Annotated in this window: 72 protein-coding genes and 2 rRNA genes (2 of these 74 only partly in view); 37 read left to right on the top strand and 37 right to left on the bottom strand. The window is 35.3% G+C overall.

What is annotated here, in order from left to right; all coding sequences use genetic code 11:
* The 3 genes from BD31_RS05065 to BD31_RS05055 form a co-directional block, all read left to right on the top strand.
* A protein-coding gene (locus BD31_RS05065; RefSeq protein ID WP_238536075.1) for a M57 family metalloprotease crosses the window boundary here: on the top strand, positions 1-192 show its 3' portion. Its footprint begins 1,194 nt before the window's first position; 192 of the gene's 1,386 nt are visible here — the last part of the coding sequence; the start codon falls outside the window, past its left edge; it ends in the stop codon at positions 190-192.
* Positions 193-311: 119 nt separating this feature from the next.
* Complete coding sequence (locus BD31_RS05060; RefSeq protein ID WP_008299148.1) at positions 312-1,223, top strand: transcription initiation factor IIB; 912 nt, start codon at positions 312-314, stop codon at positions 1,221-1,223.
* Complete coding sequence (locus BD31_RS05055) at positions 1,216-1,509, top strand: hypothetical protein (RefSeq protein WP_008299312.1); 294 nt, start codon at positions 1,216-1,218, stop codon at positions 1,507-1,509. The genes BD31_RS05060 and BD31_RS05055 overlap by 8 nt, the downstream gene beginning before the upstream one ends.
* A gap of 4 nt (positions 1,510-1,513) precedes the next feature.
* Here BD31_RS05055 and BD31_RS05050 read toward each other — a convergent pair whose 3' ends face one another.
* Entirely contained in the window at positions 1,514-1,927 is a 414-nt protein-coding gene (locus BD31_RS05050) for a phosphoribosyltransferase (protein WP_008299155.1), read from the bottom strand.
* A 39-nt stretch (positions 1,928-1,966) separates the two neighbouring features.
* Positions 1,967-2,359, bottom strand: a complete 393-nt coding sequence (locus BD31_RS05045) for a DUF6659 family protein (protein ID WP_008299390.1) — start codon at positions 2,357-2,359, stop codon at positions 1,967-1,969.
* Positions 2,360-2,412: 53 nt separating this feature from the next.
* Here BD31_RS05045 and BD31_RS05040 point away from each other — a divergent pair, with 53 nt between their 5' ends.
* The gene (locus BD31_RS05040; RefSeq protein WP_008299363.1) at positions 2,413-2,991 is read left to right on the top strand and encodes a poly(R)-hydroxyalkanoic acid synthase subunit PhaE; all 579 of its coding nucleotides are present in this window, start codon (positions 2,413-2,415) and stop codon (positions 2,989-2,991) included.
* The gene (gene phaC / locus BD31_RS05035; RefSeq protein WP_008299204.1) at positions 2,981-4,045 is read left to right on the top strand and encodes a class III poly(R)-hydroxyalkanoic acid synthase subunit PhaC; all 1,065 of its coding nucleotides are present in this window, start codon (positions 2,981-2,983) and stop codon (positions 4,043-4,045) included. The genes BD31_RS05040 and phaC overlap by 11 nt, the downstream gene beginning before the upstream one ends.
* Before the next feature lie 26 nt (positions 4,046-4,071).
* Here phaC and BD31_RS05030 read toward each other — a convergent pair whose 3' ends face one another.
* Genes BD31_RS05030 through BD31_RS05020 form a run of 3 tightly spaced genes read right to left on the bottom strand, consistent with a single transcriptional unit; the run spans position 4,072 to position 5,750 of the window.
* A complete protein-coding gene (locus BD31_RS05030) occupies positions 4,072-4,500 on the bottom strand; it encodes a hypothetical protein (protein ID WP_008299358.1) in 429 nt (142 codons plus the stop codon).
* On the bottom strand, positions 4,497-4,922 hold the full coding sequence (locus BD31_RS05025) for an AbrB/MazE/SpoVT family DNA-binding domain-containing protein (RefSeq protein ID WP_008299329.1): 426 nt from the start codon (positions 4,920-4,922) through the stop codon (positions 4,497-4,499). The genes BD31_RS05030 and BD31_RS05025 overlap by 4 nt, the downstream gene beginning before the upstream one ends.
* A gap of 36 nt (positions 4,923-4,958) precedes the next feature.
* Positions 4,959-5,750: an alpha/beta fold hydrolase gene (locus tag BD31_RS05020; protein ID WP_008299261.1), complete on the bottom strand. Its 792-nt coding sequence runs from the start codon at positions 5,748-5,750 to the stop codon at positions 4,959-4,961.
* A gap of 127 nt (positions 5,751-5,877) precedes the next feature.
* Between BD31_RS05020 and BD31_RS05015 the strand changes: the two genes are divergently transcribed.
* Positions 5,878-6,309, top strand: a complete 432-nt coding sequence (locus BD31_RS05015) for a universal stress protein (protein ID WP_008299464.1) — start codon at positions 5,878-5,880, stop codon at positions 6,307-6,309.
* 2 nt (positions 6,310-6,311) lie between these two features.
* Here BD31_RS05015 and msrA read toward each other — a convergent pair whose 3' ends face one another.
* From msrA to BD31_RS05000, 3 genes are read right to left on the bottom strand one after another with little or no spacing between them, the layout of a single operon-like run.
* Entirely contained in the window at positions 6,312-6,767 is a 456-nt protein-coding gene (msrA, locus tag BD31_RS05010) for a peptide-methionine (S)-S-oxide reductase MsrA (RefSeq protein WP_008299145.1), read from the bottom strand.
* Positions 6,768-6,806: 39 nt separating this feature from the next.
* Entirely contained in the window at positions 6,807-7,832 is a 1,026-nt protein-coding gene (locus BD31_RS05005; protein ID WP_008299375.1) for a hypothetical protein, read from the bottom strand.
* A 60-nt stretch (positions 7,833-7,892) separates the two neighbouring features.
* Complete coding sequence (locus BD31_RS05000; RefSeq protein WP_008299310.1) at positions 7,893-8,267, bottom strand: DUF6659 family protein; 375 nt, start codon at positions 8,265-8,267, stop codon at positions 7,893-7,895.
* 172 nt (positions 8,268-8,439) lie between these two features.
* Between BD31_RS05000 and BD31_RS04995 the strand changes: the two genes are divergently transcribed.
* Positions 8,440-9,501 carry a hypothetical protein gene (locus tag BD31_RS04995; RefSeq protein ID WP_238536073.1) on the top strand — a complete coding sequence of 354 codons (1,062 nt, stop codon included), beginning with the start codon at positions 8,440-8,442 and terminating at the stop codon, positions 9,499-9,501.
* A 73-nt stretch (positions 9,502-9,574) separates the two neighbouring features.
* Here the strand turns inward: BD31_RS04995 and BD31_RS04990 are convergent, their stop codons facing one another.
* Both BD31_RS04990 and BD31_RS11025 read right to left on the bottom strand, forming a co-directional pair.
* A complete protein-coding gene (locus BD31_RS04990) occupies positions 9,575-10,243 on the bottom strand; it encodes a class I SAM-dependent methyltransferase (protein ID WP_306459943.1) in 669 nt (222 codons plus the stop codon).
* 134 nt (positions 10,244-10,377) lie between these two features.
* Positions 10,378-10,509 carry a hypothetical protein gene (locus BD31_RS11025; protein WP_008299397.1) on the bottom strand — a complete coding sequence of 44 codons (132 nt, stop codon included), beginning with the start codon at positions 10,507-10,509 and terminating at the stop codon, positions 10,378-10,380.
* Positions 10,510-10,606: 97 nt separating this feature from the next.
* Here BD31_RS11025 and BD31_RS04985 point away from each other — a divergent pair, with 97 nt between their 5' ends.
* Positions 10,607-11,092, top strand: coding sequence for an RDD family protein (locus tag BD31_RS04985; RefSeq protein ID WP_008299207.1), 486 nt, complete (start codon positions 10,607-10,609; stop codon positions 11,090-11,092).
* A 175-nt stretch (positions 11,093-11,267) separates the two neighbouring features.
* Here BD31_RS04985 and BD31_RS10725 read toward each other — a convergent pair whose 3' ends face one another.
* Complete coding sequence (locus tag BD31_RS10725) at positions 11,268-12,389, bottom strand: two-component system sensor histidine kinase NtrB (RefSeq protein WP_158641228.1); 1,122 nt, start codon at positions 12,387-12,389, stop codon at positions 11,268-11,270.
* Between the two features lie 217 nt (positions 12,390-12,606).
* Here BD31_RS10725 and BD31_RS11235 point away from each other — a divergent pair, with 217 nt between their 5' ends.
* Positions 12,607-12,720, top strand: coding sequence for an Sjogren's syndrome/scleroderma autoantigen 1 family protein (locus BD31_RS11235; RefSeq protein ID WP_008299367.1), 114 nt, complete (start codon positions 12,607-12,609; stop codon positions 12,718-12,720).
* A gap of 130 nt (positions 12,721-12,850) precedes the next feature.
* On the opposite strand, the gene BD31_RS04975 is transcribed toward BD31_RS11235, so the two are convergent.
* Together BD31_RS04975 and BD31_RS04970 are read right to left on the bottom strand one after the other, a co-directional pair.
* Positions 12,851-15,847 (bottom strand): 23S ribosomal RNA (locus BD31_RS04975).
* A gap of 149 nt (positions 15,848-15,996) precedes the next feature.
* Positions 15,997-17,467: ribosomal RNA gene (locus tag BD31_RS04970) — 16S ribosomal RNA — on the bottom strand.
* Together the 16S and 23S rRNA genes form the textbook arrangement of a ribosomal RNA operon.
* Positions 17,468-17,842: 375 nt before the next feature.
* Here BD31_RS04970 and BD31_RS04965 point away from each other — a divergent pair.
* Positions 17,843-19,144 (top strand): aspartate aminotransferase family protein, encoded by a 1,302-nt coding sequence (locus BD31_RS04965; RefSeq protein WP_008299333.1) that lies wholly within the window; start codon positions 17,843-17,845, stop codon positions 19,142-19,144.
* A 66-nt stretch (positions 19,145-19,210) separates the two neighbouring features.
* Complete coding sequence (locus tag BD31_RS04960) at positions 19,211-19,936, top strand: hypothetical protein (RefSeq protein ID WP_008299506.1); 726 nt, start codon at positions 19,211-19,213, stop codon at positions 19,934-19,936.
* Positions 19,937-19,939: 3 nt separating this feature from the next.
* Here BD31_RS04960 and BD31_RS04955 read toward each other — a convergent pair whose 3' ends face one another.
* Positions 19,940-20,293, bottom strand: a complete 354-nt coding sequence (locus tag BD31_RS04955) for a hypothetical protein (RefSeq protein ID WP_008299374.1) — start codon at positions 20,291-20,293, stop codon at positions 19,940-19,942.
* Between the two features lie 71 nt (positions 20,294-20,364).
* Positions 20,365-20,580 (bottom strand): hypothetical protein, encoded by a 216-nt coding sequence (locus BD31_RS04950; RefSeq protein WP_008299518.1) that lies wholly within the window; start codon positions 20,578-20,580, stop codon positions 20,365-20,367.
* Between the two features lie 270 nt (positions 20,581-20,850).
* Here BD31_RS04950 and BD31_RS04945 point away from each other — a divergent pair, with 270 nt between their 5' ends.
* Positions 20,851-21,672: a tetratricopeptide repeat protein gene (locus BD31_RS04945; protein WP_008299290.1), complete on the top strand. Its 822-nt coding sequence runs from the start codon at positions 20,851-20,853 to the stop codon at positions 21,670-21,672.
* A gap of 4 nt (positions 21,673-21,676) precedes the next feature.
* Here BD31_RS04945 and BD31_RS04940 read toward each other — a convergent pair whose 3' ends face one another.
* Entirely contained in the window at positions 21,677-22,390 is a 714-nt protein-coding gene (locus BD31_RS04940; RefSeq protein WP_008299245.1) for a hypothetical protein, read from the bottom strand.
* Positions 22,391-22,465: 75 nt separating this feature from the next.
* Between BD31_RS04940 and BD31_RS04935 the strand changes: the two genes are divergently transcribed.
* From BD31_RS04935 to BD31_RS04920, 4 genes are read left to right on the top strand one after another with little or no spacing between them, the layout of a single operon-like run.
* Complete coding sequence (locus BD31_RS04935) at positions 22,466-22,831, top strand: SHOCT domain-containing protein (protein WP_008299445.1); 366 nt, start codon at positions 22,466-22,468, stop codon at positions 22,829-22,831.
* A gap of 1 nt (position 22,832) precedes the next feature.
* Complete coding sequence (locus tag BD31_RS04930; protein ID WP_008299331.1) at positions 22,833-23,288, top strand: cupin domain-containing protein; 456 nt, start codon at positions 22,833-22,835, stop codon at positions 23,286-23,288.
* 5 nt (positions 23,289-23,293) lie between these two features.
* Positions 23,294-23,656 (top strand): cupin domain-containing protein, encoded by a 363-nt coding sequence (locus BD31_RS04925; protein ID WP_008299443.1) that lies wholly within the window; start codon positions 23,294-23,296, stop codon positions 23,654-23,656.
* Between the two features lie 60 nt (positions 23,657-23,716).
* Positions 23,717-24,394: a DnaJ domain-containing protein gene (locus BD31_RS04920; RefSeq protein WP_193353382.1), complete on the top strand. Its 678-nt coding sequence runs from the start codon at positions 23,717-23,719 to the stop codon at positions 24,392-24,394.
* On the opposite strand, the gene BD31_RS04915 is transcribed toward BD31_RS04920, so the two are convergent.
* The 4 genes from BD31_RS04915 to BD31_RS04905 all read right to left on the bottom strand — a co-directional run bounded on the left by BD31_RS04915 (position 24,391) and on the right by BD31_RS04905 (position 25,825).
* Positions 24,391-24,798, bottom strand: coding sequence for an HIT family protein (locus tag BD31_RS04915; RefSeq protein WP_048097456.1), 408 nt, complete (start codon positions 24,796-24,798; stop codon positions 24,391-24,393). The genes BD31_RS04920 and BD31_RS04915 overlap by 4 nt on opposite strands.
* Before the next feature lie 37 nt (positions 24,799-24,835).
* Positions 24,836-25,114, bottom strand: coding sequence for a hypothetical protein (locus BD31_RS04910; protein ID WP_048097455.1), 279 nt, complete (start codon positions 25,112-25,114; stop codon positions 24,836-24,838).
* Between the two features lies 1 nt (position 25,115).
* Positions 25,116-25,283 carry a hypothetical protein gene (locus BD31_RS10305; protein ID WP_008299222.1) on the bottom strand — a complete coding sequence of 56 codons (168 nt, stop codon included), beginning with the start codon at positions 25,281-25,283 and terminating at the stop codon, positions 25,116-25,118.
* A gap of 71 nt (positions 25,284-25,354) precedes the next feature.
* Positions 25,355-25,825, bottom strand: a complete 471-nt coding sequence (locus tag BD31_RS04905; RefSeq protein WP_008299516.1) for a Dps family protein — start codon at positions 25,823-25,825, stop codon at positions 25,355-25,357.
* Between the two features lie 99 nt (positions 25,826-25,924).
* Between BD31_RS04905 and BD31_RS04900 the strand changes: the two genes are divergently transcribed.
* A complete protein-coding gene (locus BD31_RS04900; protein WP_048097474.1) occupies positions 25,925-27,064 on the top strand; it encodes a 3-hydroxyacyl-CoA dehydrogenase in 1,140 nt (379 codons plus the stop codon).
* Here the strand turns inward: BD31_RS04900 and BD31_RS04895 are convergent.
* Entirely contained in the window at positions 27,054-27,563 is a 510-nt protein-coding gene (locus tag BD31_RS04895) for a TIGR00725 family protein (RefSeq protein WP_008299225.1), read from the bottom strand. The two genes, BD31_RS04900 and BD31_RS04895, sit on opposite strands and share 11 nt — an antisense overlap.
* A 259-nt stretch (positions 27,564-27,822) precedes the next feature.
* On the opposite strand from BD31_RS04895, the gene BD31_RS04890 reads away from it, so the two are divergent.
* Complete coding sequence (locus BD31_RS04890) at positions 27,823-28,233, top strand: hypothetical protein (protein WP_008299470.1); 411 nt, start codon at positions 27,823-27,825, stop codon at positions 28,231-28,233.
* Entirely contained in the window at positions 28,208-28,432 is a 225-nt protein-coding gene (locus tag BD31_RS04885; RefSeq protein WP_238536071.1) for a C2H2-type zinc finger protein, read from the top strand. The genes BD31_RS04890 and BD31_RS04885 overlap by 26 nt, the downstream gene beginning before the upstream one ends.
* A gap of 1 nt (position 28,433) precedes the next feature.
* Here BD31_RS04885 and BD31_RS04880 read toward each other — a convergent pair whose 3' ends face one another.
* Genes BD31_RS04880 through tuf form a run of 3 tightly spaced genes read right to left on the bottom strand, consistent with a single transcriptional unit; the run spans position 28,434 to position 30,283 of the window.
* On the bottom strand, positions 28,434-28,637 hold the full coding sequence (locus tag BD31_RS04880) for a TFIIB-type zinc ribbon-containing protein (RefSeq protein ID WP_008299413.1): 204 nt from the start codon (positions 28,635-28,637) through the stop codon (positions 28,434-28,436).
* Positions 28,638-28,666: 29 nt separating this feature from the next.
* On the bottom strand, positions 28,667-28,975 hold the full coding sequence (rpsJ, locus tag BD31_RS04875) for a 30S ribosomal protein S10 (RefSeq protein ID WP_008299200.1): 309 nt from the start codon (positions 28,973-28,975) through the stop codon (positions 28,667-28,669).
* A 9-nt stretch (positions 28,976-28,984) separates the two neighbouring features.
* On the bottom strand, positions 28,985-30,283 hold the full coding sequence (gene tuf / locus BD31_RS04870) for a translation elongation factor EF-1 subunit alpha (RefSeq protein ID WP_008299513.1): 1,299 nt from the start codon (positions 30,281-30,283) through the stop codon (positions 28,985-28,987).
* Between the two features lie 130 nt (positions 30,284-30,413).
* Here tuf and fbp point away from each other — a divergent pair, with 130 nt between their 5' ends.
* From fbp to endA, 5 genes are all read left to right on the top strand, one after another.
* Positions 30,414-31,547 carry a fructose-1,6-bisphosphate aldolase/phosphatase gene (gene fbp / locus BD31_RS04865; protein WP_048097472.1) on the top strand — a complete coding sequence of 378 codons (1,134 nt, stop codon included), beginning with the start codon at positions 30,414-30,416 and terminating at the stop codon, positions 31,545-31,547.
* 63 nt (positions 31,548-31,610) lie between these two features.
* Entirely contained in the window at positions 31,611-32,021 is a 411-nt protein-coding gene (locus BD31_RS04860) for a hypothetical protein (RefSeq protein ID WP_008299519.1), read from the top strand.
* Between the two features lie 37 nt (positions 32,022-32,058).
* Complete coding sequence (locus BD31_RS04855; protein WP_008299283.1) at positions 32,059-33,825, top strand: ATP-dependent DNA ligase; 1,767 nt, start codon at positions 32,059-32,061, stop codon at positions 33,823-33,825.
* 67 nt (positions 33,826-33,892) lie between these two features.
* Positions 33,893-34,546, top strand: coding sequence for a DUF47 domain-containing protein (locus tag BD31_RS04850; protein WP_008299300.1), 654 nt, complete (start codon positions 33,893-33,895; stop codon positions 34,544-34,546).
* Between the two features lie 96 nt (positions 34,547-34,642).
* Complete coding sequence (gene endA / locus BD31_RS04845) at positions 34,643-35,179, top strand: tRNA-intron lyase (protein WP_008299511.1); 537 nt, start codon at positions 34,643-34,645, stop codon at positions 35,177-35,179.
* On the opposite strand, the gene BD31_RS04840 is transcribed toward endA, so the two are convergent.
* Both BD31_RS04840 and BD31_RS04835 read right to left on the bottom strand, forming a co-directional pair.
* A complete protein-coding gene (locus tag BD31_RS04840; RefSeq protein ID WP_008299484.1) occupies positions 35,176-35,553 on the bottom strand; it encodes a hypothetical protein in 378 nt (125 codons plus the stop codon). The genes endA and BD31_RS04840 overlap by 4 nt on opposite strands.
* Positions 35,554-35,555: 2 nt before the next feature.
* Positions 35,556-35,792: a hypothetical protein gene (locus tag BD31_RS04835; RefSeq protein ID WP_008299169.1), complete on the bottom strand. Its 237-nt coding sequence runs from the start codon at positions 35,790-35,792 to the stop codon at positions 35,556-35,558.
* A gap of 96 nt (positions 35,793-35,888) precedes the next feature.
* On the opposite strand from BD31_RS04835, the gene BD31_RS04830 reads away from it, so the two are divergent.
* Both BD31_RS04830 and BD31_RS04825 read left to right on the top strand, forming a co-directional pair.
* Positions 35,889-37,658: an SDR family NAD(P)-dependent oxidoreductase gene (locus BD31_RS04830; protein WP_008299407.1), complete on the top strand. Its 1,770-nt coding sequence runs from the start codon at positions 35,889-35,891 to the stop codon at positions 37,656-37,658.
* Positions 37,659-37,660: 2 nt separating this feature from the next.
* The gene (locus tag BD31_RS04825; RefSeq protein ID WP_008299141.1) at positions 37,661-38,113 is read left to right on the top strand and encodes a hotdog family protein; all 453 of its coding nucleotides are present in this window, start codon (positions 37,661-37,663) and stop codon (positions 38,111-38,113) included.
* A gap of 16 nt (positions 38,114-38,129) precedes the next feature.
* On the opposite strand, the gene BD31_RS04820 is transcribed toward BD31_RS04825, so the two are convergent.
* The 5 genes from BD31_RS04820 to BD31_RS04800 all read right to left on the bottom strand — a co-directional run bounded on the left by BD31_RS04820 (position 38,130) and on the right by BD31_RS04800 (position 40,897).
* Positions 38,130-38,336: a hypothetical protein gene (locus tag BD31_RS04820; protein ID WP_008299337.1), complete on the bottom strand. Its 207-nt coding sequence runs from the start codon at positions 38,334-38,336 to the stop codon at positions 38,130-38,132.
* 188 nt (positions 38,337-38,524) lie between these two features.
* Positions 38,525-39,298 carry a sulfite exporter TauE/SafE family protein gene (locus tag BD31_RS04815; RefSeq protein WP_008299173.1) on the bottom strand — a complete coding sequence of 258 codons (774 nt, stop codon included), beginning with the start codon at positions 39,296-39,298 and terminating at the stop codon, positions 38,525-38,527.
* Positions 39,299-39,338: 40 nt separating this feature from the next.
* On the bottom strand, positions 39,339-39,974 hold the full coding sequence (locus tag BD31_RS04810) for a hypothetical protein (RefSeq protein WP_048097471.1): 636 nt from the start codon (positions 39,972-39,974) through the stop codon (positions 39,339-39,341).
* Between the two features lie 41 nt (positions 39,975-40,015).
* Positions 40,016-40,507, bottom strand: coding sequence for a DUF192 domain-containing protein (locus tag BD31_RS04805; RefSeq protein ID WP_008299314.1), 492 nt, complete (start codon positions 40,505-40,507; stop codon positions 40,016-40,018).
* Between the two features lie 39 nt (positions 40,508-40,546).
* Positions 40,547-40,897: a hypothetical protein gene (locus BD31_RS04800; protein ID WP_008299468.1), complete on the bottom strand. Its 351-nt coding sequence runs from the start codon at positions 40,895-40,897 to the stop codon at positions 40,547-40,549.
* Between the two features lie 131 nt (positions 40,898-41,028).
* On the opposite strand from BD31_RS04800, the gene BD31_RS04795 reads away from it, so the two are divergent.
* Positions 41,029-41,493 (top strand): metal-dependent transcriptional regulator, encoded by a 465-nt coding sequence (locus tag BD31_RS04795; RefSeq protein WP_008299297.1) that lies wholly within the window; start codon positions 41,029-41,031, stop codon positions 41,491-41,493.
* On the opposite strand, the gene BD31_RS04790 is transcribed toward BD31_RS04795, so the two are convergent.
* From BD31_RS04790 to BD31_RS04780, 3 genes are all read right to left on the bottom strand, one after another.
* Entirely contained in the window at positions 41,480-43,300 is a 1,821-nt protein-coding gene (locus tag BD31_RS04790) for a PINc/VapC family ATPase (protein ID WP_008299500.1), read from the bottom strand. The genes BD31_RS04795 and BD31_RS04790 overlap by 14 nt on opposite strands.
* Before the next feature lie 75 nt (positions 43,301-43,375).
* Positions 43,376-43,744, bottom strand: a complete 369-nt coding sequence (locus BD31_RS04785) for a response regulator (RefSeq protein ID WP_008299384.1) — start codon at positions 43,742-43,744, stop codon at positions 43,376-43,378.
* Between the two features lie 39 nt (positions 43,745-43,783).
* Entirely contained in the window at positions 43,784-44,140 is a 357-nt protein-coding gene (locus BD31_RS04780; protein ID WP_008299451.1) for a hypothetical protein, read from the bottom strand.
* A 61-nt stretch (positions 44,141-44,201) separates the two neighbouring features.
* Between BD31_RS04780 and BD31_RS04775 the strand changes: the two genes are divergently transcribed.
* The 4 genes from BD31_RS04775 to BD31_RS04760 all read left to right on the top strand — a co-directional run bounded on the left by BD31_RS04775 (position 44,202) and on the right by BD31_RS04760 (position 48,866).
* The gene (locus BD31_RS04775; RefSeq protein WP_193353381.1) at positions 44,202-46,085 is read left to right on the top strand and encodes a sensor histidine kinase; all 1,884 of its coding nucleotides are present in this window, start codon (positions 44,202-44,204) and stop codon (positions 46,083-46,085) included.
* Positions 46,086-46,333: 248 nt separating this feature from the next.
* Positions 46,334-47,737: a TldD/PmbA family protein gene (locus BD31_RS04770; RefSeq protein ID WP_008299471.1), complete on the top strand. Its 1,404-nt coding sequence runs from the start codon at positions 46,334-46,336 to the stop codon at positions 47,735-47,737.
* Positions 47,738-48,325, top strand: coding sequence for a uracil-DNA glycosylase (locus BD31_RS04765; RefSeq protein WP_008299323.1), 588 nt, complete (start codon positions 47,738-47,740; stop codon positions 48,323-48,325).
* A complete protein-coding gene (locus BD31_RS04760) occupies positions 48,309-48,866 on the top strand; it encodes a DNA-3-methyladenine glycosylase (protein ID WP_008299217.1) in 558 nt (185 codons plus the stop codon). Before BD31_RS04765 ends, BD31_RS04760 begins: the two co-directional genes overlap by 17 nt.
* Here the strand turns inward: BD31_RS04760 and BD31_RS04755 are convergent.
* Positions 48,863-49,495, bottom strand: a complete 633-nt coding sequence (locus tag BD31_RS04755) for a VTT domain-containing protein (RefSeq protein ID WP_008299427.1) — start codon at positions 49,493-49,495, stop codon at positions 48,863-48,865. The two genes, BD31_RS04760 and BD31_RS04755, sit on opposite strands and share 4 nt — an antisense overlap.
* A gap of 84 nt (positions 49,496-49,579) precedes the next feature.
* Here BD31_RS04755 and BD31_RS04750 point away from each other — a divergent pair, with 84 nt between their 5' ends.
* Positions 49,580-49,954 carry a hypothetical protein gene (locus tag BD31_RS04750; protein ID WP_008299365.1) on the top strand — a complete coding sequence of 125 codons (375 nt, stop codon included), beginning with the start codon at positions 49,580-49,582 and terminating at the stop codon, positions 49,952-49,954.
* A gap of 125 nt (positions 49,955-50,079) precedes the next feature.
* Complete coding sequence (locus tag BD31_RS04745; protein WP_008299214.1) at positions 50,080-50,373, top strand: hypothetical protein; 294 nt, start codon at positions 50,080-50,082, stop codon at positions 50,371-50,373.
* Here BD31_RS04745 and BD31_RS04740 read toward each other — a convergent pair whose 3' ends face one another.
* The gene (locus tag BD31_RS04740; RefSeq protein ID WP_008299371.1) at positions 50,374-51,303 is read right to left on the bottom strand and encodes an ABC transporter ATP-binding protein; all 930 of its coding nucleotides are present in this window, start codon (positions 51,301-51,303) and stop codon (positions 50,374-50,376) included. It abuts the gene before it with no gap.
* Positions 51,304-51,385: 82 nt separating this feature from the next.
* On the opposite strand from BD31_RS04740, the gene BD31_RS04735 reads away from it, so the two are divergent.
* The 3 genes from BD31_RS04735 to BD31_RS04725 all read left to right on the top strand — a co-directional run bounded on the left by BD31_RS04735 (position 51,386) and on the right by BD31_RS04725 (position 53,597).
* Positions 51,386-51,898 carry a transcription elongation factor NusA gene (locus BD31_RS04735; protein ID WP_008299325.1) on the top strand — a complete coding sequence of 171 codons (513 nt, stop codon included), beginning with the start codon at positions 51,386-51,388 and terminating at the stop codon, positions 51,896-51,898.
* The gene (aspS, locus tag BD31_RS04730; RefSeq protein WP_008299431.1) at positions 51,898-53,184 is read left to right on the top strand and encodes an aspartate--tRNA(Asn) ligase; all 1,287 of its coding nucleotides are present in this window, start codon (positions 51,898-51,900) and stop codon (positions 53,182-53,184) included. Before BD31_RS04735 ends, aspS begins: the two co-directional genes overlap by 1 nt.
* Before the next feature lie 170 nt (positions 53,185-53,354).
* Positions 53,355-53,597, top strand: coding sequence for a hypothetical protein (locus BD31_RS04725; protein ID WP_008299327.1), 243 nt, complete (start codon positions 53,355-53,357; stop codon positions 53,595-53,597).
* Here the strand turns inward: BD31_RS04725 and BD31_RS11020 are convergent, their stop codons facing one another.
* Positions 53,598-53,729 carry a hypothetical protein gene (locus BD31_RS11020; protein ID WP_008299504.1) on the bottom strand — a complete coding sequence of 44 codons (132 nt, stop codon included), beginning with the start codon at positions 53,727-53,729 and terminating at the stop codon, positions 53,598-53,600.
* Positions 53,730-53,890: 161 nt separating this feature from the next.
* Between BD31_RS11020 and BD31_RS04720 the strand changes: the two genes are divergently transcribed.
* On the top strand, positions 53,891-54,145 hold the 5' portion of the coding sequence (locus BD31_RS04720) for a hypothetical protein (protein ID WP_008299419.1). It continues 21 nt past the right edge of the window; 255 of the gene's 276 nt are visible here — the first part of the coding sequence; its start codon is at positions 53,891-53,893; its stop codon lies off the right edge, out of view.

The following is a 54,145-nucleotide window of genomic DNA, read 5'->3' as shown; positions in this document are numbered from 1 at the left end:
AAAGGAGTAGTAGAAGTAACATTGGGAGATTATAATTGCGATGGGAGTTTTCAACTGTATGATGTGCAAAGTGTTGAAACTATCATGACTCATGAGTTAGGTCATTCGATCGGTTTGAAGCATGTAGATGAACAAAATAATATTATGTATCCAGCATTCACTCCGTCGTATGCTTACTGTTTACTTAGCTAAATTCAAAATTGGAATCTCATTCTAAAAATTTAGAATAAGAGTTAGCTGAACCTACACACAATTAACCTGTTGAAATTAGGTAAAATGGTAATAAGGTAATTGTACGAATTTACTGCATTATGCTTAAAAATACAATGATTTCAGGTCCTAAATGTCCATCATGTGGAGACAAAAAAATGGTCACAGACCAAACTACAGGAGAGTTATTCTGTGGTAAATGCGGACTAGTAGTTACAGATAAAATTGCAGAAACAGGTGCAGAATGGCGTTCTTTTTCAAATGATGAAAGTAATAGAACTAGAGTAGGAGCAGGAACGTCACTAACAATGCACGACATGGGTTTATCAACCATAATTGGTGCAGCAAACAAAGATTCAACAGGTAAGCCACTGTCTGCAAGCGTGAGAAGCTCTATCGAAAGATTGAGAACTTGGGACAGCAGGACACAAGCACATTCTTCTGCGGATAGGAATCTAAGACAAGCATTAAATGAAATGGATAAATTAAAAGACAAACTTGCATTGACAGATTCAGTAGTTGAGAAAGCAGCTTACATTTACAGAAAAGCAATGGAGAAAAAATTGGTCAGAGGTAGATCAATTCAAGGATTAGTTGCTGCATGTCTTTACGCATCATGTAGAAACACGGAAACGCCTAGAACGTTAGATGATATTGCAAAGGGAATCAACATTAGAAGAAAGGATGTTGCAAGATGTTACAGATTAATCTTCAGAGAATTGGAGTTAAAAATGCCAGTAGTAGATCCGGTAAAAGGTGTGTCAAGAATAGCAAGTATTGCAGAGTTGAGTGAAAAAAGTAAGCGGAAGGCAATTGTAATCTTAAATCAAGCAAAAGAAATTGGGATGGTTGCAGGAAAAGATCCTATGGGCATAGCAGCTGCAGCACTATATCTTGCATGTATTAGTACGGGAGAAACAAAATCACAAAAAGACATCTCAATAGCATCAGGGGTTACAGAAGTAACCATTAGAAACAGATGTGCAGGATTAAGAAAGATGTTAAATGAATAAAATACAGCAGATAGAATGGTCTGACTGGTTAGACTTTAACCAAGATATGGTTTCAAAAGTTCCTGAAGCATCAGGAGTATTCATGATGCATGCAGCCATGAAAATATTGTATATCGGAGGGTCAGAAAATATGAAAAAAACAATTGAGGACATTTCTGAAAAATGTGTTTCTAATGCTACAAGATTCAGATACAGAAAGGAAAAAGATTTTGGAAGGATAAAAAACGAATTAATCGCAGAGTATAAGAAACGTCACGAGGGTAAAGCCCCAGAGTGTATGAATTAAAAGATTATTTTTTAGATCTTTGAAATTCAAATCTATCCCAAGGAAAAACAACATAACCTTGTTTGCTAGCAGTTTTTTTTGCGTAGATTAGTTGTTTTGGATATTTTTTTTCACGACGTACAAATAGCGTAACAAAAGTTAATTTTGAAGGATTGTCTACTTTAGGCAGAATTTTAGCAAAGGTGTCACCAGTATCAAAAATATCATCTACAAACAATGAATTTGATGAGATGGATTTTTTATCAACAAGGATTTTTTTAATCCCTAAATGATCTGCTAATAAACGTGAGGGAACCAAACCGCCTCTACTCAGAGTAGTAATACTAGAATAGGTTCGTGAAGAATTGGAGATTTTTTTGGCAAGTGCTTTTATCATTGATTCTATTTCAGACCAACTCACATTTTGTTCCAAAGCCATATAGTCACAACCAATAGTAGTAAGATTAAGTTGTTATGATTAGAAGGTCTTCATTGGAGATTTTTTTAGAGGGTCTATAATTTTAAGAACTTTAAAGGGTAATTTACCAAAGTTAATGTCTTTTTCACAAGAAAGTAGCAAGACATCATCATTTGTCAGAGGGAAACTCATTACAATTACCTTGTCTCTATAAGACATTGAAAAATGAACCTCACCGAATTCTTTATCAAATTCATGTCTCATCCTAACACGTAATGCAAGTTCCATGAACATCATTTCATCTTGTTTTTGATTTTCAAGTGAGAGTAACCCTTCCTTCATCCCCCCAGCTATTAAATGACCTCTGTTATTGATGAATCTAGCAGAGCGCATTTTTAGATCTAATTTCAAGAGTTTTTTACAGATTTTTTCGAGTGTTTCGGTATCATCCATGGGTCTAGTTTTACAAGCGAACTATTTATTGAGATCTCTGTTTATAGATAGCTGTGCAATCAGAACCATCAAAAAATACTACCGATTATTACAAGCATTTATCGCTTTTCTGGACAGATATCATTCATTTGATGTCAAGCAAGCCTCAAGCTCTCAGTTCAATTGGACCAATGCGAGCATTTGCATCTAATTCAAAGAAAATATCAACAGAATTAATTGAAATAAATGATGACCTCATGGAATTTAATCAGTATCTTACTGAATATTACAAACAACTTGCAGACACATGGGGCATTGCACAAAAGAAAACAAATCTAAAAGTTCCAGACATACCTCAAGATGTTGAGCAAATTGAGGCGTTCAAAAGAATATGGATAGATATTTTTGATAATGATTTTACAGAATTATTTGATTCGGAAAAATTTGGAGAAAATTATGGAAAATTAGTATCCAAGGAACTTGAATTAACTAAACATTGGAATAACATCACAAATGTAATTTTGCAATCAGTTAATCTTCCCAGTAAGGAAGAAATTGACGAAGTGTATAAAGAAATGCATTCTCTTAAAAAAAGAGTGTCAAAATTAGAATTAGAATTGAAAAAACAAGAGATGAAGAAAAATGCAAAGTGAATCACATATAGACCCAAAAATTGTAGAAGAGATTTTAAAATTCAGCAAAAATGTTATTAATGCACCAAAATTAGTTTCAGCTCCGGATGAAATTAGTTTAGAGGTCACACCACATGATATTGTACAACAGATAGATAAAACAAGATTATTGCACTACAGACCACTTACTGAGAAACAGCATAAGACACCATTGTTAATTTCATATGCACTGATTAACAGATATCACATACTAGACATTCAACCAGAAAAAAGTTGGGTGAGGAATTTGCTTTTACAAGGATTTGATGTGTATATGTTAGATTGGGGTACGCCCACCAGCATGGACAAATATCTTGATTTTGATGATTATGTTAATGGTTATTTGGATTCATCTGTAGAACATATCAAAAACGAGTCATCTTCTGAAAAAATTTCATTGCAAGGATATTGTACTGGAGGGACAATTGCTACTACTTATGCATCATTGCATCCAGAAAGTGTGAAAAACTACATAGCAACAGCACCAGTTATTGACGGATGGCGCGATACTACAGTGATAAGCAATCTTGCAAAGCATATGGATGTAGATAAAATGGTAGATACGATAGGAAACATGCCTCCAGAATTTATGTATTATTGCTTTTCAGTACTCAAACCATTTGAGCAAGGAATTGAAAAATATGTCAAATTTTTTAAAAATATAGACAATAAACAGTTCGTGGATAATTTTCTCAGAGTAGAAAAATGGCTAGGTGACACACCACCAATACCAGGAGAATTATTCAAACAGTGGATTAAAGATATCTATCAAGAAAATCTTCTTATTCAAAATAAAATGTATGTTGGAGGCGAACACATAGATTTGAAGAAAATCGATATGCCCATTTTCACACAGATTGCCGTGGGAGATCATTTAGTTTCACCAGAGTGCAGCATGCCATTACATTATGCAGTAGGAAGTGAAGATAAAACATTGAGGATGTATCCAACAGGCCATGTAGGAATGATTGCTAGTTCATTATCACAAAAGAAGGTTTTACCGGAGCTAGGACAATGGTTGGCTGAAAGGTCATAAAAAAATAAAAAAATAAAAAAATACCACTAGTTGTTCTTTGTGGTGAATGCTGAAATCCAAGATTGTAGAATGTTCTTATTTAGGTCAGCAAATGACTTTGCATTATCGTTGAATGTTTTAATGTTTTGTTGTGTTGCATCGATAGTTGCAAGTGCCACTTGATTTTGTATAGAAGCTGCCTTCATAAATTCTTCAGTTGTATCATGTATTACTTTTAGTGTTGCTTCAGGAATGTTTGATGCAATACCTGCTTTCTTTACATATTCTTTTTGTAGTGAGATACTTGAATCTACTACATTTTCATATGCTTGTAGGTATTCTTGTTGTACGTTAGTAATTGATTGATGATACTGTGGTACTGATTGTTTAATACCATTGAAGAGTTTGTCTACACTTTCTTGATATGCAGAAAATATATCTTTGGAATTTGTTTGTGTTGTTTCGTTTTTACTCATTGTTTCACCTCCTTATTTTTTGATTTTTTTGCTATTGGCAAAATAATGACTTGAACCAAATCACCGTCACCTAAACCAAGTGCATTACGTTCAGCTTCAGGAATAGAGATTCTTCCATTACTACTAATGGTAGTTTTGTAAGCACCCCAATTCATAAAGGAAGGAAGCATTTGGCCGATGTTGAACATGGTATCCATACTTTTGCTTTGAATTGAAGACATGTTTTCCATCATGTTGGATTGAGTTTGTCTAGCACTGTCAGAAACTCCTTTTAGGGTCTCTAAAGGATTGAAAGTTTGACCAGGTTGATTTGTCATCAACGCACCAAAATTTTTCATAAATTCTGCTTGAGCACGTCCACTTTTTTGGATCCAAGACTTGAACATCTCAGAAGGATCATAGAGGTTTTGATTACCATTCATTGGTAATGGTAGGAAACAACTGTTATTTAAGTAGATCTAAATCCCATTTAGAAACTCCAAAACCTTGGATGCAAAAACATTTGGATCCTGAACATATGGAGTATGTCCACATCCATCCATTCTAAAAAACCTGCAATCCTGAATTGAAGAAACAAAGTCATCGGCATAGTTTATTGGGATTACTGGATCATTTGCGCCCCAAATAATTAGAGTTGGGACAGATATTGAAGGAAGTTTGGATGTAATCAATTCAGAATTTTTTAGACCTAATACAGTGGACATGAATGCAAGCTTTGCATTAGGCAATCGCATACGTTCTACAAAACCACTAACAATTTCATCTTCTATATCTTCCCCAGATGCTTCCATCATTTCAAAGGCGTTTTTTGCACTTTGATCATTTGGATATAATGCAGCCATGATATACGCATCAAGTGCAGGGGTAGATTGTTTCATTGCTCCAGCAGGAGACACTAGGACAAGTTTTTCAATATTTTGAGAATGGGACGATGCATACTCTGCAGATAATTGACCACCTAATGAAGAACCAATAATATTAGGACAATCAATTTTAGATTCAACAAAAAACTTTTCCAGAAAATCTAAAAAGAATTCAGGAGTGTAATCAACAAGAGGTTTATCACTATATCCAAATCCTATCAGATCTGGAACTACAACACGAAATTGTTCTGCAAATATAGGAATAACTTGACTCCATCTTTCAGCTGAAGCACCTAGCCCATGAATTAGTACCAATGTTTTTTTAGAATTTCCGGACTCAAGATAGCGGATTTTATTGCCATCGATTTGAATAAATTTTTCTTCCACTATTTTAGCTTCAATTAGCTGACTAGATAAGTTTTAGTCAATTTGGCGATCAGTTCATTAGTTATATCTTACTTTTTAAACCAGTGATATGAAGTATGTTTTTTAATATGAGAAATATTCGAATAATGTGTTAAAAAAGAAAATTTCAAAAATTTTAGTTCCTTTAGACGGCTCAAAAAACTCATTTCGAGGTCTCGAGACAGCCATAATATTGGCAAGACATTGTGGTGCCATCATTACGGGAGTTTATGCAATTTACGCACCCCCACATTCAGAATTCAGAGGTGTGGGTTCGGTGGAAAAATCACTAAGTAAAGAAGTAAAAAAATTCATGGAACAGGCCAAGATACTAGCAGCTCAGAATGGAATTGTGTTTAAAGAAAAAATAATACGAGGAGAAATAGGGTATAATATTATCAAACTTGCACACGGTAAAGAAAATTTTGATATGATCGTCATAGGCTCACGTGGAAGAAGTTCAGCTAAGGAGATGTTCTTTGGAAGCGTATCAAATTATGTTATACACACATCGAAGATCCCAGTAGTTGTTGTAAAATAGATTTATGAAAATCCGTGCTTTTTAAAATATTTTTGATGATACTCTTCTGCTTTGTAGAATAATGGTGCTGGAACAATTTCAGTAACAATTGGACGGTCATATTTTCCCGACTGCTCAAGGAATTGTTTTGACTTTTCAGCAATTTCTTTTTGTTCTTCATTATGATAGAAAATTGCTGAGCGATATTGAATTCCAACGTCAGGACCTTGACGATTTAATGTTGTAGGATTATGATTATTCCAAAACACATCAAGAAGTTCTTGATAAGAGATTTCTTTTGGATCATATTCTACTTCCACTGCTTCAGCATGGCCTGTTTTATCAGTACACACTTCTTCGTAAGTGGGGTTTGGTAATTGTCCACCAATATATCCTACAGTAGTAGATTTCACACCTTTAGTTTTATCAAGTAAATCTTCAACGTGCCAAAAACATCCTGCGCCAAAAGTAGCTTTCATAAATAATATTGGAATGTATTAAATTAAAAGCATTCTAAATTAATCAATCAGGATAATATCTTCTTGAATAAGGTATTTTATTGAATTGATGAATTCTTGTTGTGAAATCAAATCAGCAGCCCACCAATGAGCCGTATTTCTAAACCAAGAAGGAATATCATCTATAGAAGAATGAGAATAGTTGAAATCAGAGATTACAATAATTTTATTTTGAAGCATAAAATCCAATCCAATCATAAACTCATTATCAGAAATTTCACCAGTAGCCCAATTTTGAGCATATGTCTTAATCCAATCAGGGATGTAAGTGGAGAATCCTAATATATTATAAATGGTTTCGTCTGGAAATTGAGAATCAAACCATGATTTGTAATCAGGTTCATTTTGATATCTGTCAATATAGTATTGAGGAGATTTGTCAAAGGAGGGAAAATTTTGAACATGTGTGGATGAATATCCCACAACTTCATCAATAGCATATGATGCAAATTGAGAATCAAACCATGATTTGTAATCAGGTTCATTTTGATATCTGTCAATATAGTATTGAGGAGATTTGTCAAAGGAGGGAAATCCCAAGATTCTCATTTTTGGATTTTCTGAAAATGCAACATTTGGATTTTCAGATGAGGATGAGACTGTATCAGCACTGTTGGAAACATAATTGCTTGAAGAAGAACGGCTTGAAGAAGAATCAGGTACATAATCAGATATTTTTTCATAATCGATATACTTTTCCAGGTTTCCACCATAGGAAATTTTTATTGTGTATCTGCCATCGTCATACCAAGTAGGTCCTCCCACATGAATGGTTTTTGAAAAAGTACCATCATTTTTTGGCATAATACTGTCAACATGAGCAAGTCCATTTCCACTGGGGGTTATAATTTGAAGAATTATTGAGAAACGAGTGGGATCATAATCCACATTTCCAGAAATCGTAAGAGAGTCATCAGTGTGATATAGTGTTTTATCAGTTGTAAAATCATTAACAGTTGCAAAAGCAAGAAAAGAACCTGAGGGGGCAAGCAGCAATAGTAAAAAAAATGCAAAAAATGACGACATAATCAAAGACCAGAATTGATCAGATATAATTAAAGAATTCGCAGTATTATTCAATAAAGTTTAATTCACATCAGTAAATATTTCTACAACCTTTTTGGCAAGATTTTCAATATTTGCAGTGGGTTCGGCAGAAATCAACAATAGAATTTGGGTTATTGGGAAAGGGAAACTTACTAAAACTGCTTTATCTCGTCTTGCAGCAAGATAGTTAATAGGTCCTAAACTTTCATCATATTCTTTTCTTATGGAGGCTTTAGATACAAACTCCAAAAAAGATTGCAGTCGAGTCTCATCACCTTCATGTGGAGTCAATCCTTCTTTGAAACCCCCAGCTACTAGTTGTCCGTCTTTATCAACAATTCCAGCAAAGCGGATCTCGGACTCTGTGAGTAATTGACGACATTTTTCATCATATAATTTCATTACATCAGACATGATATTCTATTTAAGATATCAAAAATAAAAACCTAGCCAATTTAAAGAAAAAAGAATACACATATCAAATTTTGAATTAAAATTCCAAATTGGTCACTATGTTTTAGAATTTTTCACATGAAATTAATAAGTCAAAACTTCAGAAGATGTCTTATTGAATAAAGTGATTTTTATGATTTTTGGACTAGTGATAATTGGAAGCTTTAACATTCAAAATATTTCAGCACATTCTCCAGATTTTGAAGTAAAAACATCCGAGGATGTTTTGAGGTTTTGCGAATTTTTTTATGATGAATATCAATTGTTGGGAGTGTATGCACTTGCTGATCTACATCAAAATTTTCCAAATCTAAGACTATGCACGATATTATACAACCACATAGCATGGAATAGTTCACATCCTGGAAGGAATTTAGTATTAATTGCAGAAATTGAAAAATTTTTAGTAGATTCATCATACATCAAAGAAAGGCATGTAGGATATTCGGATACAATACCAGACTGGATCAAAAGAGAATCCAGATTGTGGATTAATAACGAAAATCAAGATAAAGGATTTGCATTTTCAATTAGAACGTTATTAGAAGCAGGAGTAATAAAATTAGAACCATCAGAAAGAAAGTGCATAAATGAAAGATTATGTTTTCAAGAAGATGATTACATTAAATATTCACACTTTGATAAGTTTGGGAATGGAGATACTATCAAGCACACAGTCAAATCAATAAATGATGATGAGATCATCCTAAACATTGAAAAAATTTCCGATGAGGGAGCCATAAATGAAGAGATGATTTTAAGTAAAAATGGCACCAATAAATCAAATGAATGTTGTAACTATGAATTTTTAATACCGATGCCAATTGAAATAGGAACTAACATCTCAAAGAGTATGAAAATTGTAGCAACAACTACATACATTTTAGATAATCAAGTAAGAGAATCATGGTTAGCACGGGATTCAACAGGTCAAAATGTAAAAATAATAGACAAAAAAACAGGGCTAGTATTCTCATATGAATTTCACGAAACAGAAGTATTAAGAGTGGGTGAAAAAACAAATATCACAGATACCAATTTTTTTGATACAAAATATGACATGGCATTGCATCAAACAGTAATTCCAAAATGGTGGAAAACAACAACTGCTTGGTTATTAGATGAAAAAATTTCAGAATCAGAATATCTACGAGCAATTGAAAATTTAATTTCACGAAATATCATCAGAGTATAATTACAAATGACATTTTATTAAAGCATAATCAATGAGGTTTTCTTTAGATACTTTTTTCATTTTTAGAAGAGATTTAAAAAGAATTTTTTTCAACACAAGAAGAATAATTTTTTAAAATAGATCTTTTTAGAAAGGTACGATTTGCAAAATAATAATCTGCGAGAGGCTCATACACATTAGAGCCAATTAATTTTTCATCGGAAATGATAAAACCAAATGCAGATATCATATTTTTGACATAATCTATACTATAATGCTCTGATGACCAAGTAAATTTCAACAATCCAAATTTATCCAGAGATGAATTTCCTGTTGTTACAGGGATTGCCATTACAAGTAAACCGGATTTTGTTAAAATTCTTTTAGACTCAGAAAGAAAATCAGAAAGAGGTTTAAAATGCTGAGCAGATTCTAAAGCCAAAACACGATCAACGGAGTTATTAGCAAAAGGAAGTTTTGTAGAACTGGAATTAAGAAACTCTACACGTTCTTGTTGTCCAGAGAATGTCAATTGATTGAAATTAATATTAACATCATACAGATTTAAATTTGAATAGTTATCTCTCCAAAGTTTTGATGGAGCAGATAATCCACTACCTACATCCACTGCATTTTTTGCAGAAGATAATTCAGCTAAATTTGCAAAAACCATACAAAGATTGTTTTGGGCAGAAATAGGATCAATGTGATTTGGAGACCAATAACCAAAATTAAGCATAGAGCCACCAGTAGCTAATTGCATTAAAGGGGATAACGAATTGTAAAGATTCACAACATCTTTTTCGTTTCTGCGAAATGTCCATAAAAATAATTCAATAGGATTTATCGACGCCAAAAATAATTCTAATTATGTTTGAAAGGCAAGACTATTAATTTCTAAGGTAATCCTTCAGAGTCATCTACGCAATGTTTGTGCACCCAATTCTCATCTTTATTTTTTGCTATCTCTTTACCGGGTTGAATTTTATCACCACATGAGATACAAAATGTCGCAAATTTTGCTTTCATGAATTTTAATTATCAAACGTACATAAATCAACTATGTTATAACCAATGTCAACCACTGATCAACATGTTTTATTAATTTGAGATAAACAATATTGGTATGGACAACTCAGACGCTGAAAGACCATCAAAGATAATTCTTGCAAAATGGACTGACAGATTTATTGCATGGTTAATTGATTTTATTATCATTTCAAGCATAACAACAATGCTGATTTTTGCATTATTTGGGATATCATATTATGATATAGAAGAAGATATTTTTTGGGCAGAAAGTATCCATTATATCCCTACGAGCATCATCTTCTTTCTATACTGGATAATTTTAGAATACAAAACGGGTCAAACAATAGGTAAAAAAATTCTAAATTTAAAAATAACAGATACTGATGGATTAAATCCAAGTTTAAAAAGTATTATAATCAGCAGTTTTGGAAAATCATTTCTATTACCAATAGATGTCATATTAGGATGGATTTTAACTAATGATAGACGACAAAGAATTTTCAACAAATTGGGAGACACTATAATTGTTAAAATTGACGAATCAAAAAACACACAAGATATAAGATTCATAAAGGATTGAATTGGGTCAGATTTTCTTTAACAATTGCTTTAAGGAGTTAAGCGACAGATCTATTAGCAACTAAAGATCTTTTCAAAGCATGTCTGAAAACCTGAAAGAATGGTGGGTAGGATTACCAAAAGAGCTTCAAAAAGATATAGAGTTAGAAGAATAATCGGAAAACACTCACAATTATCTATCGGGGCAATGCAAGAGTGAATGTAGTAGGTTTGTTACTTACAGAAATACTACCCCCATGTTGTTCAATAATACTTTTACAAATTACTAATCCCAAACCAGTTCCAGTTGTTTTTGTAGTAAACATAGGCTCAAAAATTTTTTTCAAATTTTCATCAGAGATTCCAGGACCTGAGTCTTTAATCTGAATTTTTGTAAACTCAGAATCAAAAGATATTGAAACATCAATTTCACCATGACCATTTATTGCATGAACTGCGTTATCAAGTAAATTAGAGAATACACCCTCTAATTTTCTAGGATCACAGTTTATAGAAACGTCATCGTCAGGAAGATTGATCACAATACCATATGAGTAATCCACATGGTTTAGGGCTAATTTTAAAATTCTCAAAAGCGAAGACGGGGTTTTTTTAATTTCACTAGTTCTTGCAAATTCTAAAACATCTTCAATAATTCTATTCATATCAGAAATAGAAGTTTGCATCCTAAACCATTTTTCTCTATCTTTAGAATTTAGTTTTGTGATTATTTCAGGAGTAAGCATGTCTGCATATGTTTGCAAGATAGTCAGAGGGTTTTTCAAATCATGGGCTACTCTACTTGCCATAGTACCAATAGTAGCTAATCTTGCAGATTTTACTAGTTCATTGCTTTTTTGTTCAACCATAGAAAGCAAATTTTCATTTTGAGAAAGTAGTTTCGCTTCCATTTTTTCAAGATTTTGTTGAATTTCTTTTTCTTTTGTTATATCAGTTCTCAAGGCAATGTAATTTTGTACATTATGATTAAAATCAAACAGCGGAGTTATAGTCGTTTTAACCCAGTAATAGGAACCATCCTTTGCCCTATTTTTTATTTCCCCATTCCAGATTTTTCCATCAGATATCGTATCCCATAGTTTTGCATAAAAATCTGGAGAATGTTCATCAGATTTTAAAAGTCTGTGATTTTCTCCAAGTAATTCATCCTCAGAATATTTTGAAATCTCACAGAATTTTTGGTTTGCATAAATAATTGTCCCATCCTTATCAGTAATAGTAGATATAGAATGGTCAGAGAAAATTTTTTCTAAAGCATCTATATCTAAATTAAGATTTTTCAAGGATGCGACACCCATATTCATAAGAAAATTCTCATTTGATATAATACAATTGGTTGTCTGTTAGTCCCTATTACACACTAAAAAAATATCAATCTACCATTTTAGATTCAAGAGAGAGCTGCCAAACAACAAATAGGCACAAAATGAATTAAAATCATCAAAAATACAAGCATAGCCTCCATTCATTAAGGGTCACTAAAGAGAAGAGGGATTAGGAATTGAAAAAACAGTAATGATTAAAGAAAAATGTGATAGATGTGGAGCCCCTTTAGGGACTGAAACTAAGAAGACCAAGCAAAGATTTTGCCCCAATTGTAAGAGAAAATTCCAATTACAAAAATACTAAAAATAAAATCACAAAAAAAATGCATAGCATTCGCTAGTGTGATTAAAAATAAAATCATCGTACAAGTCGTGTATATGTTCCACTTGATGAATTGAAATGATTCATCGCGCATAGTCTCTATGTAAGTGGCTGAACTGATGTGTTGGTCTATTAGTAAAGGCTGGCTCACCACTCGCCGAAGCTTGTGATCTACACCACCTTCCTATCAACGCAGTATTCTGCTGCCGACCTTCATCTTACGAAAGAATAACTTGTCTCGGGATAGGATTCGTGCTTAGATGCTTTCAGCACTTAGCCTAAATGGCTTAGCTGCCCGGCCTGCCTTATCAGACAACCGGTAAACCAGTGGCCACGCTGCTCTGTTCCTCTCGTACTCGGAGCAACTTCCCCTCAGTTATTCGCGCTTCCATCAGGCAGAGACCGACCTGTCTCACGACGGTCTAAACCCAGCTCATGTTCCCTTTTAATAGGCGAGCAGCCTCACCCTTGGCCCCTGCTGCAGGACCAGGATAGGAAAAGCCGACATCGAGGTACCAAACCGCGGGGTCGATAGGAGCTCTCGCCCGCGACGAGCCTGTTATCCCTGGGGTAATTTTTCTGTCACCTCCGGGCCCCAATAGTGGGCACACGAAGGATCGCTAAGCCAGACTTTCGTCTATGAATTCCGTGCGTTTGGAAATCCATTCAGTCGAGTTTTTGGCTTTGCCCTCTTCAACGGATTTCTGCCCCGTTTGAACTCAACTTTGGGCCCCTTTGATATCTTTTCAAAGGGGTGCCGCCCCAGCCGAACTGCCCACCTGCACGTGTCTCCGGTCTTCACTGGATAAGTGGTACTGCAAAAAGAGTCTGGTGTTACATCGTTGCTTCTTAACATCCCGGGGAATGCTAAGCATGGCTCCCAGATACCCTGTGCAATTCTTACTATACCACAAGCACAAGCTGCAGTAAAACTCCACGGGGTCTTCTCTCCCCGATGGAAGTTGATGGACTGTTCGTCCACCTTATGTGGCTTCACCGGGTTGTAGGCGGGGACAGTGGGGCTCTCGTTGTTCCATTCATGCGCGTCGGAACTTACCCGACAAGGCATTTGGCTACCTTAAGAGAGTCAGAGTTACTCCCGGCGTTAACCGGCCCTTAGCTCGGTTGAACCCAAGTTTTAGGTACCGGCACCGGCCAGGATTCAGCGACTATACAAATCCTTTCGGACTAGCAGTCGCCTGTGTTTTTATTAAACAGTCGAAACCCCCTTGTCATTGCAACCTGCGGTCCCCATTCCTCATGAAGATCGCAGGCATCCCTTATACCTAAGCTACAGGACTAATTTGCCGAATTCCCTCGCCATACGGTATACCCGTAGCACCTTAGCTTACTAAGCCAGCGCACCTGTGTCGGTTCTGGGTACGAGCTTGCATCTTACTAACTACACAGTCTTTCATGGTCTCCTGGACTCGAGAAAACTTCGCTAACGCGAAGCCATTCCTACCTCGGGATAGTTCTCGTCATTACGACACTCCCCATCCCTTGAATAGTTGGATACAACGATAGTTGTACAACCCCTATCCGGAAGCGAACCATATAGATCAAACGCTTGATGCAAGGTACTAGAATATTAACTAGTTTCCCATTCGGTGTACTCTGTTGAGGTACATCTTAGGATCGACTACCTCCAGGCTGATAACGCATTGCCTGGAAACCCTTGCGCTTTCGGTGGTATAGATTCTCACTATACTATGCTGTTACTGCCGCCAAGATCTGCAATAGAAATCGGTCCACAGGACGTTACCGCCCTGCTTCGACCCAATCACTACGCCAACCTACCACGAATCATCCATTGATGATTATCTAAAGTATCGGTATTTTGCTTTAGCCCCGTCCGTTTTTGAGGCATCCCCCCTCGGCAGGTAAGTTGTTACACACTTTTTAAAGGATAGCTGCTTCTGAGCTTACCTCCCTGCTGTCTTGGCGAGAACACGCTCTTTAGCTTGACACTTAGCAAAAATTTGGGGACCTTAACTTCAGTCTGGGTTAAACCCCTTTCGGTCGTGAGCCTTACGCCACACGAACCCGTGTCCTTGCTTCTACGATGTATATCCGTTCGGAGTTTGAATGAGAGGTGAGGGATTTCTCCCCCGCGCCTCTCTATCAGTGCTCTACCGGAAACACTATCTCCACAAAGCACGCCCTGCGAGACGCTTCGGTTGGAACTAGCGAGCGCCAGTCTAGATTGGTTTTTGACCCCTATTCCCAAGTCACAACAACGATTTGCACGTCAGAACGTCTTAAGACCTCCAGCGGGCTTTCGCCCGCCTTCGTCTAGCTCAGGAATAGATCGACTGGCTTCTAGCCTAGCCGCCATGACTCTACGCACTTTCACACGCCTCTCCTCACTACTTGCGTAGTTGCGAGAGCTCGGTTTCCCTTCGCCTCCACCTTTACAGGTTTAAGCTTGCCATGACAGTTAGCTCCTTGGCCCGTGTTTCGAGACGGAACGCGTAACGCTGATGATTTGAACATCAAATCTTCAACTCTATTGCTAGAATCTCTAATCTGAAAAAATCACCTTCCACGCCACGCACGTCTGTAAGTAATAGGTTTCATGCACTTTTCGCCCCCCTTCCGGGGTACTTTTCAGCTTTCCCTCACGGTACTAGTCCACTATCGGTCTTGAGAAATATTTAGCCTCGGATGCTACTTTCACCCATATTCATTGCCCACTACCAAGGACAACTACTCGGGTATGAATAGGACTCTTCCCACTTCGCTTAAGGGGGTATCACCCTCTTTGCCAGAACTTTTCAGATCATTTCAGCTGTGTTCCAAGATTCCATATTATCATACCAAAACACCACATCTCCCGAAGGATTCAGTTTGGGCTCTTTCCTTTTCGATCGCCTCTACTTGGGAAATCTCAATTGATTTCTTTTCCACGTGGTACTAAGATGCTTCAATTCCCACGGTTCGACTTCCAATACTATTGTACTGGAATACACAAATGTGTAAGATTCTCATTCGGACATCTCGGGATCATAGGATGCGTGCGCCTACCCCGAGCTTATCGCAGCTTGCCACGTCCTTCATCTCTTCTCAAGCCTAGCAATCCACCTATTACCGTCTTTACACCAGTATATTCAGCCACATATTACACGACTATGCACGACGATCATTGCAAGTCTCCGGCTAGAGACCCACTACATCCTTCATACACCACTTTCGTGATGCATTGCATCGATGATTCAATGTGAAGATTATGTACACCCGTACACTTTTCCATGTCTAAGGAGGTGATCCGACCGCAGGTTCCCCTACGGTCACCTTGTTACGACTTTTCCCTTGTCACGAACCTCAAGTTCGATAACGCCAATCAGACGTCACCTCGCTAAAAGCTCACTTCAATGAAACGACGGGCGGTGTGTGCAAGGAGCAGGGACGTATTCACCGCGCGATAATGACACGCAGTTACTAGGGATTCCATATTCGTGAGGGCGAGTTGCAGCCCTCAGTCATAACTGTGGTAACGTTTGAGGATTACCTCATCCTTTCGGATTCGAAACCCATTGTCGTTACCATTGCAGCCCGCGTGTGGCCCCAGAGTTTCGGGGCATACTGACCTGCCGTGGCCCCTTCCTTCCTCCGCATTAACTGCGGCGGTCCCGCTAATTCGCCCCACTACTCCTGAGAGTAATGGTGGCAACTAGAGGCAGGGATCTCGCTCGTTACCTGACTTAACAGGACATCTCACGGCACGAGCTGGCGACGGCCATGCACCACCTCTCAGCTTGTCTGGTAAAGTCTTCAGCTTGACCTTCATTCTGCTGTCTCTCCGGGTAAGATTTCTGGCGTTGACTCCAATTGAACCGCAGGCTTCACCCCTTGTGGTGCTCCCCCGCCAATTCCTTTAAGTTTCATACTTGCGTACGTACTTCCCAGGCGGCAAACTTAACGGCTTCCCTGCAGCACTGCATTGGCCACAAGCCAATGCATCACTGAGTTTGCATAGTTTACAGCTGGGACTACCCGGGTATCTAATCCGGTTTGCTCCCCCAGCTTTCATCCCTCACCGTCGGACGTGTTCTGGTAGACCGCCTTCGCCACAGGTGGTCATCAATAGATCAAAGGATTTTACCCCTTCCTACCGAGTACCGTCTACCTCTCCCACTCCCTAGCTCTGCAGTATTCCCGGCAGCCTGTACGTTGAGCGTACAGATTTAACCGAAAACTTACAGAGCCGGCTACGGATGCTTTAGGCCCAATAATCATCCTGACCACTTGAGGTGCTGGTTTTACCGCGGCGGCTGACACCAGAACTTGCCCACCCCTTATTCGTTAGTGTTTCTAGGACTGACAAAAGGTTCGTTTAGCACAAACCACTCGGATTAACCTTGTCGTGCTTTCGCACATTGCAAAGTTTTCTCGCCTGCTGCGCCCCATAGGGCCTGGGTCCGTGTCTCAGTACCCATCTCCGGGCTACTCCTCTCAGAGCCCGTACCTGTAATAGTCTTGGTGGGCCATTACCTCACCAACAAACTGATAGGCCGCAGTCCCATCCTACGGCGATAAATCATTTGAAACATAAACCATTCCAGGCATAATGTTCTATCGGGCATTATTCTCAGTTTCCCGAGGTTATTCCCGTCCATAGGGTAGGTTGACTACGCGTTACTGAGCCGTCTGCCTTGTATTGCTACAATGACTCGCATGGCTTAGTATCAATCCGATAGCAGTCAGGTCCGGCAGGATCAACCGGATTCTGTTTTGTAATTTTGATTATTGAAGTACATTTGTACTTTAATTGGAATTGACGGATGCACATAATCTTCACATTTCAGATATTGATCTTGCAATCAAATCCTCATTCTTGTATGCGTAACTGGAGGCCCATGAATCACAAAGTGGCATATTGCCATACATCATCAAGGGCGCCGCCTATTGCGTTACGTATGCAGAAGGTGAAGTATACGGAATCCATATAAACCATACGTGAAATTGTGCCTGATCGGACAAAAAATTGAAAAAATTTCATGTTTTTTTTCAGCAAATTTCCTCCAATCACAGTTTGTTCATAAAAAAGGGCAAATTTAGAACATTTTTTGAGGGTTAAAATGACAGGGACAGTCATGTCAATTTGGTTTTGGATTACATAAAAAATTACAAGAAAAAAACTCATAAATCATCCATTCTATTTTCCAAGTCTTCAAAATTTCACGTAAATGGTGTTTCTCATAACATAAGATATTATGCACCTTACCCATTTGTTGTAAAATCAGCCACAGGAAAAAATCTTGTAGACGTAGATGGCAACAAGTACGTAGATTACTGGATGGGTCACTGGAGTCTGATTCTAGGACATGCACCAACAAAGGTCAAAGAGTCTTTGAGAAAACAAATTGAGAAAGGCTGGATGTATGGAACAGTAAACGAGCAGACCATATTATTATCAGAATTAATTTCAAAAGCAGTCCCAGTAGCTGAAAAGATTCGTTATGTTACATCTGGAACTGAAGCTACCATGTACTCTGTAAGATTAGCACGTTCTGTAACAGGTAAAAAAATTATCGCGAAAATTGACGGGGGATGGCATGGTTATACTTCAGATTTGTTAAAATCAGTAAACTGGCCATTTACAGAATCAGAGAGTAGCGGAGTTGTAAATGAAGAAAAAATTGTTTCAATCCCATACAACAATTTAGAAAAATCTCTTTCCATTTTGAAAAAACATTCAAAAGATTTAGCTGGGGTAATAATTGAGCCAGTGTTAGGTGGAGGCGGATGCATTCCAGCTGAATCAGATTATTTGAAAGGAATTCAAGAATTTTGCAAGAAAAATAATTCATTATTCATTCTAGATGAAATTGTTACTGGATTTAGATTCAGATATGGTTGTCTTTATCCCACTATGAAGTTAGATCCAGACATTGTAACTTTGGGGAAGATTGTAGGGGGCGGAATGGCAATTGGAGCAATGTGTGGAAAAAAAGAGATCATGGAATTTGCAGACACTACTGGAAAGAAAAAATCAGAGCGAAGTTATGTTGGCGGTGGAACATTTTCTGCAAACCCAGCATCTATGACTACAGGGTATGCAACATTATCAATATTAAAAAATGGTAAATCAATTTATTCAAAAATTAATTCATTGGGAGAATATGCAAGAAAGGAATTGAGCAAATCATTTGATGGTAAGGTGATAGTTACAGGGAAAGGTTCTTTGTTTATGACACATTTTACAAAAAACAGGATGGGTCAAATTAAAAATTCAGCAGACGCTGCTCAATGTGACACCAAAAAATTACAAAAATATCATTTTCAGATGATTAGCAAAGATAAGATATTCTTTTTGCCTGGAAAACTTGGAGCTATATCTAATGCCCATTCTAAAGAAGATATTAAAAAAATGATTTTAGCATCAGAGGAATCAGAATCATAATTCGCCAGACTCTAAATAAAACATATTTTTCAATATGCTTAAGTTGACAAAGAATTTCAAAAAAATATGAATGGATTTGCAATTGGCGGAATAGTTTTTCTTGCAATAGTTGTCATCATATTAGGATTATTTGCATATTCTTACACTCAACTTGGAGTAAATCTTAGCAAGGTTGAATTTCAAAGCATAGACTGGGAACCAATTAGTTGGGAAACGCTGCTTAGAGTAGGACTAAACACATTATCAGGAAATTGGTTTAATGCGGCATTTGACTTGATTCATGGAATTAATCTGAATTTGATATTTGGTCTAAGCAATAACGGATTACTTCCAGTATATATTCCAGATTTGCATTATGATGTTTTGATTAATGATGTTCCCATAGGATATGGAGATAGTGAAATAAACACCATGATCAACCCCGGTGAAACAAAAGAGATCATATCATTTCAAAATATTCAAAAAAACAGGATGGCACCAGCTGCCATCTCCATAATTAATGCAGATGGCGTGATGAATGTCAAAGTGAAAGGGACAGCATACTTTCAATTATTTGCATGGAAAATGCCAATACCATTTGAATCAATCAAACAGATCTCAATTTATGACGAAGTAAGAAATAAGATAAATGCGGAAATCCAAAAAAATCTTGCAGAACAAAATCCAAAATCTCTAACATGTGGAAATGGAACCCATATTGAAAACGGAAAATGTATTCCAGATAGCATAATGGAGGGAGTTGCAGGAATTTTCGATGAGATAAAAAAACAAATCGATGATCTGTTAAAATAGAAACTAGGAATTATTTTGAAGATTTTCTCTCCATTGGATTAACTGATTAAAGATATCAAGGTAATTTCCAGATTTAATGGTAATATGAGCATGGCCAAAAAGATCACCGAATCTACCTTCAAAGATCATAGTACATTCATCTTTAAAAAAAGGCACTGAAATTCCAATTTTTTTAAGAGAGAAAAACTCGATATTTTCAATTGTTATCGTATTGTCTTTAACTATGATCTGTTTTTTTTCTGGATTTTTATTAATATGATCATCAAGATTGTCTTTCGTAAAGGAATCCCATAGTGGAGTGTCATGTGGCCATCTGTGAACAAATACCTTATCAGCCAAATATTTTATTTCAGACATAATCAAAGTCAGTACTAAATCAAATTAAACATATCCTTGAATATGCAAATTAGTTGATCAAATATTTTCAATCATAGTTTCAAGTTACCAGAAACAAGACCATTTTTTACAATTTCTATCAAATCTTCAACAGTGCATTCTCTTAGAGAGGACGGCAAAGAATTAATTTCAAATCTTTCTAGTTTAGTAATCTTTTTTCTGACAATGATTTTTACAAGACTAGGAACATCATCGTTAAATTTTTCATTGATATGACTAAGAATCTCATCAATATCGCTTTGTTTCATGTTTAGGAATTCAGGAAATAAGATAATAACTTTAAGAAGAAATCACATGAGATTAGTCATTATTTCATGAATTGTTCAGAAAAAGTAAAAAAGAAAAACTGTTGTAGATAATCATGGAAAAAAAGAAAGAAGCAAAGGAAGCATATGCAACCGATGATCCCACAAAGACATCAGCCAAAGAACAAGAAAACATGGCAAAAGAGGCCATTAAGAAATTCAAATCATTAGGATAAGCCAAACTTTCATTAACAATATTATTTGTCTTAGTTCATGGGTTTGTTTGGTTCGAAAGACAATTCGGAGGATTTGATGTATAACGCAATGTTGATGATGGAGAAAAATCAACCAAAAGGAGCCATCTCGTTATTTAATAAAATTTTAAAACAAGAACCTGAAAACACATCAGCATTATTTAACAAAGGTTTAGCATTAAATCAAATAAAAAAATACAGTGATGCCATCACATGTTTTGATTCATTGCTTGAAATCAGCCCAAAAGATGCACAAGCGTTTAACAACATGGGAATTGCAATGGCAGAGATGGGAAACATTCAAGGCGCCGCAGAGTGTTACGATAAAGCAATAGAAGCAGATCCAAAACACGCTGCATCATATTTTAACAAAGGTGTCCTACTTGATAAATTGCAAGAGCATGAGGAGGCAATTCAAGTGTTAGACAAAGCAATAGCATTAGAACCAAGAAAACCAAATTCTTTATTTTACAAAGGAATCATTTTAGGTAAAATAAAGAAACATGAGGAGGCGTTGAATTGTTTTGATAATGTTTACAAAAACAACCCAAGCCACATGGATGCATTGTTTCACAAAGGAATTGAATTAGCAGAGATAGGCAAACATGAAAAAGCAATTGAAATCTTTGACAAGATTTTATCAAAACATAAAGACAATGTAAACATAATTTATGCAAAATCAAGAAGTTATGCAGAGATAGGAAACTATTCAGAATCACTAGAATTACTTAAACAGGCGATATCTAAAAACTCAAAAGTAATTCGTTCATGGGCAAAAGAAGAACCAATATTTAAAAAACTAAGCAATAATGACCAGTTCAGAAAACTTTTGAAAATTTAAACACCTATAGAATTTTTTTTCTTACTGCATCTATTCTAATAATCTCAACTTTCTTTTTGAGATCAGACAATCTTGCTTCAAAAATTGGAATGTAGACCTCAGTGATATCATGTAATGTGAATTCATCCTTTAGATCTCGAACATTTTCTTCAAGGGGTTTTTTCAAATGAATTTTTAGTTTTTCAATGGCAGACTCATATGAAAATTCGGGTTTTTTAACATTAGTTTGATTTTCATTCAATGTTTTATCAGGATAGTTTTCAATATTCTTTGAATCAATTTTGAAAGGTAATTCCACTTCTAGACCATGATGATCAAAGATCAACTCATCCTCACCCTCAACAAAAACATGCTCTTCTAAGTTAAGATCAATTTTATTTTTGCCACGTTTTCCAACAAATGCCTTTTCAAGACCAGATTTTGATCTTACTGGAAAAACACCATCGCCTAAAACAACTCCATGAACATTTGAATCAACATCTATTGTATGAAGAGATTTTCTAAAATAATTAGCACTATATTTTCCAGACACTATCAGAGAACCCTCATAAATCAATTTTAGAGAATCAACATGGATGTCTTCTTTTTTAGGTCTAGAAAGTAAAGATTTGAAGGGATCGGTTTTCTTTTGTTCGACAATTTCCATCGCATCTGATTCTTCAAGACTTTTTTTAATCACAATTGTTTTTACGTCGAAATCATTGTTAGTCAAAATCATTATGACTAGGCAATTCCTGCTATTAAATCAATTCCGGTAGGAAAGAAATAATAGAATTGAAATGAAACAAGTAACATGGCAAAAACAAAGAAGGGAGGATACATTGACAGATTTCTTAAAAAAGCAGATAAAGCAATTGAAGAAGGAATCAAAAGAGCAGATGAGGCATTGGATGATGCAGTAGAATTTGGAGAAATGGCTGCAAGTCAAGCAAAAAAAACTAGTGACGAATTAACAAAAAAAGCAATTAAAGAAAAAGAGAAAATACAGGCAAAAGGTATTAAAAAAATTAACGAGGGTATGGCTACTGCAAGAATGATATCAGGAAAAGCAGATGAGGATTTAGTCACATTAGAAAAACTTGGAAAATTAAGAAAGGCAGGGGTTTTAACAGAAAAAGAATTCCAAGAAAAGAAAAAGAAGATTTTATCAAGGATTTAAAATGAACAAGTCAAACATTCATGGTGTCAATGATAAAAGAAATGTAAATCCAAGTTGGTTCACAAATAAAACATGGATGAAGGTACTATCAGAAAAAATAAAATCAAAAGATCAAGATATTTATCATGTTCACTTTGAAAAAGGATCTAGAACAAAACTACACTCACATGATGGGAATCAAGTACTAATTGCAACAAAAGGAAAAGGCAGCCTTGAAATCTTTAGAAAATACGGTTCAAGCAAAACCAATTTCAAAATAAAGAAAACTGAAACAATCAAACTCAATGAAGGGGATATTGTTCATATCCCAGCAAAAACACTTCACACGCATGGTTCAGTAGATAAGAAAAAAGAATTTGCGCATATTGCAATAAACATCTTGGCAAAAAAAAATATGCCATACAAAACAACATGGTATGAATCAGATTTCAAAACTAATGTTTCAGAAATTATCTAGTCGAAATGTCAGTACAACGAGACTCTGAAATAAAATCAATTCAAGGTAATGAAGGGACACAGATAAAACAGTATTTTCATCCACATAATACGCTAAATGGAATCAATTACAGTTTAGCACAGTTCACATTAGAGCCAGGAAAAAAGTCCAAACTTCACAAAATAAGATCTTCGGAAATTTACTACATCCTAGAAGGCAGTGGAAAGCTAAAGATCGAAGGAGACATACATCATCTTGAAAAGAATGATTCTGTTTATGTTCCTCCAAACTCAAAGCAATTCATTGAAAATACAGGAAAAGGAAATCTGAAATTTTTATGTATTGTAGAGCCTGCATGGAAGGCAGATGCCGAGATCATGCTAGAATAATCCAGTTTAACGCAAAACAGTATGCAATTATTTTTAAGAAATAACAGACTGATACTTTTAGTGAATACATATCAAGCGTTGAGAGTTTTGAATGTAGATGCAGATTCATCCCAAGAGGAAATCAAGGCAGCATATCGAAAGATGGCACTGGAACTACATCCAGATAAAAATAAAGACAAAATAGAAGATACAGAATTTAAAAAAATCACAGAAGCATATAATTATCTAAAACAAAATTACGTTCAAAAAAAAGATTTGAAATATCAAGACCATACAAAAAATAATTCTACAAAAACAAACTTTAAGCAAAAACCTCAATGGGGAGCTCCAGAAGATCAAAAAATTCCTGAACAAGATTGGAGTAAATTCACTAAAGAGTTTGAAGAAGGAGATCCGGACTTTTGGAAGGAATATGAAAGAAAGTTTTGGGAAGAATACAATGCACGTGTACGTCCTGATGGAAAAAATGGAGAGTATGAGAAAGCAGAGGAACCCAAAAAACAACCAAATCTGTTTGTAGATGTAGATAAAACTCGCTGCATAGGATGTTGTAGTTGTGAAATTATTGCACCAGATGTATTTGAGATAAATAAAGAAAGTATGTCAAACCCAAAATCCTCAGTAATTAATCAAAAAGGAGCAGGAGTAAACAAAATAATGAATGCTGCTGAAACATGTCCAACAAAAGCAATCATCGTAGAAAACATAGACACCAACGAAAGAATGTACCCATATTAGACTTTTAATTTAGTATAAAGATCATTAATTTCAGAATCAGACAGTTTCAAGGCAGAGTTAAACATGCTATGAATTGCACCTGCTGAATCATCTTTGCTTCGTGGAACTAGATGTACATGAACATGTGGAACTTCTTGACCTGCATCTGCTCCATTATGTACAGCAATTAAGGTAGAACCAGTTATCGAATCTACTTTAGAAATCATAGAGTGAACAAGGGAAAACAAATCAGTGTTTTCTTCAATGGACATGTCCTGAATTTTTTGATGGTGATTTTTTGGAATTACAAGCAGATGACCCTTTGCAAGAGGAAATGCATCTAAAAAAGAAACAGAATTAGAAGTTTCTTTAAGAATTTTAGCAGGAATTTCCCCTGAAACAATTTTACAAAAAATACAGTCCATATTCATTTACCAAATTTTCAAAATATTAAATCATTGCTTAAGGAGAAACTACAGTAGCCCAGGCAAGACCTTCACCGTACTTGATAGTTACAACATCACCAGAATTTAGCAGGCAGTCTTCAATGATTTTTGGAATATCATCCTTAGTTTCAACATAGCATACACCGTTATCATTATTCAGTATTGTCACTTCTTCAAACACGTCTTCACGAATTAGATTCCAAAAGGGGAAAACCATTGTGGACAGTACAATGCCGGCAGTGACAAAAGCACATAGAAAAACTAGAGTTGTTTTTTGACTTGAGCCAAGTTGCATTTTACCAAGTACCACCGTCACCTGAATTTGGATCTAGTTTCTTTGCAGGGACGTTTCCATGTGCTTTTTTCATATGTTTTTTCAAACGCTCTGGTTCGTGTAATTCAGTACCACATACATCACATTTTGTTTGGGTATCATTTTCTTTTTTACGTTTAAACAAGCCCATATAACAATAAAAATTTGAAATACATTAAAAATGATACGAAATTGCTTGCGCATTCTTAAAAAAAGAAAGGGTCATTCTAGGAATGATCTGAACATCCAAGCCATCTTTTCATGTTGCTCCATAAGACCAGTAAGAAAATCAGATGTTCCTGCATCTCCTAATTTAGTACAAGTTTCAAGATCTTGTCTCAATGCTTGAATAACGGAGTCATGATCAAGTAGAAGATTCCTCAACATTGTTGGGGCTTCTGGAAATGTGTCTGGTTGTTCCTTGAGCCTACTATTTTTAATAAACTCAGAAAGGGTTGCCTTTGTCTTTCCACCCAACGATCTTCCTCGCTCAGCCACTTCGTCTATTATTGCGTCTAGCTCCACGTATTGAGATTCAAAGAACTTGTGAAGATCATTGAATTGGATTCCTGTAACATTCCAATGATAGTTTCTAGTTTTTGTATACAGAATGTATTCATCAGCTAGCAGGCGATTCAAAATATCGACGATATTTTTTGCGTTATCATGTGGAATACCAATGTTCGTTTCCATATCAACACTAGTCAATTATAAAATAAAAACAATTATGGTTTGGGACCATGAATCAAAAGTCAAATACATTATAAAGGATGCAAGGTTTTGTTAAAAAAGATGGCAATAAAAAACATCACAGTTTTAGGTTCTGGCGTAATGGGACATGGGATTGCCCAAGTTTCAGCAACAGCTGGATATAATGTAGTTTTACGAGATATCGAACAAGGATTTTTAGATAAAGCAATGGAGAAAATAAAATGGAGTTTAGATAAACTAGTCTCTAAAGAAAAGATATCAAAAGAAGAAGGCGATACGATTTTTGCAAGAATTACACCTATTGTTAATTTGAGCGAGGCAACAAAAAATGCAGAACTTGTTATTGAGGTAGTTCCTGAAATTATGGATTTAAAGAAAAAAGTTTACGCAGAGCTAGACAAAGTTGCAGCACCAGAAGTAATTTTTGCATCAAACACAAGTACATTGCCAATTACTGAAATAGCAAATACAACATCACGTCCAGAAAAATTCATAGGAATACATTTCTTCAATCCACCACAACTTATGAAATTAGTCGAAGTTATTCCAGGTGAAAAGACATCAAAGGAAGTAACAGAGATGACATTAGAATATGTAAAATCAGTAAACAAACAAGCAGTAGTTTGTAGAAAAGATGTTCCAGGATTCATAATAAACAGATTATTCATACCGATGGTTCACGAAGCATGTTTTGTAAAAGATAGGACAGGAGCAACTTTGGAAGAGATTGATTCAGCTGTAAAATTCAAACTTGGATTTCCAATGGGAATTTTTGAATTAGCGGATTTTACAGGCATGGATGTAATTCACAAAGCTACTGTTGAAATGCATTTACGAGACAAGAAAGTCATCCACCCACATCCACTCGTTGAGAAAATGTTCAATGAGAAAAAGTTAGGACAAAAATCAGGAGAAGGATACTACAAGTATTCCGATACCAAATATGAAAGAGTTGCACTTTCAGAAGAATTAGCAGAAAAATGTAATCCAATACAATTAGTTGCAAACATACTGAATAATGCAGCATGGCTTGTAACTAATGGTGCAAGCGATATTGAAGAAATTGAAAAAGCAGCACAGTTAGGATTAGGATTAAAGAAACCATTATTTGAAACAGCAAAAGAAATAGGAATCAAAAAGATTGTGGATGAATTAAACAAACTTGCTGAAGAGCATGGTGAGTTTTATAGACCAGACCCATTACTTGTTTCTATGCAGTAATTAATTCTAAAATTTTCTTTACAGCTTCTTGAGCAGTGTCAACACCGATAATTTTGACATTTTTTCTATGATCCAAATATCCATCAATATACTGCATGACAGGTCCATTTAGATTTCGAATTGCCACCATTGGTTTTTTGTTCATATATGCAGCGCATGTTTCAGACAAAGTTCCAGAGCCACCACCCACAATAATTACACCGTCTGCACTTAGAGCATTCAAAAAATCACGAGTCAACCCCATTCCAGTAGGAATAACAACATCACAGAATTCATTGGCCTCAGAAGCATCATCTTGAGGAATAATACCGACAGTCAAACCACCTGCATCTTTGGCACCATGAGCAGAAGCAGTCATCACCCCACCCAATCCACCTGAAATTAAGACAGAACCAGATTTGGCAATCTCAACTCCGACATCGTATGCAATCTTTTCATGTTCTGGGGTACAACCATTTGTGTTGTGACCGATAACTAAGATCTGTCGTTTCTTAACCACAAACGTGATAGAGAAAGTGGTTTGAAATATCTTTCTAAGAGAAAAAGATATTAGTAAAAAATTCAGTTATACTGTATGGGAAATCGCTCAATGCCAGTATGTTTTACTGAAAAACAATACAAAATGATCGAAGAATTTGCCAAGAGAAATGGAATGCTTAATGCAAGCCAAGCTCTTGAAAAAATCTTAGAACAATAGACATTTTTTGTTATTTTTATTTTGTTTACATTTATAGAATAAGACACATAGGTAAGATCAAATGGGATTATTTAGTAAAAAACCAACATATTGTACTATCTGCAATAAAGAATTAACTCACAAACACAAACCAAAAAGAGAATGGAATCTAAAGGGGAAGCTTTGTGGTGACTGTCATTTTGAAAAATCTAAAGAATATTACGAAGGCAAAGTAAGGCAGCCATGCGTCATATGTGGAACAACTCAAAAAATTACTGATTTATGGGAACCTAGATGGCAGTGGGACATGGAAGGTTTGTTGTGCAAAGAATGTTTTGATAAAAAAGAAGAAGATCATGGAAAAAAGAAGAATTTTTGTGCATTGTGTGAGGCGCAATTAGGGCTGATCAGATACAACCCAAAAGGGGATTGGAAAATTGAAGGTCAGCTTTGCAGAAAATGCTGGGATGAAAAGAAAGAAGAGTTTGGGTAAAGTGGAATTTTTTAAAAAAATCAAATGTGAGATTTGTGAGAAAAAATTTTCAAAGGAAGAAGAAATTATGAACCACAAGGAAATTGTTCATGGTAAGGATTTAAAATATGATTGTAAAGAATGTAAGAAATATTTTTCAAATATGGAAGATATGAGAACACATTTGCAAAGAGAGCACAGTTACAAAAAAGATAGATAGTTTAGATTGCTTTTACGGTTTTAACTACTGGTGGCCTTACTTTAGTAAATACTCTAAAGCCGCAAATACATTTGATTTCAGGTAAGCGAGACAATTCAGTATTTGAAACAGCAGTGCCACATCTAAGACAAGCATAATTTACTTCAAAAGTTTCAACAGGAGTTTCTTCTACTTCGTCAATGTTTTCTTCAACCATGTTTATCATCAAGATTTCTATAATTTAAGGATAACAGATTATGTCAAAGACAATTCAATGTAGACATCATCTGGGATTTTAAGTCTCATGAGTTGTCTAATTGCTTTGTCATCGGCGTTGATATTGATAATTCTTCTATGCATTTTCATTTCCCATTTTTCATAGGTTTCAGTACCACTACCACAAGGGGATTTTCTTGTAGCAACATGTAATCTTTTTACTGGGAGTGGAGTTGGACCTTTAACTTTAACACCCGTTTTTTTACCAATTCCCATTATCTCCCCACAAACACCATCTAATTTTGGCAGACTGGTAGAAGTGAGTTTGACACGGGCGGTTTGAGTCATAAAATCCGCCTATGGTTTGTACTCTTCGGTAATTTCCTTAACGATACCTGCTGCGATAGTTGCACCCATATCTCTAAGAGCAAATCTACCCATTTCAGGGAAATCTTGGAAAGTTTCGATACAAGTTGGTCTCACCGGTCTGATTTTGACAATTGCGGAATCTCCAACTTTAAGGAATTTTGGATTTTCTTCTTCAACTGCACCAGTTGCTGGGTTGATCTTTTGAAGGAACTCAGTAACAGTTGCTGCAACTTGTGCAGTGTGTGCGTGCATAACTGGTGTGTAACCAGGAGCAATTGCTGTTGGGTGATGAATTACAATGATTTGTGCTTTGAATTCTTTTGCAACCATTGGTGGTGCATCAGGAGTTCCAAGTACATCTCCTCTCTTGATATCTTTCTTTTCAATACCTCTCAAGTTGAAACCAATGTTGTCACCTGCTTCTGCAGTTGGCATTTCAGTGTGGTGTGTTTCAATAGATTTGATTTCACCGAGAGCACCCGAAGGCATAACAATGATTTTTTGATTAGTCTTCATGATACCAGTTTCTACTCTACCTACAGGTACAGTGCCTACACCAGTGATGGTGTATACATCTTGAATTGGAACACGTAGTGGTTTACCAATTGGTTTTTCAGATACAGTAAAGTCATCAAATGCTTCAAGCAATGTTTTACCTTTGTACCAAGCCATGTTCTCGGATTTTTTAACCAAGTTATCGCCTTTCCATCCAGAAACTGGAATGAATGGTACGTTTTCTAGTTTGTAACCTACAGATCTTACTAGTTTTTCACCTTTCTCTTTTGCGGCATTGAAAGCATCTTCTTTGTAGTCAACTGCGTCCATTTTGTTGATGGCGACAATTAGTTGGCCTACACCAAGTGTTTTCAACAAGAAAGCGTGTTCTCTTGCTTGTCCACCTGCTGCGATTGCAGTATCAGTTTCACCTTCTTTTGCAGAAAGTACTAGAATAGCTGCATCGGCTTCAGAAGCACCAGTAATCATGTTTTTAATAAAGTCCCTGTGACCAGGAGCGTCAATCAAAGTAAAGAAGTACTTGTTTGACTCGAATTTCTGGAAAGCTAGATCGATTGTAATACCTCTTTCTCTTTCATCTTTAATGTTATCCATAACCCAAGCGTACTTGAAAGTATCACCTTTTCCGGTCTTTTCGGATTCTGCTCCGTGAGCTGCAATTGTTCTTTCATCTACAACTCCAAGATCCATCAAAAAATGACCCATAGTAGTTGATTTTCCATTATCAATATGTCCTGTAACAATCAGGTTCAAGTGTGGTTTATCTGCCATATGAAAAGCCTAACTGAGGGCATTTATTACTGTTATGAATTTTTGAAGAAAAATGAAAATTTTTTCAATTATTTTTAGATCATAGAGCTTTGCTAAAAACACATTAATCAAAGGGATAAAAATGGGATTTATGAAAATTACAGTTTCCGTTATCAAAGCCGATGTTGGGGGAGTTGGTGGACATACAAAACCAAGTGATGGACTAATTGAAGCAATTAGAAATACCATCAAAAATTCAGCAGATTTACTAATTGATTATTACATAGGGTATTGTGGAGACGACACCCACATTGTGATGACTCATACACATGGAGTAGACAATGAACAAATTCACAAATTAGCATGGGATGCTTTCATGGCAGGAACTCAAGTTGCAAAAGCAGAGGGATTGTATGGTGCAGGACAAGATCTATTGAAAGATTCCTTTTCAGGTAACGTGAAAGGTATGGGTCCTGGAGTTGCAGAAATGGAATTTGAAGAAAGGCCAAATGAAGCATTCACAGTTTTTGCGGCTGACAAAACAGAGCCAGGTGCATTTAACTATCCAATTTACAGAATGTTTGTAGATGCACTAAGCAATACAGGGTTAATTGTAAACAAAAGTCTTGCAGCAGGAGTAACAATGCACATCATGGATGTTGAAAAAGCTCAAATTGCAGAGCTCCATCTATGGGAAGACAAACCAACTATTGAAGCAGCATTAATGTATCCAGGAAGATATGTTGTAGATTCAGTATACACAAAAGATGGCGAACCTATACTTGATGCATCAACAGATAGACTACACAATATTGCAGGAACATATGTTGGAAAAGATGATCCAATATGCTTAGTTAGAACTCAGAAAAACTTCCCAGCAACAGAAGAAGTTGGTAGTGTGTTTAACAATCCACACTTTGTTGCAGGGAATACAAGGGGAAGTCATAACATGCCATTAATGCCTGTAAAACTAAACTCTGCAGCAACAATCAACTTTTGCATTCCAATTGTAGAAGCGTTGGTATTTAGCATGCATAATGGAAAACTCACAGGGCCATTTGACGGATTTTCAACACCAGATTGGGATTACATCAGAGAGATTGCAACAAAGAAAGCAATGGCAATTAGAAGTCAAGGATTCATCCACCCAGCAACATTAGTCCCATCCGAATTAGAGTATGCTGAAGGATATAGAGCAAGAATGGATATTCTTGAAACAAAGATGAAACCAATGGAAGACACACATGCTGGTGAAAAGAAAGAAAACTACGAAGATCCAGACTAGACTTTCAACATTAGAAATCATAGGAAATAGTTAAATCAAAATGAATGTTATAGATTGTATCTTATGAATGCATTTCAAAAGATCTTTGATTGGAAAACGTACATTTTCACAGCATTAGCAGTAATTTCATTTTCAACTTTTGTAGCAATATTATTTGGACAGACGATTCCAGGGATTATCCTAACATTTTTCAAAGTTGCAGGAGTGTATGTGATTTTAGGAGCAGTTTTCATTTTTGCACTTGCTTGGTTCCTTAAAGCAAGACCACATAATCGCCCCAAAGAATACACAGTAGTACCATTTGATGTATTTGGAAAAAAGAGTAAGATCGAGGGTATCAGAACAATGTTCAAAACACATGATGTCGCATGGAGTTTTATGAAACAATACAAGGAGATGTATCCACTATACAATTTTGCATTAGTATCAGATCTTCCAAAAACAGACAAACCAACAATTTTTAGATATATTTAGATTCAGACTTTTATTCAGGATTACGTAAAGAAATAGAATGGAATTTTCTATCTTAGCTGATGCATTTTATAAAATGGAGTCAACCAGAAAAAGATTAGAGTTAACACAATATCTTGTAGAATTATTTGAGAAAACACCAGAAGATATAATTTCAAAGATTGTCTATCTATTGCAAGGGAAACTAAGACCAGACTTTGAAGGAATTGAGTTAGGAGTTGCTGAAAAACTTGCAATAAGATCAATTTCAAAGTCATCAGGAATACCAGTTAAACGGATTGAAGAAGAGTACAGAGAAAGTGGAGATTTAGGTCATGCAGCATCAACAATATTAGAACAAAAAACGCAGACAACATTTCTTGTAGAAGACATTACAATAGAACGAGTTTATGAAACATTGTTCAAAATTGCCAATTTAGAGGGATCTCATTCACAGGATATGAAGATGAAATACATATCGAGTTTGTTAAACGATGCAACCCCATTAGAGGCAAGTTATATTCTAAAAATTTTGTTGGGAACTTTGAGATTAGGGATTGCCGAAAACACAGTAATGGATGCATTAGCAATTACATTCTCAGGGAACAAAGATAATAGAAAAATTCTACAGCATGCATACAATGTATCAAGTGATCTAGGTAAAGTTGCAGAAACTATTGCAACCAAAGGTCTCGAAGGAGTAGAAAAATTTGAAATAATTTTGTTCAATCCAATTAGACCAATGCTTGCAGATAGAGTAAAGAGTGAAAAAGAAGCAATTGAAAAAATGGGAAATGAATTTGCAGCAGAATACAAGTTAGATGGAGAACGAGTTCAACTACACATAGAAGGAGAAAAAGTGGTGCTGTTTTCCAGAAGTTTAGAAAATATTTCAAGTTATTATCCAGATATTATTGAGAAAATCCCCAAAGTCATTCAAGGAGATAATATAATTTTAGAAGCAGAGATAGTGGCAATTAATGAAAACACCGGTGAATTTTTACCTTTTCAAGAATTAATGCATAGAAGAAGAAAATACAAGATAGAAAAAGCTGTCACAAAGTATCCAATCACAGTGAATTTTTTTGATATTTTGTATCATAATGGTAGAAGTTGTTTAGAATTAAGATATAAAGAAAGGAGAGAAAAACTTGAAAAAAACATCACAGAAAATGAATTTGTAAAATACATCCCCATGTGTATTGTTAGAAATGAAAATGAAATCACAGAGTTTATGGAAAATAGTATTAATGCAGGAAGTGAAGGGTTGATGCTAAAAATGCTAGACAAGCCATACCAAGCAGGTTCAAGAGGAAGTCACTGGTTAAAACTCAAAAGAGAATATCAAAATGAATTAGGAGATAGTTTAGATCTTGTTGTGATAGGAGGATATTTCGGCAAAGGTAGAAGAACTGGAAACTATGGAACACTTTTGCTTGCAACATATGATGAAGATGATGATGAATTCACAAGTATTTGCAAAGTTGGGACAGGATTTTCAGATGAAGATTTAGATCAACTTTTTCAAATTCTTCATCCCAAAGTTACAATCAAAAAAAATCCACGAATAAATAGTGAGATGGAAGCAGATGTGTGGTTTGAACCAGAATTAGTAATAGAAGTAGTAGCTTCAGATATCACATTAAGTCCAATTCACAAAGCTGCGAGAGATAAAATAAGAAAAGACACAGGTCTTGCTTTGAGATTTCCAAAATTTACAGGGAAGATTAGAGTTGAAAAAGCAGCTGAAGATGCATCAACTAATGAAGAAGTCATAACATTATTCAAAGGACAAACCAAAGTAGCACATGACAAAAATTTGATGTGATTCGTGCTCAAAAAATACCAAAAATCATAGAGGATTTAAATTACCTAGAGCTTTTCTGGCTTATGTTATGTATAGCGGAGAGCTTGAAGTTCAAGCAAAAAGAAAGGCTATAGCAGTTTTACAAGACGAAATCAACAGAATTCTAAATGCTTCCAGAGAACTTGCAACACTACCTGAGCTTATGATGAAAAAAGATAAGACAGGAATCAAGAACACATTAGAACAAATATCAACCATCGAAGAAGAAGTGGAGAATCTAAGAAGAAAAATTACAAGAGAAGTAGCAGATGTTGGAGGATTAATCATGAATAGAGAAAATCTTCTAAACACAGCTTACACCATGGATGAAATTGCAGGATACATTACAGGCATTTCATTCAAACTTTCAAACGTAAAGATAACTACACTCAAAAGTGCAAAGCTTGATCAAGACATCACAAAACTGATCGAATTAGTAGTAGATGAAGTCTACAAACTAAATGAAATCATTCGAAGTCTAAATACAAATACAGCCAACGCAATTGAATTAGCACAAGAAACACAAACAATTGAAAGAGAAATAGATATCAAATACAGAGAAACTACGATAAAACTTCTAAACGAGGTAACAAACACAAAAGAATTATTGTTGATTAAGGATGTAATAGAGGGAATTGAAGAAATGTCAGACAAATGTCAAAGAGTTTCAGATTCTTTCATATTGTTAGCACTAAGCCTGTAAACAAACACATTTTTCACTTTTAATTTATTTTTATCAATAAAAAAGAAGCCTATCCAAACTAGAGAATTCATATACACATAATATTTCACAAAAATAATGAAAAGTGAATTAATTGAGAATAGAATCATAGTATGGAATATTGAAGATTCACGGAAACTTTTCAGTCAAGGATATTATGGAAAACCAATCGGCATGCCTAAACCAAAACTTGATGAGATAGATGTTCCATTAATTTTAGATTTAATAGAAGGGTTGTATCTTTTAGAGAATAAAAAAATTACAATCAACAAAACAAACCAAAAAATATCAGTAGATGAAATGATTGAAATTTGTAAAAAAGAAGTTCATGAATTTGATAAAAAATATTTAGTTTACAAAAATTTTAGAGATAAAGGATACATCATAAATCCAGGAATAAAATTTGGGTGCGACTTTGCAGTGTATGAAAAGGGGCCAGGAATTGATCATGCACCATTTTTGATTCAAGTGTATAACCGAAGTGAATCAATTACATCAACAGGAATTGTTCTTGCAGGACGACTTGCAACTACAGTAAGAAAGCAATTCATTTTAGCAATTCCTAAAGGCAAAGACAAAGTAGATTTTCTTGCACTAGACTGGTGGAAAGCTTAGACTGATTTTATGTGGCCTGCGATTCGGTCATAGATCTCAAAGAGTTCTTTAGTAATACCAAATGCAATGTGATTATCCCATTTTCCTCGTATTCGGACAGCCCCATCAGTAGGTTCAACATAGATTGTTGCATCTTTGAGGGATTGTTTTGCAATCATATCATTGAGTTCAGTATCAGAATTTAATTTTGAAGCTAAGCTTCCAGGTCCATCCCAGTGTACTTTAACAACAGATTTGTTGCCAAAGTGTCCTTTGGTAGTAAGAATTGTTCTTGCAACATAATTCTTCACAGATGCACCAGCATCTTTTCTAACAATGAAATGTGCTTGAAATCTATCTAAAGCGCCCCATGGAAGTGGATTTGGATCTTGCATTTTTACCCCTTTTGAATAATTTGTATCACGTCAATATTGGAATTTTTGACATCAAGACATCCCCTATTAGTTATCATTCTAGGAGTTTGAGCAAAATATCTACTATAGTAATCATTTTTTTCGACATTGTCAGTTCCTATTTCCTTAGATTCAGAATCAATGCCGATCTTCTTTAACATCCCACTAAATTTCTCAGGCCATGTTTGATAGACAAATGTATCGGATTCAGTATCATGCATTAAAAATCGTGAGTCATACCCACAAATAAAGATATCAAGAAAAAACAGCAGAGATCAATCGAATTAAATATCACAAAACTTTTGACACAGTATCTGATGCTAAAATTCCAAAATAAAATTGCCCTGATTACAGGAAGCGGAACAGGAATAGGTAAAGCCATTGCTACAAAATTCATCGAGGAAGGAGCAAGCGTAATCATTCTTGGAAGAAGAAAAGAACCGTTAGAAGAAGCGGCAAAAGAACTCAAAGCAAGCATTCCTCAAGGTGTAAATTCATCAGTTAGAATTTTTGCAGGTGTCGATGTTGCTGACGAAACAGCAATGAACAACATGTTTGATACATTAAAAACAGAAAATGTAACTGTAGATTACATTATCAATAATGCAGGAGTTTCTGGTCCTGTTACGTGTTTTGCAAATGCATCGCTAGAAGAATTCAAAAGTACAATTGGGATTCACTTAACAGGTACTTTTTGGGGTTCAGTTCAAGCATTAAAAGTAATGAAAGAAGAGGGGAAAATAATTACAATTTCAACATTCTTTACAGAAGAGCGTCCATTAGAACAAAGACCATACAGATTCAGAAGCCCATACACCGCAGCACAAGGAGCAAAGAACAGATTGGCAGAATTAATGTCATGGGAATTAACAGATAAAGGAATCATATCCATTGCAACAAATCCAGGTCCGGTTCACTCAGATAGAATTTACAAGACAGTTTATCCAAAAGCTGCTGCAGAGTTTATGAGAGTTAGTGGATTTGAAGATTTAGTTCCAACAGAAGTAGATGCTGCAAACAGAGAATTACTCCCATTATTAGGGGAAGATGAAAATACTGTCAAAGAGGGGATTTCCAAAGCTGCACAAAAATTAGCAAATGGAAAAGACATATCCAAACTTACTGAGACATTTACAAATTTATTAAATAAAATTCAGAGTATTGCAGAAAAAGTACAAAACAATACATCTCATATGATTGCAAATCGAGAGTTTCTGTCACAAGGACAAGTTGCAGAATCAGTTTTGAATTTATGTGATGATGAGATAGCAAAAATTCTAAATGGAAAAGTAATTCCAGGAGACAGAGTATTTTATCCAGTAAAACCACATATTGGGACCACGACACCTGGAGTTCATCAACCAGATTTTACAGGCAAAACAGTGGTATTCACAATTGATGCCACAGACAAAACAGATGCCCAAAGAGTAGAATTTTTAGCGCAACACATAGAAAAGAATGGTGGAAAGGTTGCATGTTTTATCTCACAGTCCACACCAACTGAACTTCAAGAATACATTAGTGGAAAATTCCACTCGCATGTAGTAGATATCAAAAATCCAGATGAGGTAGCAAAATGGTTAAACACTGCAAAGACAAACATTGGAGAAATTCTTGGAGTTATTCACATTACAGGAAAATTACCAGAAATATCAAAATTAACAGAATTATCAAGAGCAAAATGGGAAGAACTAACCGATAAATTCATCTCAACACCAGCTACAGTTGCACAAAGAACTCTAGAACAGTTTGTTCCAGGAGGAAGTAATGATCCTCGCCTTTACAAAGATGTCAAAGGTGCAATAATGATTATTGGTCCAGACTTGCCAATAGGTAAAAAAGTAACAGGCACTCAAAGAGCTCAAGTAGAAGTGTTCAGAGGAGCGCTAAGACCATTTACAACAACAGTCAATCAAGAATTAAGTGATGTGTTAAGTTCAAAAATTAGAATATTCACAATTTTCCCAGGTTCAGTGACAGGAACAGAACCAAACAACCAAAGAATTGCAGACGCATTTAATTTCCTCGTCTCAGATAATTCTGCATCATCATCTGAAGTTACTTTCTGTGTTGATGAAGTAAGATAGTAATGAAGAAATTTTCAGAATTCAGAGTAGGGGACTCATTTTATTCAACATGTAGCATATCAAAAAAAGAATTAGAAGAATATCTCAACTTCTCTAGAGTAAGAAACGCATTTCTGGAAAACAAATCAAAGGGAGACCAACAATTAGTTTCAGGAAGAGCAATATTATCAAGGATGGAAGGAGAGTTTACAAGACTGAGCCAAATTTATGGAAATCACATAATTTTTCTTGGAACTGATGGGGATTCAGGATGGGAAAACAGAAACACACGATTTCTAAAACCATTCTATACAGATCAAGTGTTGAAATTAAAATTCAGTGTATCCTCAAAAGAAGACATTGATGAAGAATTTGGAAAAATTGGAATAGATTATGAAGGAACAAACCAAGAAGGAGAGACAATAGTTCTTTCCAAAAAAAACATCTATAGAATTAAAAAAGAACCTCCAAGATAAACAATAAAAAGTGAAACTATGGATTGTTTTCTCGGTATTCGTCTTCTTCAGATTCACCAATTTCAGATGATTCATCACCTTCCTGAAGATCAAGTGTTTTTTCAGCTTCTTCTTCAAAGGGAAGTTCGGTAGCATCATCTCCAAGCATGGATTTGGCACCAGCTATTCCAACTGCAGTGACAATTATCACAATTGCAATTCCTATCAGAATTTTTTTATTCAATAATAATACATGTTAAGTTTCATATAATATCATGACTTCCATTATCATTTGATGAGAATAGTCATTAAATTAAAAAATTTAAAACAAAAATACCAGAGCCAAATAGTCTCACCAGATTTTAGATCCAAAGATCTAATGAACAACATGTATTAGAAAATCAGTATAAAAACACAAAAAAAATTCTAAGGCTAAAATCCAAACAAATTCAGATTTCCAGTTAAAGAATCTACAAATAATTTACCAGCAGCAATTAAAATTACAACTGACACGATAATTTGCAAATAGCGTTCTTTTACATCTAAAGATAATCTCGCACCAATCAATCCTCCAATAAAAGAACCAATGGCTAAAAGTCCTGCCTGCATAAAATCAGGATGTCCCAATAAACTGTGAGTGATTACTCCTGATAATGATGAAAACAGTAATATCAATTGGGATGTAGGAGCGGCTTTTTTCATTCCCATTCCCATTCCAACAACCATTAAAGGAACAAAGACTATGCCACCGCCAATTCCAAAAAATGCAGAGATCAATCCCGCAAAGAAGCTAGCGCCTACGGCAAAAATCATCATTTGTGTTGAGAAAGTTTTTTCAGCGCTGTCAATTTTTTTTCGAACAAAGATGTAAACGGCAGATGCAATCAATACAAATCCAAATAAGATTTTAAAAATATCAGGAGTTACATCAGTGGAGAGGAATGCTCCCATGATAGTTCCAGGAACTGAAAGCAATCCAAGCTTTAGACCTAATGAATAAACAATTCTTTTTTGTTTGGAATATGAGATTGTAGATGCAATTGCATTACTTAACGCACCAAAAAGACTGTTACTTGCTGCAGCAGTAGGAGGAAATCCTAGAAAAGTCAATATTGGAACTATGATTATGCCACCGCCTAGTCCAATCATAGAGCCCAGAACTCCAGCTGCAAACCCCAAAATAACAAGCCATAACTGGTCAATCATAGTAATTGTCAATCAAAGAATTTTGTCGTATATAATTAGACTAGCTGAGAATAATCAATGTCCAAAGATATGAATCGTTAGAAGGAGTAATCTCCAAAATTAGTTGTTTTTGGGCCAACCCATTAATTTTTGATGTTAGAGTAGACTGGGAAGATTCACCATACTTTTGCTCTGCAGTATGAATCCATGCAGAAACAGATTCAAATCCTCCAGGCTTTTTCTCATCCCAACAGTCACATACCAAAGTGTCAATCATGGTTTCAAAAATAAAGCCAATTTCTTCAGATTTAGAATCAAAAGATGAGCCAGTCTCAACTAGAGCAAGCGCCATACTAGGCTCAATTGGATTGCCACCCATGTTGATATTTCCCAAAGGCTTTCCTTCGGAATCCAAGATGGCAGTAGTAACACAATAAGACACAAATTGTTGCACACCATCATCATCAAAGAAAGTGCAGTATTGTTTAATGGTATGATCAGTGATTACAGATGGAGAAGACATTGAAATATTTTTAGTTGCAAGAATTTTCTGAATTTTCTCAGTATCTGAATAAATGAAATTATTTTCAAAAGTTTGCAGGGATTGTTTTTCTGACATTAATTCCAGATAAACTGAAAATATCAAAGGGATAACAATTACAGGAATCAAAATTAGAATTATAATTTTCTTATTCATAAAAATCATTTAAGAAGATTCCAAGATAAGGCTTTGCAATTTTAAATTGAAATTATAGTTAAAATTGAATCTTTGGTAACATTATGAAGATCAATAAATCCAGATGTAACTTCAAGAACATAAAGTGCCTCATTATCAGGAACTATACTTTGACAAGTAGTAATCTCTAGTGCAGATTTACAGGGAGGCACGTCTTTTTCAATATAGACTATTTTTCCATTCTCATCAAACCAAATCATATCAAGCGAGAATTGCATGTTAAGCATCCAAAGTGAGTAAAGACCAGGTTGATCAAACACAAAAATCATTCCCTGATCAAAAGGCAATTGATCTTGGAACATCAATCCACGAACACGTCTTGGTTCAGAATCTGCAATTTGCACTTCAATGGGAATGTCATCAATCTTAATTGTACCCCTAGGAAATTCAACTGATTCCAATTTACTGTCACCTGGAATAGACATTAATCCCACTACACCAATAATTACAGCAGCAATTGTAATTGGCACTAATGCTTGAGTCCTAGTAGTCATATCATGATTTGTATTAATCCTTTTAAAAACTAAGGGAGTTCACATTATAGAATTCTTAAAGTCACTGAGGGAAGAAATAGTACTCTTTGTTTCATGACCGATATCATGGAGGGTTGAACCGTTGTATTTCTTGTCAAGATATCTTCCTGCAACTATCATAGGACCTCCAATGGCACAAGTAACGCCAGTAGGTTCAGGAATCCATAGCATCAAAAATCCAATTTTTTGGAGTTTTTTGCCAGGTGCGGGCGCTTTCTGAAGTGCACCTAAAGAGCTAGAAGCATGTTCATTATGAATTCCATTGACTTCACTATACAAATTTGCTCTGCGTTTAGCAGAATCAGAGAATTTTCGTATTTTGTCGAGTCGTTCCTTTAAGGGGTCAACCATTCCAATCTCAATTTAGAAAGGATTAGTTAAGAAACAAAGATCAACAACTGTCACTCCACAGTCAATAAAGAGTAACTAACTCACCAGAAAAGACACTCAAATACAGGATTGAGTTTAGAAACAAAGATTACATGAAATCCAAAAATTCCAAAAGACTAGATTCAATCAAAGCAGCTCACAAATCAGAAAGAACTCGTTCAAGTACAAGAATGGAGGACTATTTAGAAATCATCTCAGAGTTAGTAGAGTTAAAGGGATATGCAACTACATTAGATATTTCAAGGTACATGAATGTGAGCGCCCCAAGCGTTACCAAAATGCTTCAAAGGTTAGATGAAAATGGATTTTTAGAATATGAGAAATATCACGGCATAAATCTTACAATCAAAGGTGCAAACATAGCTCAAGGAATCAGACAAAAACATGGGATATTGTTAGAATTTTTTGAGATTTTAGGAGTTGGATTTGATACTGCAAATCAAGACACTGAGGGAATAGAGCACCATCTCAATCCAAAAACAATCAAACAATTACGAAAGTTCATCACATTTCTAAAAGCAAATCCAAAGATTATTGAAAATTTTAAAAATCTTTAAGAAAAATTTGAATATCATTTTGAGATGATGAAAGATCCATTAATGTTCGTGCAGTGTCAGAACGTTTTGGGATTTTAATTTGTCCTTTTTTACCAATTCTAACAGAGTTCACAAATTTTCCATCAGCATAAATATCAGCATGCATTGAAGTAAATTCACGATTTACAGTTAGAAGTAATGCTGTTTTAGATTCTGAAAAAGTAAATGGTAAGTCATTTGATGACAAAGACAGAGATTTAGAATTCTTTTCAACAACATCAATGTGAACATTAAGATATTTTTCAATTTCATTAATGTTTGAGCCTCCCTTTCCAATGATTGATGCCATACATTGTTTATCCACCATGACTTTGACTCTGTTATCAGACAAAATTTCAACTTCTGCCCTTGGATCATATCGTTTGAAAGTTTCTTTTATCTTATCTTCAGCAAGTTTTTCAATACCAAATTTTTGAACTTTTGCTGAAACTGGTACAATGACATTTTCTTCCCCAAAAGTGTAAATTTCATGCTCTAATACATTGTCTTCAAAATTTCTAATTTCAATAACAGGTCTGGCTAAATCAGATTCAGTCATCCCAGTAGGAACTTTGACTTTTAATTCCAAGTCATATACTTTTTTAATTTCTCCATCTTTGACAAACACCACAGTATCTAAAATATTTGGAATGATGCCAAGTTCTATTTTTCCAATAAAGCGTTGAATTGCATCCAATGGTGAATTTGCATGAACCACACCAACCATTCCAACACCGGTTAATCTCAAATCAGCAAAAGTTCTAAAGTCTTCTCTCCTTCTAACTTCATCAAAAATTGTATAGTCAGGTCTAACAAGTAGTAAAATATCAGCAGTGTTATCAAAACTTCCATCTAGTTTGCTATACTGAGTAATTCCAGGATCTACTTGCAAGTCACGTGGGGATTCAAATGTTTTAACAATTTTTCCCTTATTGTGATAAAAATTTGCAAGTCCAGAAGCTAGTGTACTTTTTCCAGAACCAGGTGCACCAGAAATTACAATTCCTTCAGCACTGTCAGAAAAACGTGTCATCAATTTTTCGGAAACAGTGTAGTCATCAATGGACAATTTTACAATGGGATGAACAATTGTAATTTCAAAAGACTCAGAAAAGGGAGGATAAGTTATTGCTATTCGATAATCTTGATGTTGAACCACGGATGCACCCACTTTGGAGATCTCAATGGTGCTTGAGTCAGAGATACGCGCAAAATCCAGAATTTGGGATGAAATCATCTCAAGATAACTTCGAGAAAGAATGTCATCGTTAAGTTTAGTTAATAAAAATGCGCCAGGTTTTCCTTTTTTTGCCAGGGGGTACTGATTTTCTTTTAGATGCACACTCATTGTTTCTGAATCAAAGAATTTCAAAAATTCCATAGACTCTGTTTTAATTACAGGTTGAAGAAAAACAGAGTCAATCCCTTTAGCTTGTGCAACTAGATGTTGCACATTATCTGAGGTGTAAAGAACAGCATTATGTTGTTTAGCTAAATCAGTAATCATAGCATCAATTCTACCACTACTTGCAAGTTTGATATCTTCAATGGATGGATGTTCACCTTGTAAAGACACTACTAACCCATGACTACCTGACAATTCTTTGAGTTTATGAATTTTCTCCAATCCCACAAAACCTTGTTTTTTGTTCCCAGAGGCTTGTGATTGTAATTCATCAAAAACTGCTTGAGGAATAATTATTTCAGAATTTCTAATAGATCCAGATTCAATCTGAATTACCAGTTGACCATTAATGATAACACTAGTATCAGCTACAATTTTTGACATGCTTCTAACAAATCTCAGGAATTGTATTCCCTAAATTACTTTCTCAAATTAGATTATTAGCTTTATAATAGATAATCAACTTGACTGAACCAAAATATCAGATATTGATTTTAAGACACTGTTAAAATCAAAAGGTTTTGAAATGTAAGTGGTTGCACCATTGTCTAAACATTGATTAATTATTTTTTGATCATCACTTGCAGTAATCAAAATTATCTTTGCCTTAGGATCATATTTGATTATTTCTTTTACAACAACAAATCCATCTTTTTTCGGCATTGCCAAATCTAGTAAAAGGATTTGTGGATTGTGTTTCTGATATAGACTAACAGCTTCTTCACCATCAATTGCTTCTGCCACCACATCATGCTCTCCAATAGACAAAATATCCTTTAGCACCAAACGAATTGCATCAGAATCATCAGCAATCAAGATATCTGCCATAAAATTACATTTATCGATTCATATAAAAAATATTCATAATCATTGTTTTGACAAGATGTTTTTCACTTGATTTGTGATGGAGTCGAGATCATATTTAGCATCCATGACAGAATCTTTCATAGCAGGTATGGTTGCAAGTAAAACCTCAAAAATTCCATCAAAGTGTTCTCCTTGAATGAATTTTTTGAAAATTTCATCAAGCAAGGCGGAAATACTGCCAAGTTCTTCTTTTCCCATCATCGGAGCCAAGCCCTTGATTTTGTGAGTGTGTTTCTGAAATTTTTCTGCGTTTAGTTTTATGGTTTCATCATTTATGCAAGATTCTAAAATACGCTCCATTTGAGAAATATCATCATTAATTTCATTTGTTGCAATTTTGATAAATTCATCAGACATGCTATACAGTTTAACAAAATTTGCCCATTATTTTTATAGTCTATGGTGAATGCTTGGAATTATGAGAATAGTCAGCAAGGCGTATATTTTGATTGCCATTCTAATCATTGCAGCAGTATTCAACTTGTACTTGTTATATCAAGATCAGAATTCAACAGTTTCTCAATCATATTCCATTATCAATGCAGGAGATATTAAAGTGAAAAGTGAATCAATTTCAGCGTTAGCAACATCAGTTGCAAGTGGAAACTTGGCAGACAAAGATATCCTTCAGAATCAAATTGAAGAAACACAGTCATTGTTAACAATTATCAAAAATGGTGGTAACATAAAAGATCAAACACTTGAAAAAATCCCATTATCGCTTTCATCAAAATACAATAAAGTTTCGGATTCATGGGAGTCTTACAAATCAAGTGTATTGAAAGCAGAAAAGACAACATTGTTTGATTCAGAAGCCACGAACGCAATGAATTATGTGTTACAAAAAAATCAGGAGTTAGTGTTAGTTACAGATAGACTTGTTAAAGAATTAGAAGGATTGGATAGAGATTATAACGATCATAAAAGTATTGCAAAAGATTTAGCAGCATGTGCAAAGATAATCGGAGAACAAAGTCTTCTAATGTCAATTGGAGAAGGAGAAAATGCACAGGAAGAGATCAGAGATAAAAATCTCAGATTTGAGATAGGAATTAGAAAATTATTACAAATTTCAACTGCGGATTTGGATGTAGAGAGTGTAGGAATGACACATGAAGAATTAATACCCATTCCAAGAGAAAATTCAGAATCACTTAGAACATTGGATCCACTGTGGGAATCTATGCGATTAAAACTCCAAATTCTAGAAGATAGAACAATTTTATCACCAGAATACAATTCTGCAAAAAATGAAATGAATGCACAGAAATTAATTTTGTTTGAGGACATTGATAATCTGTTAGACTCTTGGAATAATGTAATTATTAATCAAAATTCAGAGGAGCAAATGATCATACAAGTATTGTTGGTAGTAGATATCGCAGTATTTTTCCTAGTACTCTATATAATTAAGCAGTCATTTTCACCACTAGAATCAATCACTAAAGCGTTGTCCAAAGTAAAAGAAGGCGTGTATGGAGAGAAAATTGATTATTCTGGAACTGACGAAGTGGGAGAATTAGTAAATAATTTCAACATAATGTCTGACACAATTAAAGAAAAAGAACAAGAGGCAAAGAAAACAGATATTGCAAAAGACGAATTTCTTGCAATGATTACTCACGAATTAAAAACACCGTTAGTACCAATTCAAGGATACTCTGACATTTTACTTAGTGAGCATTTGGGAAAACTTACAGATAAACAAAGAGAGAGAATAAATATTATCAAATCAAGTTCTGAGGCATTGTTGTCAATTATTTCAGATTTACTTGATGCACAGAAATTAGAATTAGGACAACTAAGAATGCGAAAAGAAAATCACAACATCAAAGAAACTCTAGAGAAAGCAATTGAAACAATAAAACCTGAATCTGAATCAAAGAACATCAAAATCAACTTGAATTCAGAAGACATTATGTTAGATTATGATTCAGATAGAATTAATCAAGTCATTACAAATCTGATCAAAAACAGTATTAATGCAATAAGATCAGATTCTGGCAAGATTGATGTAACGGTAGAGAATCACCCTGCCGAAGTCAAGATTAGTGTAAAAGACAACGGAGTAGGAATTGCACCAGAAAAACAAAAGGATTTGTTCAAAAAATTCTATCAAGTAGATGCATCTCTAACAAGAGAAAAAGGTGGAAGTGGACTGGGATTAGCAATATGCAAAGGAATTGTGGAGAATCATTTGGGAATGATAGGAATGGAGAGTATCCCAAATCAAGGCTCTACATTTTACTTTACAATTCCAAAAAACCCTTCTGAGACTAAATCACCACTAGGAATTGCTTAAAGAAAACAAACTTTCAGAACTAAAAACACTCACTCTCATTAAAAAATGGAGATTCATACAAACTACTCATGGAACAAACTAATGTAAAAAACCAAGAATTTTATAAAAATTGTACAATTTATTTTGAATTTTTGCGAAAAAAAGGCACAACAGACTATGCTTTTGAAGATGAGTATTACTTCACCATGCCTGCTATTTCAAATCACTAGAAAGCGCAAGATTTAGGACATATTAGAACTACCCAAATTATGGATGTTGAGTTACAGGACCTAGCAGATAAGGCAATAAGATATGCAAGGGATTCTGGAGCCCAGTATTGCGACGCAAGAGCAGAGCAACAAGAACGAAAGTCAGTATTGATAGAGAATAAAGAGATAGAGCATATCAGAACAAACAACGATAGAGGGATAGGAATCAGACTAGTAAAAAAAGGAGTGTGGGGATTTTGTTCTATAACTGACCCAGAGTCATTTGAGCAAATTAAAGAGGCAATAGATGCTGCAATGAAAAATGCAGGACATGGTACCAAAAATAAAAACAATCTTTATCCAAACGTAGTAAATAAAACAAAAATAGATTTCCCAGTTTTAAAAAAACCAGATTTAGAAGAGTTAATAAAAATTGGAATGGAATGCAATAAGATCATTACAAACACATCAAAAATAATCAAATCAATTGTAAGTCCATGGTACACAAACAATTCAAAATACTTTGCAAACAGCGAGGGTTCAGAAATCACACAGATATTTACAGATGTAATTATAGACATGGTAGCAACAGCACATGAATCAGGATTAACACAATCAATAAACATCACAGAGGGAGGAAGAGGGGGGTTAGAACAAATCATAAACAGTCATTACAGTGCACAGGAAATTGCACTAAAGGCATCACAACTATTAGATGCAAAACATACAAAAGAAGAAAAAGCAACAGTGGTGATGAATCCAGACTTTGTATCATTGTTGACACATGAAATATTAGGCCATCCATCAGAAGCTGATAGAGTTCTTGGTAAAGAAATGGCATGGGCAGGAGGGGCATGGTGGAAAGGAAAGATAAATCAAAAAATAGGTTCTGAGAACTTAAATGTCTTTGATGATCCTACCATCAAAGAAAGTTTAGGATGGTATTATTTTGATGATGAGGGGGTTGAAACCAAAAAAACAACTCTTGTAGAAAATGGAGTTTTGAAAAACCATATGCAAAACAGAGAGACAGCTGTAACGTTTGATAGTGCACCTACAGGTAACATGAGGGCTACAAACTATAGATTCATGCCATTGATTCGCATGGCATGCACATGCATAGAAAAGGGAGATTGGAAAGTAGACGAGATAGTAAAAGAGGTAAAAAATGGCTACTATATCTCAAACATGAAAATTCCATCAATTGATATGAAGAGATACAATTGGAGCATATCATGCCAATACGCACAAAAAATCGAAAATGGTGAGATAACAGACTTGCTAAGAGACGTAATTGTATTAGGTACTGCACCTGATTTCTTTGAATCAATTGATGCTTGTGGAGATGACTTTACAGTAAGACCAATTACCAATTGCGGTAAAGGAGATCCTATGCAATCAATGATAATGGGCAATGGTGGCCCAACCATACGTGGAACTGCTACAGTAAAGAGTGTAAACTAAATGAACCTAGAAACAATCAGAGAAAATGTCATCAATTGTACAAAGTGCGATCTTTGTAACACAAGAACAAACTCCGTACCAGGAAAAGGTAATTTTCAATCGAATGTAATTTTTGTAGGAGAGGCACCAGGAAGAAATGAAGATAAAAACGGAGAGCCATTTGTAGGAGTGGCAGGAAAGAAACTCTCAGCTGCACTTGAAGAAGCAGGAGTGTCAAGAGATGATGTATACATCACAAACATTGTAAAATGCCGACCGCCAAACAACAGAGTTCCAAACTCAATTGAAAGAGATACATGCAAAGAGTACATCAAGCAAGAAATTTCCATAATCAAACCAAAAATAATATGCATCTTGGGCAATACGGCATTTAATTCAATACTAGGTGGCTCTGAAATCACAAAATTCCGTGGGAAAATTGTAAGAAAAGACAACCAATTGTATTTTTTAACAGTTCATCCAGCAGCTACAATTTACAATCAAGAATTAATAACAGTACTAAACAATGATATCAAAAAGTTGTTTGATGTAATCAGAGAGTTAAAAAACAATAAAGAGATACAAATAGACATTGAGTATTCTTCCTAGAGAATTTTATTTATGTGATACAGTTACGGTTGCAAAAAACATACTAGGAAAAAGAATCATCAGAAAAATAGGAAACAATACAATATCAGGAATTATTACAGAGACGGAAGCCTACAGACATACAGATGATCCTGCAAGTCATGCATTTAGAAAAATTACGGATAGGAACAAGGTAATGTTTGGGGAGGTAGGTGTTGCATACGTATATTTCACATATGGGATGCATTATTGTTTTAATGTTGTAGCAAGGAATTCAAAAACTGCTGCAGGTGCAGTGCTTATTCGTGCAATAGAACCTGAAAAAGGGATTGAGGAGATGATAAAAAACAGGAGGGATGTAAAATTACAAAATCTTACAAATGGCCCTGCAAAGCTAGCACAAGCCATGCAAATTACAAAAGAACACTATGGTTTGGATTTGACAAAAAAATCGACACTATACATCACAGAAGGAATAAAGCCAAAAAAGATCACAGCATCACCAAGAATAGGAATTAAAGAGGCAACTGACAAGTTGTGGAATTTTAAAATAAAAATTTAGTCCTCTTGATTCTCATCTAGAGTCCATGGTGCAAACCTTCCAAGGATTCTTGCCCAATCCAATCTCAATAACAATACAACTGCAGCAGTCATCATGACTCCAAAGATAGCTATTCCAATGTAAACAGGAGTTGCATCATCAATATTTTCAAGAAATGGCTCAACTAATGACAATCCCAAATAGTGAGAAATCAAAACTATCACGTAACTTAGAACAATTTTTCCAGTTAGTGTCGCAATAAAAAATCTTTTAGGGTTATACTTTGCCAAACCAAGTGGGACATACACCAAATCATCAGGAATCGGAGTTGCTGCAGCAAAGAATGCAGCTGCTGCACCATATCTTTTAACTAGTCTTTCAAAGGGGCGCATTCGCTTTCTAGTCTTTTCATTGATTATTTTTCGCCCCCCATAGCTAACATAGAAAATAATTTGTTTTGCAACAGTGGCAGTAATAGCTGAGGACAATGCCAAGATGTGAAGATCAAATGTATCACCAACGGACATTGTTGCTAAAAGCAGAAAACCAGGTAATGGAACAAAAGGTATCAGTGAACCAAAAAAATTTACAAGTGACAAACTAAGATAACCTACTTCCGGTGCAAATGGAAACAGGTCAACAAAATCCACAAATCAGACTGTTTGCAGGCAGTATTTAATTAAAACTAGAACCGAGAAATCATTAAAATAACATTCATTTCACATCTTTAGCAAATGGAAAGGAAAGACTCTGAAGATATCTGTAATGCAATCATTGGAATTAGCCCTTATATCAGATTTGTAGGCGTGATTGGTGAGAGTGGGGAGTTATTAGCATATAGAAGAAGGGTAGATTTGATTCCACTTTTAGATGAGAAAAACACACAGTATCAATTCTCACACATTGCAATGAAGACAGATCTTGAAGGATTCTTTGACAAGAATCTTGGAGAGATTGAATTTGTATGGGAGGAAAGAAAGAAAGTTCAGACCATATCATTTGCAATTGAGAAGTCTCGAGTTTGGGTATCAATTGACAAAAAAGTAATCAGATCAGAGATGCTGAGAATTATTGATTCATGCTTGCCAATTGTAAAAAAATTCTCTTAAGACGTGAAATGTCCTGATTGTGAAATCGATTTGGATTCATTATCCATGACAGATGGACTAAAACACATTTTAGAACACAAGAAGAAAAGACAAAAATAATTTATTTTACTAGTTTTTAAAAAAACATGGAAGAGCCTGATGAAATTGAGGAATTAATCAACGAGATAACATTTAGAAAATCAAATTCCAAAGACTATCAAAACATGAGAGCATCTGAAATTAGCAAAGAATTCAAAGAAATAATGAGATATGAGCAAGAGGCATTTAAGAGAATTGAAGAGTTTGAAAAAACACAACAAAACTCTGAATTAATCGAATACGCAAGAATTCTTTGTAGCAATACAATAGCAAGAGAGATTTCAGATATTCAGGAAGTGTATTTAAAAAAAATTGATGAAGAATATCTAGATTCAAAATAATTATTCATATAACCAGCATCTAACATAGCCAGTTTCAGTTTTAAATTTTGGTGGAAGTTGTTTGCATTTTTCAACTGCAACAGGACATCTATCTAGAAATCTACACTGAGTTGGTGCATCAAGTAAACTAGGCGGAATTCCTTTGATGTATTTTGGAGTGTTTCCACTAAGGGTAGGGATTGATTCTAACAGACCTTTGGTGTATGGATGTTTTGGATTTTTGTAAATTTCTTGAGAAGAGCCAAATTCTACTATTTGCCCCCCGTACATTATCCCAATTTTTTCTGCAATTTCAGACAGAACTGCCAAGTCGTGTGTGATCAGCATGAATGACATGCCGTCTTTTTTGAGATGTTTGAGCAAGTTGACAATTTGAGCCTGAATCAGCACGTCAAGCGCTGTTGTTGGCTCATCTGCAATTACAAACTTTGGCTTTAGCAAAAGGGCCATTGCAATCACCACTCTTTGCTTCATACCCCCACTTAGCTCATGCGGGTATTTTTTCAAGATGGACTCATCCAAGCTAACAGCATAAATTGCATCCAAGATTATCTTTTTAGAATCTCCAACGTAGTTGTGCTGTTTTATTATTTCAATAAATTGATCATAAATGGTAAATACAGGATCTAAGGAGTTCATTGCACCTTGAAATATCATTGAGATCTTTTTCCATCGGAATCTTTTGTTAAATTCTGACTCTGGCAAGTCTAAAAGAGATTCGCCATCAAAAAGTATCTCTCCATTTGCTTTTCCACCTGAAAGCATACGAATGATAGACAATCCTAATGTGCTCTTACCACATGCACTCTCACCTGCAATTCCTATGGATTCACCGTCCTTTAATTCAAAATCAACATCATCTACTGCATAAACTGGGCCATTTGTAGAATCATACTTTGTCGACAATCCCTTGACAGATATGAGTGTCATGTGTATCTTAGATCCAAGCTAGAATTTTTGTTTTGCACTAAGGGATATAAACAAGATTGTCAGAATGAAAAAGTCGATTCAAATGATACTACCAATTTGTGGCTTTGATGCAAAAAATTCAATTCTTTGCCCTCAATGTGAAGGCAAAGTAGAGTCAGGCCAACTGACAAAGGCAGATGTTGATGCATCAATTATACTTGCAAACATTGCAAAATCAAACAAAGAGATCGATGACTTTACCCTATATTCGTGCAAAGAGTTTGACGGAAATTTTGTTTTGTCTTTGGCTAAAAACGATATTATGAAAATTAGGCAAAGCCGTACATTGTACAGGCAATTTCAAGATCAGTTTAAGGGAAAGATTTGGCTTGTTGAAGCTGACGAGACAGACAAGAGATTCATAGAAGATCTGTTCTTTCCAACCAAAATATTATCAATTAATGCAGTATGGGCACCAGGCGGAGTACAAAAGACAAAAGCGGTGGTATCAGGCAAATGGACCCCAAAATTCCCAATAGACACTCAAAAAGTAATACAAATAGTAAAAGACGCCCGAAACCTTGACATTGAGATTGAATTTGAGGATAAAAGATAATGGTATTTGTAAAAACTCATGATATTTCAGAACTTAGTTCTGACTTAATTGGAAAGCAGGTAGTTTTGGGAGGATGGATTGAAGATCTTCGAAAGCTAGGAAAGATGTCATTTATCACACTACGTGATGTGTCAGGAATTTCCCAAGTCATTGTCAAAGGAGAACTAAATGATAATCTACCTGAGATTAATCGTCAAAGTGTTGTTAGTATTAAAGGAATAGTTCAAGAGACTAAAGCTCGTGACTTTGAATTTGAGATTAAAGCAGACGAGATCGAAGTATTAGGAAAAGCAATTCACCCATTACCAGTAGATCCCATTGGAAGACTAGAGAGTAACATCGACACAAGATTGAATCATCGTGCACTTGATATGCGAAATCAAAAGACAGCATCAATTTTCAAGCTAAGACATCAGGTATTACAATCATTACGAAAAACACTAGCAGAGAAAAAATTTATTGAAATTACAACACCAAAAATTATTGGCAGTGCAAGTGAAGGTGGAGCTGATTTGTTTTCACTGGACTATTTTGGAAAGACTGCATATTTGGCACAAAGCCCCCAACTATACAAAGAACAGATGACAATAGGGCTTGAGCGAGTATTTGAGATTTCAAACTTTTATCGTGCAGAGCATTCACATACAGGTAGACATCTTAGTGAATTTACAAGTGTAGACATTGAAGCTGCATTCATGGATTACAATGATGTGATGAATGTTTTAGAATCACTGGTGTTAGAAGTATACAAATTTACAGCAGAGAATTGTAAAAAAGAGCAACAAGCAATTGAACATGAGATCGTAGTGCCATCTTCACCATTTGAAAGAATAACATACACTCAATGTATTGAAGAATTAAAGAAAGAAGGTGAGAAAGTAGAGTTTGGGGATGACTTGCTTGACTCACACTTGAGAATAATTGGAAAGAACCATCCAGGATTTTTCTTTTTGATGGACTGGCCAATGAAGTTAAAGCCGTTTTACATTAGAGAAAAAGATGAAGATGCAGCACTATCACGATCATTTGATTTACAATATGGATATCTAGAATTAGCCTCGGGGGGCACCAGACTTCATAATCCTGAAACACTGAAAAGCAGATTAGCTGAACAAGGACTTAATCCTGCCCAGTTTGCAGACCATCTTAAGACATTTGATTGGGGGATGCCACCGCACTCAGGTTGGGGAATGGGGTTAGACAGACTGATGACAACACTAATCGGAATTGACAATGTACGCGAAGTGGTCTTATATCCACGAGATCCTGACAGACTAAGCCCATAATTGGAGATATTTTGGATAAACGAGATGCCTTGGTATTAATTGGAATTTTAACAGGTACAGGTACTGTAGTATCAATGATGGCCATGTTAGCAATGGGAATAATCGATAATCCATTTCTAAACTAGTCAAAAATCATTCAGATTTTTATTGTATCAAGGTTTTGTAATTCCATGATAGAGAAGACAGATGCAAAAAAAGTCGTCGAGGTAATTGGAAATAATCTGATTGGAGTATCACATGATTCAAGCAGTTTTGCAAAATTACCAGACTCGTATTGGGGATACTTTGCAAGAGGCCACGATACAAAGGGAACATTTGGAGTGATAGTGACGTATTCAGAAGACGGAAAAGACGTAGACGAATTAATTAAAATGTATGAAGACTGGGCTGCAAAGAACAAAACAAGAGAATAGTTATTTTGTTTCTTTGAGTAATTTTCTATACCCTTCACACTCTTTACAAACTGGTTTGCCAATGTATTTTGGATTACCATCTTTAATTTTTAGAGTGCCAGGCACTACTTTGCAAATACAACAATCTACCATGAGAACTGTCAGAATATGTAATTAATAAAAATTGGTAATTTTTGAAAAAGAGATAAATTCTATAAAACAGATCAAGAACAGTGTTCAAGTGTGATTACTGTGGATCATCATTTGGGGATAGGATTTGTTATTTTTGCGACAAGGATTGTTGCACATCATGTATGACTGACGACAAAACACGATGTAAAGAATGCTATATCAAAAAGAGAAGACTAGGATGGAGAAAACTTGTACGAAAAAACAGAGTTGTTTTGATATTTGTTGCAATCTTGTGGGCCTACGCAGTTTTTCCAGGGCCATTTATTCCAGGGCTTGACCCAATGTTTTACACCATATCAATTGTGGCAGCTATACTAATCATGATACCAATAGGGCTTGCCATGTTTTTCTGGTCGCTTAATCCCCCAAAATCAGAC

Source organism: Candidatus Nitrosopumilus salarius BD31, from assembly GCF_000242875.2.
GTDB classification, from domain to species: Archaea; Thermoproteota; Nitrososphaeria; order Nitrososphaerales; family Nitrosopumilaceae; genus Nitrosopumilus; species Nitrosopumilus salarius.
This window is presented reverse-complemented; position numbering and strand designations above follow the sequence as displayed.

What these genes read in the sequence shown, in the direction of transcription:
- BD31_RS04900 (WP_048097474.1), top strand. Translation starts at nt 25,925, where the DNA reads ATGGCAATAAAAAACATCACAGTTTTAGGTTCTGGCGTAATGGGACAT.
- BD31_RS04840 (WP_008299484.1), bottom strand. Translation starts at nt 35,553, where the DNA reads ATGCAAGATCCAAATCCACTTCCATGGGGCGCTTTAGATAGATTTCAA.
- BD31_RS05055 (WP_008299312.1), top strand. Translation starts at nt 1,216, where the DNA reads ATGAATAAAATACAGCAGATAGAATGGTCTGACTGGTTAGACTTTAAC.
- aspS (WP_008299431.1), top strand. Translation starts at nt 51,898, where the DNA reads ATGGTATTTGTAAAAACTCATGATATTTCAGAACTTAGTTCTGACTTA.
- BD31_RS05045 (WP_008299390.1), bottom strand. Translation starts at nt 2,359, where the DNA reads ATGGATGATACCGAAACACTCGAAAAAATCTGTAAAAAACTCTTGAAA.
- BD31_RS11025 (WP_008299397.1), bottom strand. Translation starts at nt 10,509, where the DNA reads ATGAAAGCAAAATTTGCGACATTTTGTATCTCATGTGGTGATAAAATT.
- phaC (WP_008299204.1), top strand. Translation starts at nt 2,981, where the DNA reads ATGCAAAGTGAATCACATATAGACCCAAAAATTGTAGAAGAGATTTTA.
- BD31_RS04830 (WP_008299407.1), top strand. Translation starts at nt 35,889, where the DNA reads ATGCTAAAATTCCAAAATAAAATTGCCCTGATTACAGGAAGCGGAACA.
- BD31_RS04740 (WP_008299371.1), bottom strand. Translation starts at nt 51,303, where the DNA reads ATGACACTCATATCTGTCAAGGGATTGTCGACAAAGTATGATTCTACA.
- BD31_RS04835 (WP_008299169.1), bottom strand. Translation starts at nt 35,792, where the DNA reads ATGCATGATACTGAATCCGATACATTTGTCTATCAAACATGGCCTGAG.
- BD31_RS04915 (WP_048097456.1), bottom strand. Translation starts at nt 24,798, where the DNA reads ATGGACTGTATTTTTTGTAAAATTGTTTCAGGGGAAATTCCTGCTAAA.
- BD31_RS04995 (WP_238536073.1), top strand. Translation starts at nt 8,440, where the DNA reads ATGATTTTTGGACTAGTGATAATTGGAAGCTTTAACATTCAAAATATT.
- rpsJ (WP_008299200.1), bottom strand. Translation starts at nt 28,975, where the DNA reads ATGACTCAAACCGCCCGTGTCAAACTCACTTCTACCAGTCTGCCAAAA.
- BD31_RS04905 (WP_008299516.1), bottom strand. Translation starts at nt 25,825, where the DNA reads ATGGAAACGAACATTGGTATTCCACATGATAACGCAAAAAATATCGTC.
- BD31_RS04940 (WP_008299245.1), bottom strand. Translation starts at nt 22,390, where the DNA reads ATGATTTTGACTAACAATGATTTCGACGTAAAAACAATTGTGATTAAA.
- BD31_RS04735 (WP_008299325.1), top strand. Translation starts at nt 51,386, where the DNA reads ATGATACTACCAATTTGTGGCTTTGATGCAAAAAATTCAATTCTTTGC.
- BD31_RS05060 (WP_008299148.1), top strand. Translation starts at nt 312, where the DNA reads ATGCTTAAAAATACAATGATTTCAGGTCCTAAATGTCCATCATGTGGA.
- BD31_RS04810 (WP_048097471.1), bottom strand. Translation starts at nt 39,974, where the DNA reads ATGAATAAGAAAATTATAATTCTAATTTTGATTCCTGTAATTGTTATC.
- BD31_RS05050 (WP_008299155.1), bottom strand. Translation starts at nt 1,927, where the DNA reads ATGGCTTTGGAACAAAATGTGAGTTGGTCTGAAATAGAATCAATGATA.
- BD31_RS04775 (WP_193353381.1), top strand. Translation starts at nt 44,202, where the DNA reads ATGAGAATAGTCAGCAAGGCGTATATTTTGATTGCCATTCTAATCATT.
- BD31_RS05025 (WP_008299329.1), bottom strand. Translation starts at nt 4,922, where the DNA reads ATGAATGGTAATCAAAACCTCTATGATCCTTCTGAGATGTTCAAGTCT.
- BD31_RS04850 (WP_008299300.1), top strand. Translation starts at nt 33,893, where the DNA reads ATGTATAGCGGAGAGCTTGAAGTTCAAGCAAAAAGAAAGGCTATAGCA.
- BD31_RS04825 (WP_008299141.1), top strand. Translation starts at nt 37,661, where the DNA reads ATGAAGAAATTTTCAGAATTCAGAGTAGGGGACTCATTTTATTCAACA.
- BD31_RS04765 (WP_008299323.1), top strand. Translation starts at nt 47,738, where the DNA reads ATGAACCTAGAAACAATCAGAGAAAATGTCATCAATTGTACAAAGTGC.
- BD31_RS04750 (WP_008299365.1), top strand. Translation starts at nt 49,580, where the DNA reads ATGGAAAGGAAAGACTCTGAAGATATCTGTAATGCAATCATTGGAATT.
- BD31_RS04890 (WP_008299470.1), top strand. Translation starts at nt 27,823, where the DNA reads ATGGGATTATTTAGTAAAAAACCAACATATTGTACTATCTGCAATAAA.
- BD31_RS04935 (WP_008299445.1), top strand. Translation starts at nt 22,466, where the DNA reads ATGGCAAAAACAAAGAAGGGAGGATACATTGACAGATTTCTTAAAAAA.
- fbp (WP_048097472.1), top strand. Translation starts at nt 30,414, where the DNA reads ATGAAAATTACAGTTTCCGTTATCAAAGCCGATGTTGGGGGAGTTGGT.
- BD31_RS04950 (WP_008299518.1), bottom strand. Translation starts at nt 20,580, where the DNA reads ATGAAACAAAGCGATATTGATGAGATTCTTAGTCATATCAATGAAAAA.
- BD31_RS04880 (WP_008299413.1), bottom strand. Translation starts at nt 28,637, where the DNA reads ATGATAAACATGGTTGAAGAAAACATTGACGAAGTAGAAGAAACTCCT.
- BD31_RS04910 (WP_048097455.1), bottom strand. Translation starts at nt 25,114, where the DNA reads ATGCAACTTGGCTCAAGTCAAAAAACAACTCTAGTTTTTCTATGTGCT.
- BD31_RS05005 (WP_008299375.1), bottom strand. Translation starts at nt 7,832, where the DNA reads ATGTCGTCATTTTTTGCATTTTTTTTACTATTGCTGCTTGCCCCCTCA.
- BD31_RS04800 (WP_008299468.1), bottom strand. Translation starts at nt 40,897, where the DNA reads ATGGTTGACCCCTTAAAGGAACGACTCGACAAAATACGAAAATTCTCT.
- BD31_RS04925 (WP_008299443.1), top strand. Translation starts at nt 23,294, where the DNA reads ATGTCAGTACAACGAGACTCTGAAATAAAATCAATTCAAGGTAATGAA.
- BD31_RS05000 (WP_008299310.1), bottom strand. Translation starts at nt 8,267, where the DNA reads ATGTCTGATGTAATGAAATTATATGATGAAAAATGTCGTCAATTACTC.
- BD31_RS04815 (WP_008299173.1), bottom strand. Translation starts at nt 39,298, where the DNA reads ATGATTGACCAGTTATGGCTTGTTATTTTGGGGTTTGCAGCTGGAGTT.
- BD31_RS04860 (WP_008299519.1), top strand. Translation starts at nt 31,611, where the DNA reads ATGAATGCATTTCAAAAGATCTTTGATTGGAAAACGTACATTTTCACA.
- BD31_RS04770 (WP_008299471.1), top strand. Translation starts at nt 46,334, where the DNA reads ATGGATGTTGAGTTACAGGACCTAGCAGATAAGGCAATAAGATATGCA.
- BD31_RS04885 (WP_238536071.1), top strand. Translation starts at nt 28,208, where the DNA reads ATGAAAAGAAAGAAGAGTTTGGGTAAAGTGGAATTTTTTAAAAAAATC.
- BD31_RS05030 (WP_008299358.1), bottom strand. Translation starts at nt 4,500, where the DNA reads ATGAGTAAAAACGAAACAACACAAACAAATTCCAAAGATATATTTTCT.
- BD31_RS04795 (WP_008299297.1), top strand. Translation starts at nt 41,029, where the DNA reads ATGAAATCCAAAAATTCCAAAAGACTAGATTCAATCAAAGCAGCTCAC.
- BD31_RS04745 (WP_008299214.1), top strand. Translation starts at nt 50,080, where the DNA reads ATGGAAGAGCCTGATGAAATTGAGGAATTAATCAACGAGATAACATTT.
- BD31_RS10725 (WP_158641228.1), bottom strand. Translation starts at nt 12,389, where the DNA reads ATGGGTGTCGCATCCTTGAAAAATCTTAATTTAGATATAGATGCTTTA.
- tuf (WP_008299513.1), bottom strand. Translation starts at nt 30,283, where the DNA reads ATGGCAGATAAACCACACTTGAACCTGATTGTTACAGGACATATTGAT.
- endA (WP_008299511.1), top strand. Translation starts at nt 34,643, where the DNA reads ATGAAAAGTGAATTAATTGAGAATAGAATCATAGTATGGAATATTGAA.
- BD31_RS04805 (WP_008299314.1), bottom strand. Translation starts at nt 40,507, where the DNA reads ATGACTACTAGGACTCAAGCATTAGTGCCAATTACAATTGCTGCTGTA.
- BD31_RS04930 (WP_008299331.1), top strand. Translation starts at nt 22,833, where the DNA reads ATGAACAAGTCAAACATTCATGGTGTCAATGATAAAAGAAATGTAAAT.
- BD31_RS04990 (WP_306459943.1), bottom strand. Translation starts at nt 10,243, where the DNA reads ATGCAATTAGCTACTGGTGGCTCTATGCTTAATTTTGGTTATTGGTCT.
- BD31_RS04790 (WP_008299500.1), bottom strand. Translation starts at nt 43,300, where the DNA reads ATGTCAAAAATTGTAGCTGATACTAGTGTTATCATTAATGGTCAACTG.
- BD31_RS04725 (WP_008299327.1), top strand. Translation starts at nt 53,355, where the DNA reads ATGATAGAGAAGACAGATGCAAAAAAAGTCGTCGAGGTAATTGGAAAT.
- BD31_RS04985 (WP_008299207.1), top strand. Translation starts at nt 10,607, where the DNA reads ATGGACAACTCAGACGCTGAAAGACCATCAAAGATAATTCTTGCAAAA.
- BD31_RS11020 (WP_008299504.1), bottom strand. Translation starts at nt 53,729, where the DNA reads ATGGTAGATTGTTGTATTTGCAAAGTAGTGCCTGGCACTCTAAAAATT.
- BD31_RS04855 (WP_008299283.1), top strand. Translation starts at nt 32,059, where the DNA reads ATGGAATTTTCTATCTTAGCTGATGCATTTTATAAAATGGAGTCAACC.
- msrA (WP_008299145.1), bottom strand. Translation starts at nt 6,767, where the DNA reads ATGAAAGCTACTTTTGGCGCAGGATGTTTTTGGCACGTTGAAGATTTA.
- BD31_RS11235 (WP_008299367.1), top strand. Translation starts at nt 12,607, where the DNA reads ATGATTAAAGAAAAATGTGATAGATGTGGAGCCCCTTTAGGGACTGAA.
- BD31_RS04785 (WP_008299384.1), bottom strand. Translation starts at nt 43,744, where the DNA reads ATGGCAGATATCTTGATTGCTGATGATTCTGATGCAATTCGTTTGGTG.
- BD31_RS04955 (WP_008299374.1), bottom strand. Translation starts at nt 20,293, where the DNA reads ATGTCTGAAATAAAATATTTGGCTGATAAGGTATTTGTTCACAGATGG.
- BD31_RS10305 (WP_008299222.1), bottom strand. Translation starts at nt 25,283, where the DNA reads ATGGGCTTGTTTAAACGTAAAAAAGAAAATGATACCCAAACAAAATGT.
- BD31_RS04780 (WP_008299451.1), bottom strand. Translation starts at nt 44,140, where the DNA reads ATGTCTGATGAATTTATCAAAATTGCAACAAATGAAATTAATGATGAT.
- BD31_RS04945 (WP_008299290.1), top strand. Translation starts at nt 20,851, where the DNA reads ATGGGTTTGTTTGGTTCGAAAGACAATTCGGAGGATTTGATGTATAAC.
- BD31_RS04960 (WP_008299506.1), top strand. Translation starts at nt 19,211, where the DNA reads ATGAATGGATTTGCAATTGGCGGAATAGTTTTTCTTGCAATAGTTGTC.